54 protein-coding genes (2 of these 54 running past the window's edge) are annotated in these 57,446 nt (G+C 65.9%); 18 read left to right on the forward strand and 36 right to left on the reverse strand.

From position 1 onward, the window contains the following. Nucleotides 1–343, reverse strand: partial view of a UDP-N-acetylglucosamine 1-carboxyvinyltransferase gene (gene murA, locus RA164_RS12110; RefSeq protein ID WP_329741102.1) — the beginning only. It extends 917 nt beyond the left edge of the window; 343 of the gene's 1,260 nt are visible here — the first part of the coding sequence; it begins with the start codon at nt 341–343; the stop codon falls past the left edge of the window. Nucleotides 344–391: 48 nt separating this feature from the next. Further along, entirely contained in the window at nt 392–631 is a 240-nt protein-coding gene (locus RA164_RS12115; RefSeq protein ID WP_329741103.1) for a BolA family protein, read from the reverse strand. Between the two features lie 177 nt (nt 632–808). Here RA164_RS12115 and RA164_RS12120 point away from each other — a divergent pair, with 177 nt between their 5' ends. The 12 genes from RA164_RS12120 (at nt 809) to ptsP (ending at nt 10,966) form a co-directional block, all read left to right on the forward strand. After that, complete coding sequence (locus RA164_RS12120) at nt 809–1,819, forward strand: KpsF/GutQ family sugar-phosphate isomerase (RefSeq protein ID WP_329741104.1); 1,011 nt, start codon at nt 809–811, stop codon at nt 1,817–1,819. 4 nt (nt 1,820–1,823) lie between these two features. After that, a complete protein-coding gene (locus RA164_RS12125; protein WP_329741105.1) occupies nt 1,824–2,369 on the forward strand; it encodes a KdsC family phosphatase in 546 nt (181 codons plus the stop codon). Then, a complete protein-coding gene (gene lptC / locus RA164_RS12130; protein WP_329741106.1) occupies nt 2,366–3,043 on the forward strand; it encodes an LPS export ABC transporter periplasmic protein LptC in 678 nt (225 codons plus the stop codon). Before RA164_RS12125 ends, lptC begins: the two co-directional genes overlap by 4 nt. A 13-nt stretch (nt 3,044–3,056) precedes the next feature. After that, complete coding sequence (gene lptA / locus RA164_RS12135; RefSeq protein WP_329741107.1) at nt 3,057–3,545, forward strand: lipopolysaccharide transport periplasmic protein LptA; 489 nt, start codon at nt 3,057–3,059, stop codon at nt 3,543–3,545. Between the two features lie 3 nt (nt 3,546–3,548). Then, a complete protein-coding gene (gene lptB / locus RA164_RS12140) occupies nt 3,549–4,268 on the forward strand; it encodes an LPS export ABC transporter ATP-binding protein (RefSeq protein ID WP_329741108.1) in 720 nt (239 codons plus the stop codon). A 160-nt stretch (nt 4,269–4,428) separates the two neighbouring features. Continuing rightward, the gene (locus tag RA164_RS12145; protein ID WP_329741109.1) at nt 4,429–5,880 is read left to right on the forward strand and encodes an RNA polymerase factor sigma-54; all 1,452 of its coding nucleotides are present in this window, start codon (nt 4,429–4,431) and stop codon (nt 5,878–5,880) included. A 135-nt stretch (nt 5,881–6,015) separates the two neighbouring features. Next, nucleotides 6,016–6,339 (forward strand): ribosome hibernation-promoting factor, HPF/YfiA family, encoded by a 324-nt coding sequence (hpf, locus tag RA164_RS12150; RefSeq protein WP_329741110.1) that lies wholly within the window; start codon nt 6,016–6,018, stop codon nt 6,337–6,339. A 261-nt stretch (nt 6,340–6,600) separates the two neighbouring features. Further along, on the forward strand, nt 6,601–7,503 hold the full coding sequence (gene hprK / locus RA164_RS12155) for an HPr(Ser) kinase/phosphatase (protein ID WP_412731105.1): 903 nt from the start codon (nt 6,601–6,603) through the stop codon (nt 7,501–7,503). Nucleotides 7,504–7,506: 3 nt separating this feature from the next. Further along, complete coding sequence (gene rapZ / locus RA164_RS12160) at nt 7,507–8,409, forward strand: RNase adapter RapZ (protein ID WP_329741112.1); 903 nt, start codon at nt 7,507–7,509, stop codon at nt 8,407–8,409. A 31-nt stretch (nt 8,410–8,440) separates the two neighbouring features. Next, nucleotides 8,441–8,833, forward strand: coding sequence for a PTS sugar transporter subunit IIA (locus tag RA164_RS12165; protein WP_329741113.1), 393 nt, complete (start codon nt 8,441–8,443; stop codon nt 8,831–8,833). After that, nucleotides 8,826–9,095: an HPr family phosphocarrier protein gene (locus RA164_RS12170; RefSeq protein WP_329741114.1), complete on the forward strand. Its 270-nt coding sequence runs from the start codon at nt 8,826–8,828 to the stop codon at nt 9,093–9,095. Before RA164_RS12165 ends, RA164_RS12170 begins: the two co-directional genes overlap by 8 nt. A 116-nt stretch (nt 9,096–9,211) precedes the next feature. Next, nucleotides 9,212–10,966 (forward strand): phosphoenolpyruvate--protein phosphotransferase, encoded by a 1,755-nt coding sequence (ptsP, locus tag RA164_RS12175; protein ID WP_329741115.1) that lies wholly within the window; start codon nt 9,212–9,214, stop codon nt 10,964–10,966. A gap of 79 nt (nt 10,967–11,045) precedes the next feature. Here ptsP and RA164_RS12180 read toward each other — a convergent pair whose 3' ends face one another. After that, the gene (locus tag RA164_RS12180; RefSeq protein ID WP_329741116.1) at nt 11,046–11,966 is read right to left on the reverse strand and encodes a LysR substrate-binding domain-containing protein; all 921 of its coding nucleotides are present in this window, start codon (nt 11,964–11,966) and stop codon (nt 11,046–11,048) included. 206 nt (nt 11,967–12,172) lie between these two features. Between RA164_RS12180 and RA164_RS12185 the strand changes: the two genes are divergently transcribed. Then, nucleotides 12,173–13,102, forward strand: a complete 930-nt coding sequence (locus RA164_RS12185; RefSeq protein ID WP_412731106.1) for a YeiH family protein — start codon at nt 12,173–12,175, stop codon at nt 13,100–13,102. A gap of 98 nt (nt 13,103–13,200) precedes the next feature. On the opposite strand, the gene tsaB is transcribed toward RA164_RS12185, so the two are convergent. After that, nucleotides 13,201–13,893 carry a tRNA (adenosine(37)-N6)-threonylcarbamoyltransferase complex dimerization subunit type 1 TsaB gene (gene tsaB / locus RA164_RS12190; protein ID WP_329741118.1) on the reverse strand — a complete coding sequence of 231 codons (693 nt, stop codon included), beginning with the start codon at nt 13,891–13,893 and terminating at the stop codon, nt 13,201–13,203. 182 nt (nt 13,894–14,075) lie between these two features. On the opposite strand from tsaB, the gene RA164_RS12195 reads away from it, so the two are divergent. Then, on the forward strand, nt 14,076–16,958 hold the full coding sequence (locus RA164_RS12195; protein WP_329741119.1) for a valine--tRNA ligase: 2,883 nt from the start codon (nt 14,076–14,078) through the stop codon (nt 16,956–16,958). Nucleotides 16,959–17,006: 48 nt separating this feature from the next. On the opposite strand, the gene rimI is transcribed toward RA164_RS12195, so the two are convergent. From rimI to pssA, 3 genes are read right to left on the reverse strand one after another with little or no spacing between them, the layout of a single operon-like run. Then, nucleotides 17,007–17,483: a ribosomal protein S18-alanine N-acetyltransferase gene (gene rimI / locus RA164_RS12200; protein ID WP_329741120.1), complete on the reverse strand. Its 477-nt coding sequence runs from the start codon at nt 17,481–17,483 to the stop codon at nt 17,007–17,009. 3 nt (nt 17,484–17,486) lie between these two features. Next, the gene (locus RA164_RS12205) at nt 17,487–17,969 is read right to left on the reverse strand and encodes a hypothetical protein (protein ID WP_329741121.1); all 483 of its coding nucleotides are present in this window, start codon (nt 17,967–17,969) and stop codon (nt 17,487–17,489) included. Then, nucleotides 17,966–18,739 carry a CDP-diacylglycerol--serine O-phosphatidyltransferase gene (gene pssA, locus RA164_RS12210; protein WP_329741122.1) on the reverse strand — a complete coding sequence of 258 codons (774 nt, stop codon included), beginning with the start codon at nt 18,737–18,739 and terminating at the stop codon, nt 17,966–17,968. The genes RA164_RS12205 and pssA overlap by 4 nt, the downstream gene beginning before the upstream one ends. Nucleotides 18,740–18,918: 179 nt before the next feature. Here pssA and RA164_RS12215 point away from each other — a divergent pair, with 179 nt between their 5' ends. The 3 genes from RA164_RS12215 (at nt 18,919) to RA164_RS12225 (ending at nt 21,714) form a co-directional block, all read left to right on the forward strand. After that, entirely contained in the window at nt 18,919–19,344 is a 426-nt protein-coding gene (locus RA164_RS12215; protein ID WP_329741123.1) for a DUF4124 domain-containing protein, read from the forward strand. Nucleotides 19,345–19,432: 88 nt separating this feature from the next. Continuing rightward, nucleotides 19,433–21,130 carry a proline--tRNA ligase gene (locus RA164_RS12220; RefSeq protein ID WP_329741124.1) on the forward strand — a complete coding sequence of 566 codons (1,698 nt, stop codon included), beginning with the start codon at nt 19,433–19,435 and terminating at the stop codon, nt 21,128–21,130. A 263-nt stretch (nt 21,131–21,393) separates the two neighbouring features. Then, nucleotides 21,394–21,714, forward strand: a complete 321-nt coding sequence (locus RA164_RS12225) for an H-NS histone family protein (RefSeq protein ID WP_329741125.1) — start codon at nt 21,394–21,396, stop codon at nt 21,712–21,714. 95 nt (nt 21,715–21,809) lie between these two features. Here the strand turns inward: RA164_RS12225 and RA164_RS12230 are convergent, their stop codons facing one another. The 28 genes from RA164_RS12230 to RA164_RS12365 form a co-directional block, all read right to left on the reverse strand. Continuing rightward, nucleotides 21,810–23,084, reverse strand: a complete 1,275-nt coding sequence (locus RA164_RS12230; protein ID WP_329741126.1) for a threonine/serine exporter family protein — start codon at nt 23,082–23,084, stop codon at nt 21,810–21,812. Nucleotides 23,085–23,210: 126 nt separating this feature from the next. Further along, the gene (locus RA164_RS12235) at nt 23,211–23,645 is read right to left on the reverse strand and encodes an NfeD family protein (protein ID WP_329741127.1); all 435 of its coding nucleotides are present in this window, start codon (nt 23,643–23,645) and stop codon (nt 23,211–23,213) included. Between the two features lie 62 nt (nt 23,646–23,707). Continuing rightward, nucleotides 23,708–24,676 (reverse strand): SPFH domain-containing protein, encoded by a 969-nt coding sequence (locus tag RA164_RS12240; RefSeq protein ID WP_329741128.1) that lies wholly within the window; start codon nt 24,674–24,676, stop codon nt 23,708–23,710. Nucleotides 24,677–24,763: 87 nt separating this feature from the next. Continuing rightward, nucleotides 24,764–26,149: a sensor histidine kinase gene (locus RA164_RS12245; RefSeq protein WP_329741129.1), complete on the reverse strand. Its 1,386-nt coding sequence runs from the start codon at nt 26,147–26,149 to the stop codon at nt 24,764–24,766. Nucleotides 26,150–26,317: 168 nt separating this feature from the next. Further along, nucleotides 26,318–27,658, reverse strand: coding sequence for a sigma-54-dependent transcriptional regulator (locus RA164_RS12250; RefSeq protein WP_329741130.1), 1,341 nt, complete (start codon nt 27,656–27,658; stop codon nt 26,318–26,320). Between the two features lie 64 nt (nt 27,659–27,722). Continuing rightward, nucleotides 27,723–28,388, reverse strand: coding sequence for a DUF4097 family beta strand repeat-containing protein (locus RA164_RS12255; RefSeq protein WP_329741131.1), 666 nt, complete (start codon nt 28,386–28,388; stop codon nt 27,723–27,725). A 67-nt stretch (nt 28,389–28,455) separates the two neighbouring features. Continuing rightward, a complete protein-coding gene (locus RA164_RS12260; protein WP_329741132.1) occupies nt 28,456–29,688 on the reverse strand; it encodes an ABC transporter permease in 1,233 nt (410 codons plus the stop codon). 11 nt (nt 29,689–29,699) lie between these two features. Further along, a complete protein-coding gene (locus tag RA164_RS12265; RefSeq protein WP_329741133.1) occupies nt 29,700–31,049 on the reverse strand; it encodes an ABC transporter permease in 1,350 nt (449 codons plus the stop codon). 76 nt (nt 31,050–31,125) lie between these two features. Further along, the gene (locus tag RA164_RS12270; RefSeq protein ID WP_329741134.1) at nt 31,126–32,361 is read right to left on the reverse strand and encodes an ABC transporter permease; all 1,236 of its coding nucleotides are present in this window, start codon (nt 32,359–32,361) and stop codon (nt 31,126–31,128) included. A gap of 10 nt (nt 32,362–32,371) precedes the next feature. After that, complete coding sequence (locus RA164_RS12275; RefSeq protein WP_329741135.1) at nt 32,372–33,697, reverse strand: ABC transporter permease; 1,326 nt, start codon at nt 33,695–33,697, stop codon at nt 32,372–32,374. A gap of 43 nt (nt 33,698–33,740) precedes the next feature. Then, complete coding sequence (locus tag RA164_RS12280; RefSeq protein ID WP_329741136.1) at nt 33,741–34,985, reverse strand: ABC transporter permease; 1,245 nt, start codon at nt 34,983–34,985, stop codon at nt 33,741–33,743. A 10-nt stretch (nt 34,986–34,995) separates the two neighbouring features. Next, entirely contained in the window at nt 34,996–36,318 is a 1,323-nt protein-coding gene (locus RA164_RS12285) for an ABC transporter permease (protein ID WP_329741137.1), read from the reverse strand. A 75-nt stretch (nt 36,319–36,393) separates the two neighbouring features. Then, entirely contained in the window at nt 36,394–37,614 is a 1,221-nt protein-coding gene (locus tag RA164_RS12290) for an ABC transporter permease (protein ID WP_329741138.1), read from the reverse strand. 11 nt (nt 37,615–37,625) lie between these two features. Further along, nucleotides 37,626–38,948, reverse strand: a complete 1,323-nt coding sequence (locus RA164_RS12295; RefSeq protein WP_329741139.1) for an ABC transporter permease — start codon at nt 38,946–38,948, stop codon at nt 37,626–37,628. A 44-nt stretch (nt 38,949–38,992) separates the two neighbouring features. Continuing rightward, a complete protein-coding gene (locus RA164_RS12300) occupies nt 38,993–40,225 on the reverse strand; it encodes an ABC transporter permease (protein WP_329741140.1) in 1,233 nt (410 codons plus the stop codon). Between the two features lies 1 nt (nt 40,226). Beyond that, nucleotides 40,227–41,534 (reverse strand): ABC transporter permease, encoded by a 1,308-nt coding sequence (locus tag RA164_RS12305; protein ID WP_329741141.1) that lies wholly within the window; start codon nt 41,532–41,534, stop codon nt 40,227–40,229. Nucleotides 41,535–41,651: 117 nt separating this feature from the next. After that, the gene (locus tag RA164_RS12310) at nt 41,652–42,875 is read right to left on the reverse strand and encodes an ABC transporter permease (RefSeq protein ID WP_329741142.1); all 1,224 of its coding nucleotides are present in this window, start codon (nt 42,873–42,875) and stop codon (nt 41,652–41,654) included. 10 nt (nt 42,876–42,885) lie between these two features. Further along, on the reverse strand, nt 42,886–44,178 hold the full coding sequence (locus RA164_RS12315; RefSeq protein WP_329743543.1) for an ABC transporter permease: 1,293 nt from the start codon (nt 44,176–44,178) through the stop codon (nt 42,886–42,888). An 88-nt stretch (nt 44,179–44,266) separates the two neighbouring features. Continuing rightward, nucleotides 44,267–45,520, reverse strand: coding sequence for an ABC transporter permease (locus RA164_RS12320; protein ID WP_329741143.1), 1,254 nt, complete (start codon nt 45,518–45,520; stop codon nt 44,267–44,269). Between the two features lie 127 nt (nt 45,521–45,647). Then, a complete protein-coding gene (locus tag RA164_RS12325; protein ID WP_329741144.1) occupies nt 45,648–46,970 on the reverse strand; it encodes an ABC transporter permease in 1,323 nt (440 codons plus the stop codon). Between the two features lie 129 nt (nt 46,971–47,099). Continuing rightward, entirely contained in the window at nt 47,100–48,341 is a 1,242-nt protein-coding gene (locus RA164_RS12330) for an ABC transporter permease (protein WP_329741145.1), read from the reverse strand. Between the two features lie 10 nt (nt 48,342–48,351). Continuing rightward, the gene (locus tag RA164_RS12335) at nt 48,352–49,665 is read right to left on the reverse strand and encodes an ABC transporter permease (RefSeq protein WP_329741146.1); all 1,314 of its coding nucleotides are present in this window, start codon (nt 49,663–49,665) and stop codon (nt 48,352–48,354) included. A gap of 62 nt (nt 49,666–49,727) precedes the next feature. Beyond that, nucleotides 49,728–51,074 carry a TolC family outer membrane protein gene (locus RA164_RS12340; RefSeq protein WP_329741147.1) on the reverse strand — a complete coding sequence of 449 codons (1,347 nt, stop codon included), beginning with the start codon at nt 51,072–51,074 and terminating at the stop codon, nt 49,728–49,730. Between the two features lie 45 nt (nt 51,075–51,119). Then, nucleotides 51,120–51,845, reverse strand: coding sequence for an ABC transporter ATP-binding protein (locus RA164_RS12345; RefSeq protein WP_329741148.1), 726 nt, complete (start codon nt 51,843–51,845; stop codon nt 51,120–51,122). 142 nt (nt 51,846–51,987) lie between these two features. After that, entirely contained in the window at nt 51,988–53,259 is a 1,272-nt protein-coding gene (locus RA164_RS12350; RefSeq protein WP_329741149.1) for an efflux RND transporter periplasmic adaptor subunit, read from the reverse strand. A gap of 211 nt (nt 53,260–53,470) precedes the next feature. Continuing rightward, the gene (locus RA164_RS12355; RefSeq protein WP_329741150.1) at nt 53,471–54,049 is read right to left on the reverse strand and encodes a hypothetical protein; all 579 of its coding nucleotides are present in this window, start codon (nt 54,047–54,049) and stop codon (nt 53,471–53,473) included. A gap of 90 nt (nt 54,050–54,139) precedes the next feature. Beyond that, nucleotides 54,140–54,364: a hemin uptake protein HemP gene (gene hemP, locus RA164_RS12360; RefSeq protein WP_329741151.1), complete on the reverse strand. Its 225-nt coding sequence runs from the start codon at nt 54,362–54,364 to the stop codon at nt 54,140–54,142. An 83-nt stretch (nt 54,365–54,447) separates the two neighbouring features. Further along, nucleotides 54,448–55,416, reverse strand: a complete 969-nt coding sequence (locus RA164_RS12365; protein WP_329741152.1) for a potassium channel beta subunit family protein — start codon at nt 55,414–55,416, stop codon at nt 54,448–54,450. A 181-nt stretch (nt 55,417–55,597) separates the two neighbouring features. Between RA164_RS12365 and RA164_RS12370 the strand changes: the two genes are divergently transcribed. Next, nucleotides 55,598–57,082, forward strand: coding sequence for an alpha-L-fucosidase (locus RA164_RS12370; RefSeq protein ID WP_329741153.1), 1,485 nt, complete (start codon nt 55,598–55,600; stop codon nt 57,080–57,082). A 50-nt stretch (nt 57,083–57,132) separates the two neighbouring features. Here the strand turns inward: RA164_RS12370 and RA164_RS12375 are convergent, their stop codons facing one another. Continuing rightward, nucleotides 57,133–57,446: the 3' portion of a GNAT family N-acetyltransferase gene (locus tag RA164_RS12375; RefSeq protein ID WP_329741154.1), read on the reverse strand. It continues 133 nt past the right edge of the window; the window shows 314 of its 447 coding nt (coding positions 134–447); the start codon falls outside the window, past its right edge; its stop codon occupies nt 57,133–57,135.

Genomic DNA, 57,446 nt, shown 5'->3' on the forward strand with positions numbered 1-57,446 from the left:
CGGGCAGCGAGACTTCAGCCTGCCCGAACCGTGCCACCAGCGGACCCAGCACCAGAATGGAGGCCCGCATGGTCTTCACCAGTTCATACGGCGCGAAGCAGCGGTCGGTGGAACGCGGATCCACATGGATCTTCATGCGGTCGTCCAGCACCAGCTGCACGCCCATCTGGCCCAGCAGCTCCATCGTGGTGGTGACGTCGTGCAGGTGGGGCACATTGCTGATCGTGACCGGCTCGTCGGCCAGCAGACAGGCTGCGAGAATGGGCAGCACGGCATTCTTGGCGCCGGAGATACCGACCTCGCCGTGAAGCGGCTCGCCGCCACTGATCAGAATCTTGGCCATCGAAAGTCCTTCCAGAAAATGGTTTGAACCGGAGTAGCGCGGCAGCCGTCAACGGCGCGCGGCGGCTTCCCCGGGAGTCAGCGTCTTGAGTGCCAGTGCATGGATCGCCCCACCCATCAGCTCGCCCAGCGTGGCATAGACCAGCCGGTGCCGCGCCAACGGCAATTTGCCGGCGAACTGCTCGGCCACCACTTCCGCCTCGAAATGCACGCCGTCATCGCCCTGCACGCTAGCGCGCGCGCCGGGCAGGCCGTTTTCGATCATTGCCTGGATGGTGGCTGCGTCCATGGTGGTGTATCCGTTACGGGTGATCCTGAACGCCGGCCCCAGGATTGGCGACCATCGGCGTCGGGCATCACGATAGAATGCGAATATGCCATGTTAATGGAAATCAGCGGCCGCAGAAACGACAGGTTTCCCGGTTCTGCCCCCTGCCCCGCACCGCCCGTCAATCTCCGAGAACGCATGAACGTACCCGCAGCCACCGCCCGCAGCACGCCCATGGACGCCGACGAACTGGTGCGCAGCGCCCGCACGGTCATCGCCACCGAGGCGGCCGCGATCCGTGCACTGGAATCGCGCATCGGTCCCGAATTCGTCGAAGCCTGCCGACTGATCCTGGGTTGCCAGGGCCGGCTGGTGGTCACCGGCATGGGCAAGTCCGGCCATGTCGGACGCAAGATCGCCGCCACGCTGGCCTCGACCGGCACGCCATCGTTCTACGTCCACCCGGGCGAGGCGAGCCACGGCGACCTGGGCATGATCCTGCCCCAGGACGTGGTGCTGGCGCTGTCCAACTCCGGCGAGACCGACGAGGTGCTGTTCATCCTGCCGATGATCAAGCGCCAGGGTATTCCGCTGATCGCGATCACCGGCAACCCCGACTCCTCGCTGGCCGGACAGGCCGACGTGCACCTCGATGCCGGCATTTCCGCCGAGGCCTGCCCGCTGGGGCTGGCGCCCACGGCCAGCACCACCGCGGCCCTGGTGATGGGCGACGCGCTCGCCATCGCCCTGCTTGATGCTCGCGGCTTCACTTCCGACGATTTCGCCCGCTCGCACCCGGCCGGCAGCCTGGGGCGCCGGCTGCTCCTGCATATCGGCGACGTGATGCATACCGGCGACGGCATTCCCACGGTGGGGCCGGATGCCAGCCTGACCGAAGCGCTGGTGGAAATGACCCGCAAGCACCTGGGCATGACCGCTGTGATCGACGCCGAGCGCCGGCTGCTCGGGGTGTTCACCGACGGCGACCTGCGCCGCGCACTGGACGACGACGGCGTGGACCTGCGCAATGCCAGCGTGGCCGAGCTGATGACACGCAAGCCCAAGGCGATCGGCGCCGACAAGCTGGCGATCGAGGCAGCCCAGCTGATGGAAAAGCACCAGATCCATGCCCTGCTGGTGGTGGACGACACACAGCGCGTGGTGGGTGCGCTGAACATCCACGACCTGCTGCGCGCCCGGGTGGTCTGAGCGCATGCCGAACTACCTCGCCGACCTGCCCGCCCCCCTGCTCACCCGTGCTGCCGGCATCCGCCTGGCCGCCTTCGACGTGGACGGCACCCTTACCGATGGCCGGCTGTACTACGACGAAAGCGGGCATGAGACCAAGGTATTCCACGTGCACGACGGCCTTGGCCTGAAGCGGCTGCAGGCGAATGGCGTGCAGGTCGCCTTCATCACCGCCCGGATCAGCCACCCGGTAGCCCTGCGCGCCGAGGAACTGGACATCGCACATGTCTACCAGGGGCAAGGCGACAAGCGCACCTGCCTGCTGCAGCTGCTGGAAGCACTGAAGCTCACACCCGAGCAGGCGGCCTTCGTCGGCGACGACCTGCCCGACCTTCCGCCCATGCACATCGCCGGTCTGGCGGTGGCCGTGGCCAATGCGCACCCGTGGGTCGCCGAAGCCGCGCACTGGCAGACCCGGCTTGCGGGCGGCAACGGTGCCGTGCGCGAAGTCTGCGATCTGATCCTGCATGCGCAGGGCAAACTGGCCGCCGAACGGGATCGCTGGAAGTGAGCCATCTCTTCAGTCGTGTGCGCGAATACCTGCGCGACCGCAAGCTGGCCACCGGCATCACCGTGCTTGCCCTGGCCGCCGGCACGTTGCAAGCCGTGTTCTGGTGGATCGCACCCACACCCAGTACCAACGACTTCGTCGGCCCGCCCCGCTCGGGCTACACCCTCAGCAATTTCCGCATGTGGTCGTACGACCCGCAGGGCCGGCTCGGCTTCACCATGCGTGCGCCGCGGCTGGATCGCCGCGAGGGCGACGACTCGCTGTACATCACCTCGCCCCGGTTCACCCTGGCTGCGAAGCAACCCGGCGTACCCGACTGGCAGGGCAACTCGCTCTACGGCTGGGTCAACCACGCCGGCACCCTGCTCAAGCTGCAGGGCCCGGTGCACATGTACCGGCCCGCCTACGGCGACGCGCTGCCCGCCACCCTGGACACCTCCGACGTCACTGCCTGGCCCAAGGAGAACCGCATGGAAACCGCGGCGCCGGCACAGATGACCCAGGGCGCCAGTAGAATGAGCGGCGTCGGCATGCGCGCCGAACTTACCGATAACCATCTGGAGCTTCTCCATGACGTCCACGGCACCTTCGTCCCGCACCCGCGGCCTGCTGCGTCTCGGCGCGCTGGCGCTGGGTCTGCTCATCCTGCAGCCAGCCCTCGCACGGAAGGATGACCGCCAGAAACCGATGAACGTCGAGAATGCACAGCGTTTCGACGGCAAGTACGCACCCAACAGCACGGCCACCTTCTACGGCAACGTCATCATCACGCAGGGCACGATGAAGGTCACCGGCGACAAGGCGGTGGTGCACTTCGATGCCGACCAGAACGTCGACCATGTGCTGATCACCGGTACGCCGGCACACATCCAGGAAATGGATGACAGCGGCAACCTGATGCTCGGCCACGCCAACCAGCTGGACTACGACAACGACACCGGCATCGCCGTGCTCACTGGCCACGCTTTCATCCAGCAGAAGGGCCGCGGCGAAGCACACGGCGACAAGCTCACCTACAACACCCAGACCAGCGAGATGACCGGCGTCAGCGGCACCGACGGCCGCGTGCACATGACCTTCATACCCAAGCCCAAGCCTGCGACCGGCAAGACCGCGTCCAAGCCCGTCGTACCCGCCAGCGCCAGCTCCGCGTCCAACCCGAAGGGACAGCACTGACCCATGCTCTCCGCTGAAGGCCTGCAGAAACGCTTCCGCTCGCGCCAGGTCGTGCGCGATTTCGGATTTTCCATCCGCCAGGGCGAAGTGGTGGGCCTGCTTGGCCCCAACGGCGCCGGCAAGACCACCTGTTTCTACATGGTGGTCGGCCTGATCGAAGCCGATGGCGGCAGCATCCGCCTCGACAAGCAGGACATCACCGGACTGCCGATGCACGCCCGCGCCAAGCTGGGCATCGGCTACCTGCCGCAGGAAGCCTCGGTGTTCCGCCGGCTCAGCGTGGCCGACAACATCCTGGCCGTGCTGGAGCTGCGTGACGGACTCAACGCCCGGCAGCGGGCCGCCGAACTGGAAAGTCTGCTCGACGAGCTGAAAATCGGCCATATCGCCGACCAGAAGGGCGTCAGCCTGTCCGGCGGCGAGCGACGCCGGGTCGAGATCGCCCGCGCGCTGGCCGCACAGCCACGCTACATGCTTCTGGACGAACCCTTCGCCGGCGTGGACCCGATCTCGGTCGGCGAAATCCAGCGCATCGTGCGGCACCTGAAGGAACGTGGTATCGGCGTCCTGATCACCGACCACAACGTGCGCGAAACCCTGGGCATCTGCGATCGCGCCTACATCCTGAACGAGGGCGAGGTGCTCTCGCGCGGCACGCCGGCCCACATCCTGGCCGACGAGAAGGTGCGCGAGGTGTATCTGGGACGCGAATTCAAGCTCTGAAAAACCACACCAGGCCCCTTTCCGTGCACCCCGTCAGACCAGCCAGCGCGGGAACGGAGGGGGCCGCGCAGCTGCGCCGCTAGCAAAATACCGGCCAAGGCTATGGTCGCCTCCGTGGCGAGGGGTTAGGATGACAGCGAGTTCATCCCGACCGGCGGACATGAAACCCGGACTGCAGTTTCGTCTCAATCAGCAGCTTGCCCTGACGCCCCAGTTGCAACAGGCGATCCGTCTGCTGCAACTGTCGCAACTCGAGCTTGAGGCCGAACTGCGCCAGATCGCCGAGAGCAACCCCTTGCTGGAGTTCGCCGAGGACGCCGAGCCCGGCGCCGAAGACGAGCACGAAGGCGAGGATGCCTATACCTCCAACACCGCCGAAGTTGCCGCCGACAACGATCCCGCCGACATCCCGGAATGGACTGAGGGCGACGTCAACAGCGAACAGCCGATCGACTTTTCCGCCAGCCATACCGGCAGCAGCAGCGGATCACGCGATGACGATGGGCTTGAACCGCAGAACGCGGCCCCGGAAACCCTGCAGGAACACCTGCAGTGGCAGCTCAATCTGAGCTCGCTGGATACCCGCCAGAAAACCATTGCCACGGTACTGATCGACGCGCTCAACAACGACGGCTACCTCACCGAGGGGCTCGATGCCATCCTCGCGGCCCTGCCGGCTCACCTCGGTGCCAGCCTGGAGGACGTCGAGTCGGTGCGACGGCAACTGCAGCGCTTCGATCCCGCGGGTGTCGGCAGCCTAGACCTGCGCGACTGCCTGCGCGCCCAGCTGGAACAGTTCGACGAAGCCACCCCGCATCGCGAACTGGCCCTGAGCATTGTCGACGGCGAACTGGACCTGCTGGCCCGCAACGACCTGGCCCGCCTGGCCCGCAAGCTACGCGTGGACGAAGAGGACGCGGCCGGCGCCGCCATGCTGATCCGCAGTCTCGATCCACGCCCCGGCGCGGCGCTGGACACCACTCCGGTGGAATACATCGCGCCGGACGTCTATGCACGCAAGGCCGGCAGTCGCTGGCAGGTCAGTCTGAATCCCGACAGCCAGCCCAAACTCGGCCTCAACCAACACTACTGCAGCCTGATCGCCCAGGCGCGTGGCAATGACGCCAGTTGGATGCGTGGCCAGTTGCAGGAGGCGCGCTGGCTGCTGAAAAGCCTGGAGTCCCGTGCCGAGACGCTGATCAAGGTGGCCGATGCCATCGTGCGCCGGCAGAGCGCCTTCCTCGACTACGGTCCCGAGGCCATGCACCCGCTGGTGCTGCGCGAAGTCGCCGAGGAAGTCGGCATGCACGAATCCACCATCTCGCGCGTGACCACCCGCAAGTACATCCATACCCCGCGCGGCACCTTCGAGCTGAAGCATTTCTTTTCCAGCGGCGTATCCACCGAGGATGGCGGCAGCGCCTCGGCCACCGCCATCCAGGCGATGCTGCGCAAGCTGGTGGATGCCGAAGACCCGCGCAAACCGCTCTCGGACCAGGCCCTGGCCGTGGAGCTGCGCAACAAGGGCATCCAGGTCGCACGTCGCACCGTCGCCAAGTACAGGGAGGCATTGCGTATTCCAAGTTCCAACGAACGTCAGCGCGCCAGTTGAACCGGCTTGTCGATGGAGGGGAACTTGCCCGGCCGGTCCGGCGTCCCAATATCAGGAAACAATGGTTACCGAATGCACTGCCATGACGGTGCATCGACCCACGCCGCCACGGCGGCAAACCACAGGAGGCGCACCATGCAATTCCAACTCAGTGGCCAGCAGATCGAAGTCACCCCGGCCCTCCGCGACCATGTGACCGCCAAGCTCGACCGGTTGACCCGTCTCGACGATCGTCTGGTAAGCCTCACTATCGTGCTCTCCCTGGACAAACTGCAGCAACGCGCCGAAGGCACGCTCGCCGCCAGTGGCGCCACCCTCCACGCCGAAGCAGCCGAGGCCGACATGTACGCCTCGATCGACACGCTGTTCGACAAGCTGGTAAGCCAGCTGCGCCGTCACCGCGAAAAGATCTGCGACAAGCATCAGCGTGAAGTCCGCCAGGAACGCCAGTACGGCTGAACCTGAGCGCAGGCCCGCCACGTCATCCCGATGTGGCGGGCCTTCCCCGCAATTCCGAATGGCACCCCGGCACCTCCATTCAGGGCTGTCCGGCAGGCCTGATCGTACTCGTCGCCTGACCCCGCGCGACATGTCCTGAACACACCCGAACCGCCAAGCTGGCACAATGCCTTCTGCGATCGCCCCTGCGGGCGCTCACGAAAGGAAAACCGCTTGGACCGGCTGACTGCCCGACAACTCTTCGATGGTGTGCACGAGCGCATGTCCCTGCGCTGGGTCGCCGGCATGCGCGGCGAATCACGCGCGCTCGATCCCGGCGCCACCCAGACCCGGCGCCCTTCGCTGATCGGCTACCTGAACGTGATCTACCCGAACAAGGTACAGATCATCGGCAGCGAGGAACTGCGCTACCTCGACAGCCTGGACTCGCGCCAGCGCTGGGAGGCCATCCACAAGATCGCCGCCACCGAGCCGGTCGCGCTCATCGTCACCCGCGACCAGCCGATCCCCTCCGACCTGCGCGAAGTGGCCGAGGAAACCGACACGCCACTGTGGCTCAGCTCGAAGCGCGGCCATGAGCTGCTTACCTGGCTGCAGTACCACCTGGCCCGCACGCTGGCTCCGCGCACCACCCTGCACGGCGTTTTCCTGGAAGTGTTTTCCATCGGCGTGCTGATCACCGGCGAGGCCGGTTCCGGCAAGAGCGAGCTGGCACTGGAGCTGATCAGTCGCGGCCATCGCCTGGTGGCAGACGACGCCCCCGAATTCACCCTGATCGCCCCCGACGTGATCGACGGCACCTGCCCCGAGCTGCTACAGGACCTGCTTGAAGTCCGCGGCCTCGGCGTGCTGAACGTGCGCGAGATGTTCGGCCACACGGCCGTCAAGCCGTCCAAATACCTGCGCCTGATCATCCACCTGAAGCCACTGCGCGAAGGCGAGGAGATCGACGCGATGACCCGGCTCACCGGCGACATCGGGCACCGCGAGGTGTTCGAGGTACCGATCCCCATGATCACCCTCCCCGTGGCGCCGGGCCGCAACCTTTCCGTGCTGGTCGAAGCCGCCGTGCGCAGCCACATGCTGAAGAGCAAGGGCATCGACCCGGCGCAGACCTTCATCGACCGCCAGGCGCACCAGATGCGCCGCCTTCCCCCGTGGTGACCCATGAGTGAACGCGACCTGCCAACGGCTGCCCGTGTGGCCGACCCTGACGCCCGCCGCCTGATCGTGCTGACCGGCATGTCCGGCGGCGGCAAGACCGTGGCGCTGCGCGCCCTGGAAGACCTGGAATTTTACTGCGTCGACAACCTGCCGTCGGCCCTGCTGCCGCAACTGGTGGAGGCCACCGGACGCGACGGCAGCGACCGCAACCGGATCGCCGTAGGTGTCGACGTGCGCAACCGCAGCGAGGATTTCCAGCATCTGCCCAAAGTGCTCGCCGAGCTTGCCGGCAAGGGTGTTCAGGTCCACCTGATCTTCATCGACTGCAGCGACACGGTGCTGATCAAGCGCTACTCGGAAACCCGTCGGCGTCACCCGCTGGCACAGCGCGGGGTGTCGCTGGCCGACGCCATCGTCGAAGAACGCCGCCTGCTGCGCCCGCTGATGGCGATTGCCGACAAGGTGATCGACTCCAGCGACCTGAACGTGCACCAGTTGCGACGGCTGATCGCCACCGGCTACGCACAGGCCACCGAAGGCCTCACCGTGATGTTCCAGTCGTTCGCGTTCAAGCGTGGCCTGCCGCTGGACTCTGACTTCGTGTTCGACGCCCGCTGCCTGCCCAACCCCCACTGGAAGCCCGAGCTCCGCCCGCTCTCGGGCAAGGACGGCCCGGTGCGCGCATTCCTCGAAGCCCAGACGGTCGTGGGCGAGTACCTGTCCGACACCCAGCGCTGGCTGGAGGCCTGGCTGCCGCGCTTCGAGCAGGACGACCGCAGCTACGTCACCGTCTCCGTCGGCTGCACCGGCGGACGCCACCGGTCCGTGTATCTGGTGGAGCAGTTGGCCGCCCACTTCCGTGCCAGCCGCGAGAGCGTGCTGACCTTTCACCGGGAGCTCGCATGACCCGCTCCAGCCCAACCCGGCAGGTGTGCACATGAGCGTCGGCGTGCTGCTGATGACCCACGAATCGGTGGGGCAGGCCCTGGTCTCCGCGGCACGGCACGTCATGCCGACGCTGCCGCTGCGGGTGGCCACCGTGGAAGTGCCCGCGCACTCCGACCTGGATGCGATGCGCGACCTGACCGCCCACCATGCACACGAACTGGACCAGGGTGACGGCGTGCTGGTGCTGGCGGACCTGTACGGCGCCACACCGTGCAACATCGGCCTCTCGCTCGGATCGCTCGGTGTGCGGTTACGCTGTGTCTCGGGCCTGAACCTGCCGATGCTGCTGCGCGTGCTCAACTATGCGGACAAGCCGCTGGACGAGCTGGCTGAAATCGCCGCTACCGGCGGCCGTGGAGGAATCTTCATCGATCATGCATGAGAAAGAGATTGTCGTTTCCAACCGGCTCGGCCTGCATGCACGCGCCTCGGCCAAGCTGGTGCAGCTGGTGCAGGGGTTCAAATCCACGGTTTGGCTGATCAGCAAGGGACGCGAGGTCAACGCACAGAGCATCATGGGCGTCATGATGCTGGCGGCCAGCATCGGCACGCCGCTGACCGTGCGTGCCGATGGGCCGGACGAGGAATCCGCACTGGATGCGGTTGTCGCACTGTTCGACCGCAAATTCGACGAGGGAGGCTGAATGGAGAAGGGACAGGGCTGCATGCCACGTGATACCGACACGGCGACGCATCACCGCGCAGTCGCCGCGCGCCCTGCCCGTCCCCGTTCAACTGCAGCCTGCGCAGGCTGCCGCGCATGAGACAGATACTCGCAGGCACCGTCGCCTCGCGTGGCATGGCCTTGGGCCGCGCCCGCCTGGTGCAGCCCAGTCGCTACGCGGTCGACAACCGGCCGCTGGCAGAAGACGAAATCGGCAGCGAACTGGAGCGCCTGCACAGCGCCCTCGATACCGCACGGCTGGAGCTGCGCGAACTGCGCGGCAAGCTGCACGGTGCGCTGGCGCGCGAAGTGAACGAATTCATCGACGCGCACAGCCTGCTGCTGGACGACCCGGAACTGCTGCGCGGTCTCGACGACCTGGTGAAGATCGGCCACTACCGCCCGGGCGCCGCGCTGAAGAAGCAGCGCGACAAGCTCGCCGCCGTATTCGAGGCCATGGACGACCCCTACCTGCGCAGCCGCAAGGAAGACATCGACCAGGTCATCGCCCGTGTGATCTCCGCCCTGCAGCGCCAGACCAGCGCCGAGGAACGCAAGCTGGCTGCCCGCGTGGGCGAGATCCTGATCGCCGACAGCATCGCGCCGGCGGACATGGCGCACCAGGCCGGCAACGGTCTGCTCGGCGTGGTGGGCAGCTCCGGCAGTGCCTATTCGCACAGCGCGATCCTGGCTCGCAGCCTGGGCCTGCCGATGCTGGTGGGCACCCGCGATGCGCTGTCCAGCATCCATGACGACGACCTGCTGCTGCTCGACGCCGAGCACGGCGAGGCCATCGTCCACCCCACCGCGCAGGATCTGGCGCGCTACCGCGCCTGGCAGCGCGAGTCCGTCGCCGAAGGTCGCCGGCTCGCCACCCTGGCCAACGCGCCGACACGCACACGCGACGGCCGCGACATCCACCTGCTCGCCAATGCCGAATCCACCACCGACGTGGCGCTGGCGCGGGCGCGCGGAGCCGACGGGGTGGGCCTGTACCGCACCGAATTCCTGTTCCTGCGTCGCAAGAGCCTGCCTTCCGAGGACGAGCAGTTCATCGCCTACCGCGACCTGGTGATCGGCATGGGCGGCCTGCCCGTGACCATCCGCACGCTGGACCTGGGCGCGGACAAGGCCGACGCATCCGGACTGGCCCTGCGCGGCGAGGACAACCCCGCGCTCGGGGTCCGCGGCGTGCGCCTTTCGCTGCGTTACCCGGCGGTGTTCACCACCCAGATCCGCGCGATCCTGCGCGCGGCCTGCTACGGACCGGTGCGCGTGCTGGTACCGATGGTCACCCAGCCGGACGAACTGATCGCGGTCCGCACCCTGTTCAAGCTGGCGCGGACGGAACTGGAACGCGAGCACGTGGATCTGCCCGAGAAGCTGCCGCTGGGCGCGATGATCGAGGTGCCGGCGGCCGCGCTCAATGTGCGCGCCCTGCTCGACCACGCCGACTTCCTGGCCATCGGCACCAACGACCTGGCCCAGTACGTGCTCGCCGCGGATCGCGGCAACGACGCGCTGGACAACATCTACAACCCGCTGCAGCCGGCATTGCTGCGGCTGATCGCCTACGTCATCACCAGCGGCCGGCGGGCCGGACGGCCGGTCAGCCTGTGCGGAGAGATCGGCGGCGACACCCGCTTCACCGCACTGCTGCTTGCGCTGGGCCTGACCGAGTTCAGCATGCATCCCAGCCAGTTGCTGCTGGTGCGCGACCGGCTGGCGGGACTCGACCGCTCGGCACTGCGCAAGGCGGCCATCTCGCTGACCCGCGCCGCCACCCACGAAGACGTCGAAACGCTGCTGGCCCACATGGACCCGGGCTTCGGCCCCGTCGCATCGGGCTGAAACCAGCGCCGACGGTTTCGTGCCTGATTGCCGCATCGGCGCCGCCCGGACACGTCCTGCGTGAATCACAGGTGCGCGGCTAGGGCTTCTTCACTGCCCCGCTGCCCGCCGCATGCGGGGTGTCCTGGATGCTTTCCAGAAACCCGTCGAGCACCGCACCGCGGTATTTCTCCTTGTGCAGGATCAGGTAAAGCTTGCGGCGCAAGTCGAGGAATGGCGTGCGCAATACCCGCAACCGGCCGGTCGCCACGGCATCGGCCACCGCCACTTCGGGCAGGCAGGCAATGCCGAGGCCAGCGGTGACGGCCTGCTTGATCGCTTCGATCTGGTCCAGTTCCAGCACGGTCTCGCCCGGTGGTAACTGGGTCAGCATGTGCTCGCTGGTGGTACGGGTCGCCGAACCGTGTTCCCGCAGCACCCAGCGCGCCCCGGCGAAATCTCCGGGCTTGAGCGCGCGCTTGCGCACCAGAGGGTGATCGGGGGATGCACAGACGACCAGCGCGTCGTCGCGCCAAGGCCGCGTCTCGAGCAGCGGGTGGGTCACCGGCCCTTCCACGCAGCCGATGTCCAGGCTGTGGTCCAGCATCGCGGTCGCGATGCCGTCCGTATTGGCCACCCGCAGGCGCACCGCGACCTGCGGATGACTGCGCACGAAGCCGCCGAGCAACTCGCCCACGAGATAGTTGCCCACGGTATTGCTGGCACCGATACGCAGCTCGCCGACCAGTGCTTCCGCATCGCCCCGCCCCCGCCGGCCGAACTCGGCATAGCGTTCGAGCAGTTCCTGCGCCAACGGCAGCAGTTCCCGCCCCCGCCCGTTCAGGCGAAGGCGGCCACGCTCGCGCGCGAACACCGGCATGCCCAGCTGCCGCTCCATTTCGGCCAGTGCCATGCTGGCCGCCGGCTGCGTGAGGTGCAGCCGATCGGCCGCCGCGCGCACACTGCCCAGCAAGGCGACCTGCACGAAGACATCGAGCTGGCGGGGACTAATGTTGATCATCAGTACATCTTATACAACAAATTAGATATTCCAAGTTTTACTGATAAGAAGCAGCAGGGACAATAGCCGCTCCCTCACCCACCCCATCCGTCTCCATGAGCGCCACACCCATCGCAAGCGTCACACGTCCCTCCCTGCTCAGCCGCGCGCCCGGCATGCTGCTTGCCCTCGGCATTGCCCTGGTCGCCTGGTGGCTTGGCCGCCGGCTGCCGCTGATCGGTGGCCCGGTGTTCGGCATCGTACTGGGCATCCTGGTGCGCAACCTGTTCTCGCCCGGCGTCCAGTTCACGCCGGGCATCCAGTTCGGCGGCAAGCAGGTGCTGCAGTGGTCGATCATCGCGCTGGGCTTCGGCCTGAGCCTGACCCAGGTGGCCAAGACCGGCCTGGAGTCGCTGTCGGTGACACTGGTGACGATGACGGTGGCCTTCGTCAGCGCGCTGCTGCTCGGCCGTCTGCTGAAGGTGCATGGCAAGCTGCAGATCCTGATCGGCGTGGGTACCGCGATCTGCGGTGGCTCGGCGATCGCCGCGGTGACGCCGATCATCGAGCCCGACGAGCACGACACCGCGTTCGCGATCTCCACCATCTTCCTGTTCAACCTGGTCGCGGTGCTGCTGTTTCCCTTGCTTGGCCACCTGATGCACCTGTCCGACCTCGGTTTCGGCCTGTGGGCGGGCACCGCGATCAACGACACCTCGTCGGTGGTGGCCGCCGGCTACAGCTACAGCCATGCCGCAGGCGACTTCGCCACCATCGTCAAGCTGACCCGCGCCACGCTGATCATCCCGGTGTGCCTGATCCTGGCCTTCGCGACCGCCTGGCGCGCCAAGCGCGCGGCACGTCACTCCGACGAACCGGTGAATTTCAGCCTGCGCCGCATCTTCCCCTGGTTCATTCTGTGGTTCCTGGTGGCCTCCGGGCTGCGCACGATGGGCTACGTCCCGGTGGTGGCACTGCCGGCGATCCGCTTCGCGGCGGAATTCATGATCATCGTCGCGCTGACCGCGATCGGCCTGTCGGCCAACCTGCGCAAGATGGCGTCCACCGGCCCCCGGCCGATCCTGCTGGGACTGGGCGTGTGGGCGGCGGTCTCGATCAGCAGCCTGCTGGTGCAGCTGGTGATCGGACAGCTGTAAATACCGGACGCGCCGGGCCTGCCGCATGGGCCGGTCCGGCGTGAACCATCCGGATCAGTGGAATCAGGATCAATGAAATCAGGATCGGGGCATCAGGATCAGGGGACGGGTTTGCCCTGTTCGGCGAGGGTCAGTGCCACCTTGTCGCGCAGGTAGACCGGCAGCGCCTGTTCCGGGGACACGGCCCGGCCGGCCTGGAATTCGCGCACGGCCAGCTCAGCCACATGACGTGCCTGCGGATAGCGGTCGCCTTCGGCCGAGACCAGCGCCCCGGTAAGCCGTCCGCGCAGGATCTGTGCATAGGTCGCCCAACCGCTGCCCACCACGTGCCAGGAGCCTGCTTCGGGCAACTCGAGCAGGTCGGCCGTGCCGACGCGCTCGGCATCGAGCGGAACCAGTACGCCCGCCTCGCGGCGGTAGCTGGCGGCATAGATTTCGCCCATCCGGGCATCGATCACCGCCAGGATCGCCGCATCGTCGTCCGGCGCCTCCAGCGCCAGTGCGGCCAGCGAGGACACCGTCACCACCGGCAGGTCCAGCGCCAGCGCCATGCCCTGCGCCAGCGACACCGCCAGCCGCACCCCGGTGAATGCACCGGGGCCACGCCCCACGGCAATACCGTCCAGCGCATGCCGACCCAGGCCCGCCTCGGCCAGCAGCGCGTCCGCCATCGGCAACACGCGCTCGGCATGCTTGCGCGGGGCGATTTCGCTGCGCTCGATCACCATGTCGCCATGCACCAGCGCGACGGAACAGGATTCGGTAGCAGTTTCGATCGCGAGCAGATTCATCCACGCATTCTCGCATCGGTGCCCTGCACATGACAGTACGGCGGCCCGGAGCAGCCGGACGAGCGCCCGGGCCGGCCGTTCCCCTTCCGGACCGCCTTTGGCAGGCCTGCCGCCCGCCCGTACAATGGCCGCTTTACCGTTCACACCACCGGCGCCCGCCGGTGCGTCATTGCGAGTTCCCGATGGAAAAGAGTTTCGAGCCCCGCCCGATCGAGTCGACGTGGTACGCCCGCTGGCAGGACAGCGGCGCATTCCGCCCATCCGGGCAGGGCGAGCCCTATTGCATATTGCTGCCGCCACCCAACGTCACCGGCACGCTGCACATGGGGCACGCCTTCCAGCAGACGGTGATGGACATGCTGGTGCGCTACCACCGCATGCGTGGCTTCGACACCTTGTGGCAGGTCGGTACCGACCACGCCGGCATCGCCACCCAGAAGATCGTCGAGAACCAGCTCGCCAACGAGAACAAGACGCGCCACGACCTCGGCCGCGAGCCGTTCGTGGAACGGGTGTGGCAGTGGAAGGAGGAGTCCGGCTCCACCATCACCAACCAGATGCGCCGGCTGGGCGTTTCAGCCGACTGGTCGCGCGAGCGCTTCACCATGGACGAAGGCCTTTCCGCCGCGGTGCGCAAGGTTTTCGTGGAGTGGTACCGCGCCGGCCTGATCTACCGCGGCAACCGGCTGGTGAACTGGGACCCGGCGCTGGGCACCGCCGTGTCCGACCTGGAAGTCGACAACGAGGAACGCGACGGCCACCTGTGGTCGATCCGCTATCCCGTTACTGATGCGACCGGCACCGGCAACGACGAGAGCATCGTGGTCGCCACCACCCGGCCCGAGACCATGCTGGGCGACGTCGCCGTGGCGGTGCATCCGGAAGACGAGCGCTACGCCCACCTGGTCGGCAAGACCCTCACGCTGCCGCTGACCGGCCGGCAGATTCCGGTGATCGCCGACGACTACGTCGAGCGCGAATTCGGCACCGGCTGCGTGAAGATCACCCCGGCGCACGACTTCAACGACTACGCCATCGGCCAGCGCCACAAACTGGCGCCGATCACCATCTTCACGCTGGACGCCAAGGTCAGCGACAACGCGCCGGCAAGCTACCGCGGCATGGACCGCTACGACGCACGCAAGGCCGTGCTGGCCGACCTCGAGGCCCAGGGCCTGCTGGTCGAGACCAAGCCGCACAAGCTCAAGGTGCCGCTGAGCCAGCGTTCGGGTGCGGTGATCGAACCGATGCTCACCGACCAGTGGTTCGTCGATCTCACCCGCGACACCCTGGACGACGGCCGTCCCGGCGGCCGCAGCGCGATCACCGCGCCGGCGCTGAACGCCGTGCGCTCGGGCGAAATCAAGTTCGTGCCGGAAAACTGGAGCACCACCTACACCCAGTGGCTGGACAACATCCAGGACTGGTGCATCAGCCGCCAGCTGTGGTGGGGGCATCGCATCCCCGCCTGGTACGACGAGGCCGGCAACATCTTCGTGGGCGAGGACGAAGCCGATGCGCGGGCGCATGCGACCACTCCGCCGGTGGGCGCACTGCGCCAGGACGACGACGTGCTCGACACCTGGTTCAGTTCCGCGCTGTGGCCGTTCTCGACGCTGGGCTGGCCGCTAGACGGCCCGGTGACGGACGCCAGCGGCAACGTGGTTGCCGACTGGACGCACGATCGCATCTACCTGCCCAGTGCCGTGCTGGTCACCGGTTTCGACATCATCTTCTTCTGGGTCGCCCGGATGGTGATGGCGACCAAGTACTTCACCGGCAAGGTGCCGTTCCGCGAGGTCTACATCAACGCCATCGTGCGTGATGCCGAAGGCCAGAAGATGTCCAAGTCCAAGGGCAATACGCTGGACCCGCTGGACCTGATCGACGGCATCGAGCTGGAGCCGCTGGTGGCCAAGTCCACCCGCTCGCTGCTGATTCCGCAGGTGCGCGAGAAAGTGGAGAAGCGCATCTGCAAGGAATACCCAGACGGCATCAAGCCGATCGGCACCGACGCACTGCGCTTCACCTTCGCGGCACTGGCCAGCTACAGCCGCACGATCAATTTCGACATCAAGCGCGCCGAGGGCTACAAGGCGTTCTGCAACAAGCTGTGGAACGCCGCCCGCTTCGTGCTGATGAACATGCCGGAGGGCGACATCGCAGCCCCGGCCGGCGCGCCGGCGACCGAGGCCGAGCGCTGGATCCTCACCCGGCTCAGGCAGACCCTGGGCGAGGTCGAACAGCACTTCGTCAGCTACCGCTTCGACCACCTGGCGCAGTCGATCTACGAGTTCGTCTGGAACGAGTACTGCGACTGGTTCCTGGAACTGTCCAAGCCTGCGCTCAACGGCGACGACGCCACCGCCGCGGCATCCACCCGCCACACCCTGCTGGTGGTGCTGGAAGCGGTGCTGCGCGCGCTGCATCCGATCATCCCGTTCATCACCGAGGAAATCTGGCAGGAACTGCCGCTGCGTTCCTCGCCGCGCATCGGCGCACAGCCCGCATCCGCAGCGAAACACGCAGGCGAGCTGCTGATCGACTGCCGCTACCCGCAGGCTGCCGACTTTGCGGCCGACGAGATCGCCACGGCCGAGATCGAATGGTTCAAGGCGGTGCTGTCCGGCATCCGGAAGATCCGCGCCGAGATGAACATTCCGCCAGGCAAGACCATCCCGCTGCTGTTCGGCGACGGCGACGCCACGGATCGCGAGCGCGCGGCCAAGTTCGCCGCGCAGATCGCCTTCCTGGCGCGCGTGGACGCACCGCAGTGGATCGAACCAGGCACCGACGAACCGGCCACGGCCGCCGCGGTGGTCGGCTCGCTGCGCGTGCTTATTCCGCTGGCCGGACTGATCGACCTGGATGCCGAGAAGGCCCGCCTGGCCAAGGAAGTGGCCCGCATCGAAAGCGAGATCCGGAAGTGCGAGGGCAAGCTGGGCAATGCGAACTTCGTCGCCAATGCACCGGCCGAGGTGGTGGCACAGGAGCGTCAGCGCATCACCGACTGGACCACCCAGTTGGCCGCACTGCGCGAGCAGGCCGCCAAGCTGGGCAGGTAAGGCCAGGGGTTGCGTCCGCCGGACGCAACCCTGCTCTCGCGGGCTTTGCTACACGCTCGGCTTGACCAGCTCCAGCGTCATCACGATCGCGTCCTCGCGGCCGTCCTTCGCCGGGTAATAACGCGGGCGTCGGCCGATCTCGTGGAAGCCGGCCGACACGTAAAGGTCGTGCGCCACCGGGTTGGACGGACGCACTTCCAGAAACACCTGCTGCGCACCGTTCCAGCGGGCAATGTCCAGCAGGCGGCGCAGCAAGTGCCGGCCCAGGCCGCGACCGCGCCAGTCCGGCCCGATGCACAGGTTCAGCAGGTGCGCCTCGCCGGCACCAATCGACAACACGCCATAGCCGGCGACCGCACCGTCGACACACAGCACCCAACATGGATGGCCGGCGCGCAGGCAGTCGGCGAAGATGCCGGCTGTCCATGGAAATTCGTAGGACGCGGTTTCCAGTGCGTGGACCGCCGGTAGATCCTCGCCGCGCATCAGCCGCATCTCCGTCGATGGACGTGCTACCGCGACCATGGATCAGCCCCCGGAAACGGCCAGCGCACGACGCAGGCTGCGCAGCGCGCTCCACAGGCGGCGCTTGCCGTCCGCCCCCGCCAGCACGCTGGCCGGCGTATCCGCCAGCACGATGTGGGCACGGTGCATGGTCTCGGCCGGCAGGTCGCGGCCCAGCGCATGCGCCTGTGCCTCACCCAGCGCCAGGTAGGCGCGGGCATGCGGAATCCGCACTGGCGCCGTACCGATCTCGATGCGTGCGGCCCGCGCCAGGACCGGGCCGAGTGCGCGGAACGCACGGCCCAGCAGGTCCAGTTCCCGCGCGGCGCAACCAGCCGGCAGCAGTACCACGCACTCGGCATGGGCCAACGCATCGGCGGATGCAACAACGGCCTCGCCCTGCCCGGCAGCCGGCATCGCGGGCTGGCGCAGTTGCCATGGTGTGATGTCCATGGCGCGCAGCAGACGCGCACGGTGCGTCGTCGCGGCGGCCATCGCCGTGCTCACGCCCCGCTCCGCTGCAGGCGCCGGCGGCTTGCCACACCCCACAGGGTCAGCGCCGGACCGGACAGCAGATAGATCGAGAACACCACGAACAGCACCCACGGCGGGTCCAGGAACAGCAGCACCAGCAACAGCATCGCGGTGACGATCCACGCGAACGGCACGTGGTCGCCCATCGGCAGCGACTTGAAGCTGTAGTAGCGGACCCGGCTGACCATCAGCAGACCGACCGCACTGGCCATGAAGGGCATCACGAAGCACAGGTCGTTGCCGCTGATGCCGACGACCTGCATGCACCATACGAAGGACATGCACACCGCCGCCGCCGCCGGACTGGCCAGGCCCTGGAAATAGCGCTTGTCGATCACCCCCACCTGGGTATTGAAGCGCGCCAGCCGCAAGGCGCCGCACGCGGCATACAGGAACGCCGCGGACCAACCGATCTTGCCCCACAGCGGACCGTATTCGCGCAGCCCGGCCAGCGACCAGTTGTACATCACCAGGGCCGGTGCCAGACCGAAACTGACCAGGTCGGACAAGGAGTCGTACTGCACGCCGAACTCGCTCTGCGTGCCGGTAAGCCGGGCCACCCGACCGTCCATGCCGTCCAGCAGCGCCGCCACGAACACGGCGATGGCCGCGTCGGTGAAGCGCCCGCCGATACTGGCCACGATCGCATAGAAACCGGCGAACATCGCACCGGTGGTGAACAAATTCGGCAGCAGATAGATGCCGCGGTGCCGCGGCCGCCGTACAGGCGTACTGTCGCTCATGGACCAATCCGTGACGGAATGCGCGCAGTGTAAACCATTCGCCGCTTGAGTCCCGGGCTCACGGGTTGTTAACTAGATGGAGTGCGGGTAAACCTGTTCCGCCATGCCGGCATGTACCGGATGGTCGTCACGTCGTACAGCAACCCGCAGGACCACACCGAATTTCGATGGAGAACGCCATGCGCCGCCTGTCCCTCGCCATTGCCTTGCTGCTGATCGCGCCCCTGGCCTGCGCTCAGGTGTACAAATGGACCGATGCCCATGGCACGGTACACTATTCGCAGACGCCTCCGCCGACCGGCACCAAGTACAGCCGGGTCAACATCGAGGACTCCGGCGCCCCGATGGCTGCGTCGAATGTATCTTCGGAAACCGAAGGCCCGTCGGACCAGAGTCCGCCGCCGTCCGGAAATCTTCCGGTGGCTGACACGCCGGCCAACCGCGCCAAACTGTGCAACTCGCTCCGGAACAACCTGAATCTGTTGAAGAGCACCCGCCCGGTGGTGATGAATACCGGCGGCAAACGCCAGCTGATCAACGCCGAACAGCGCAAGCAGCAGCTCGACGACGCCAACGCGCAATACCAGCGCTACTGCTCGAATTGACCGGTCCGGCCGCACGGTGATTCCGCGCCGCGTGATCCGGGTATGGCGCCGCTATAATCGGTGTCTTTAACCTCCCGGATCACGCCCCATGCGCCTCAGCCAATTCCACCTGGCCACCGTCAAGGAAGTCCCTGCCGACGCCGAACTCGCCAGCCATCGGCTGATGTTGCGTACCGGCATGATCCGCAAGCTGGCAGCTGGCGTTTATACCTGGAGCCCGCTGGGTCTTCGCGTATTGCGCAAAGTGGAACATGTCGTGCGCGAGGAAATGAACCGCGCCGGCGCCATCGAAATGCTGATGCCCACGATCCAGCCGCAGGAGTTGTGGGAGGAAACCGGTCGCTGGCAGAAGTTCGGCGGTCAGCTGCTGAAAATCAAGGATCGCAAGGAACAGGGTTTCTGCTACGGCCCCACCGCCGAGGAAGTGGTCACCGATTTCGCCCGCAACGAGCTCAACAGCTACAAGCAGCTGCCGGTCAATTTCTATCAGATCCAGACCAAGTTCCGCGACGAGATCCGCCCCCGTTTCGGGGTGATGCGCGCGCGCGAATTCCTGATGAAGGACGCCTATTCCTTCCATCTCACCCAGGAATCGCTAGGCGAAACCTATCAGGCCATGTACGACGCCTATTCGCGCATATTCACGCGACTCGGCCTGACATTCCGCGCGGTGCAGGCGGATACCGGCGCCATTGGCGGCAATGCCAGCCATGAATTCCAGGTATTGGCCGAATCCGGCGAAGACGCCATCGCATTTTCCGACGGTTCCGATTACGCCGCGAATATCGAAAAGGCCGAAGCGCTGGCACCGGCCGGCGAACGCCCGGCAGCAAACGCCGAACTGGCGCGCGTGGAAACGCCTTCGCAGAAAACCATCGACGAGGTCAGCGCGTTCCTGAAAGTCGCCCCTGCGCAATGCGTGAAAACACTGCTAGTCAAGGGCCGCGACGGCCTGGTCGCGCTGTGCCTGCGCGGCGATCACGAGGTCAACGAGATCAAGGCCGGCAAGCTGCCCGAACTGCCCGAGGAATCCGTGCTCGCCAGCGAACAGGAGATCCTGGCCGCGGTCGGCGCGCGGCCCGGCTCGATCGGCCCGGTTGGCCTGCCCGCATCCATTCCGGTCATCGTCGACCGCAGCGCCGCCGTGCTGGCCGACTTCGTCTGCGGTGGCAATCAGGACGGTACCCACTACGTCGGCGCCAACTGGGAACGCGACGCGCGCATCACGCGCATCGAGGACATCCGTCAGGTCGTCGATGGCGACCCCTCCCCCGACGGCAAGGGCACGCTGCACCTCGCACGCGGCATCGAAGTGGGTCATGTCTTCCAGCTCGGCCGCAAGTATGCCGAGGCACTGGACGCCACCGTGCTCGACGACCAGGGCAAGGCACAGGTGATGTCGATGGGCTGCTACGGCATCGGCATCAGCCGCATCGTCGCCGCCGCCATCGAGCAGCGTCATGACGACGCGGGCATCCGCTGGCCGGAAGCCATGGCGCCCTGGCGCGTGGCCGTCTGCGTGATCAATCCCAAGCGCGATGAAGCCGTTACCGCAGCCGCCGAATCGCTTTATCGCGAACTCGCTGCGCATGGCGTGGAAACCGTGCTCGACGACCGCGGTCTGCGCCCGGGTGCGATGTTTGCCGACATCGAACTTATCGGCATTCCGCACCGCGTGGTGGTCAGCGAGCGCGGTCTTGCCGCCGGCACGCTGGAATACCGCGCACGCGACGCCGAAGAAAGCCAGGCGATTACCCGGGACCGGTTATTCGAGCTGCTCGGCTAAACCATCTTCCGGACCACATGAAAGCGACCGCCATGGCGGTCGCTTTTTTTATTTATCCGAAGTACATGCGATGTAGCGAAATCGGCCCATCGCAGACGCGAATTTCATCCATGGATCCGTTTAATTAACCATTAGACCATTGCAGTTTCTGATTATGGCTTTGCAATTCAACGCGTCTTCGGAGAGAATCAGCCCCACCCAAGGACGGCCCATTAATCAAAAAACATGCTGTCCGGTTTCACCCCATCTACTGGAGTCATTTCATGGCCATCGATATTAAGAACCTCAACCATAACCAGCTCAACGAGCTGATCAACAAGGCGCAGGTGCGCCAGGGCGAGCTGCGCAAGGAAAAGGTCGCCAAGCTGCGCGAGAAAGTCCACGCGCTGATCAAGGCCGAAGGCTATACCTTCGAGGATATTTTCGGCGGCGCCCGCGCCAAGCGTCGCAGCACCGGCACGGTGGCCCCGAAGTATCGCAATCCGGCCAATCCGGAGCAGACCTGGTCCGGCCGTGGCAAGCGTCCGCGCTGGTTCAACGACGCCCTGAAGGCCGGCAAGAAGGAAAAAGACCTGGCGATCTGATCGCCACCGTCAGGCAGACCCGACGCCGGCTTGCAGCCGGCGTCTTCATGTCTGGCTGCATCAAATGTCTGGCCGCCGGACGGCGGCCAGACGACTCACAGCGATCGCCGCGGCGCTACCAGCAGTTCGCCGAACATCAGTCCGGCCACCAGCGCGATAAGCAGGGTCACCAGCAATACGCCGGTATCCATGCCCAGTTCGGTACTGCGCTCCAGCAGATAGGAAACACTGCGGAAACCCACGCTGCCCGGCACCAGCAACAGGATGCCCGGCTCACGCACCACCGCACCCGGGCGATGCGCATAGCGCGCATAGGCATTCGCCAACGCACTGAGCACCAGTCCGCCGACGAACACACCGAATGGCGCGGCCGGCAAGCGGCCGGATATCTCGCCGCCCCAGCGGGTCGCCAGATAACCAACCACCACCGCCATGATCACCACCGGCCAGTCGCGGCGCGCGGCACGGAACAGCATCGCGAAGGCGACGGCGGCCACCAGCAGCGCCGGGTAATCCATCCAGCCCGGCAGGGGCGGCAGCACGAAGTCGCGTGCATTGATGCCGAACGCTGCACACAACTCGGACCCCGCCAGTGTGCCGAAGGCCAGCTTGAGCAGGGTGGCCATGGCACCACCCATGCGCGCCATGCCGGAGACCAGGTGCTGGCTGGAGATTTCGCGCACGGCCGTGGTCAGCGACATGCCGGGGACCAGCACGATCAGGCTGGAAAGCACCACCGACTTGATCGCCAACGGCTCCACCAGTGCACTGAACGCGATCGTCACCGAGGTGGCCACCAGCGCGCAGATGGCGTCGCTGGCCACCGATAGACGCGGCCGGGTCGCCGATAGCATGGTGATCCAGCCGATCAGCACTCCGATCACACAGGCCACCAGCACATCGAGCCACGAGCTGTGCAGGAACAGCGCCGCCACGCTGGCCGCGGACAGGCCATAGCTGGCGATGATCTTGGCCTGCTCGCGGCGCGAGTCGGGCAGATCCAGCGCCCGCAACTGGCGGAAGCCCTCGCGCAGGTCCAGCTTGCCTTCGATCACCAGGTCGGCGATGTCGTCGGCACGGCACAGCTTCTTGAGGTTCACGTCGCCGGGCGACAGCCGTACCACCTGGGTCACCTGCGCCAGCCCCTCCTCGCCCTGCGCCAGGTCGGCAAAGGAAATGATGATCGCCGTGGGGCTGGACCACACTTCGGCATTCAGGCCCAGCCGCTGGGCCACGCCCGACACGGCGATTTCCAGGCGCGGTGCCGATGTGCCGTACTTGTGCAGCCGGCGCGCCAGCTCGACCAAGAAGGCGATGCGCGTGTTCAGCGCCGCCATGGTCGGCTGCAGCAAGGGGGCGACGTTGCTCATGACCGGCCACCACGGAGGCGATGCGGAACACGGCTGTTCACGAAAGGAAGGAGGCAGGGCGACATGCGGCTAGTAAAGCCGATTTGGACGTCCATGCCTATCGTCCCGACGATGCCCGTCGGCGGCTCAGTCTGCGGCGCGCACCACCAGCGTGGTGCCGTCGACAGCAGTCACCTCGACCGCACTGCCCACCGGCAGGTCCGGGCCGCTGACCAGCCACTGGCCATCGCCCACGCGGGCCTTGCCGCGACCGTTGACGATAGCTTCCGCCAGCACATAGCGCTGACCGATCATCTGCTCAGCCCGCCGGTTCAGGCGCTCGGCCGACGGCTCGCGGGCGCGCAGGCGTGGCCGTAGCCAGATGGCGTAGACCGCGCAGGACGCAAAGGCGAGCAGCGCGAACATCACCGCCTGCAGCAGCAGCGACATGCCCGGAACGATCCACAGCAGCACGCCCATCGCCGCCGCCGCGATGCCGATCCACAACATGAAATACCCCGGCGCAACCACTTCGACGACGATCAGCACCAGCGCAAGGACCCACCACAGGTCATGGCTCATCAGGTTCTCCGGCATGAAGACTTCATCGGATAACCGCCCGACTGCACATCGAGCGACGGGACTCAGCCAATCGACGGCGGGTTGCGCGGCCGGGGCGGCGTGCTGCCGGAGGAAGTGGCCTGCTGGCTCACCGCTTCCTTGGCCAGCTCGGCAATGCCCGCCAGCGAGCCCAGCACACCGGTGGCCTCCACCGGCAGCAGCAGCATCTTCTGGTTGGGCGACTGTGCCAGCACCTTGAGTGCCTCGACGTAGTTGTTGGCCACGAAGTAGTTGAGTGCGTTGACGTTGCCGCCGGCAATCGCCTCGGAGACCATCGTGGTGGCCTTCGCCTCCGCTTCGGCCGAACGCTCGCGCGCCTCGGCGGCACGGAAGGCCGCCTCGCGCTTGCCCTCGGCAGCCAGGATCGCCGACTGTTTCTCGCCATCGGCCCGCAGGATCGCCGACTGGCGCATGCCCTCGGCCTCCAGGATATTCGCCCGTTTCTCGCGCTCGGCCTTCATCTGCCGCGCCATCGCATCGACCAGGTCGCGCGGCGGCGCGATGTCCTTGATCTCGATGCGGTTGACCTTGACGCCCCATGGGTGGGTGGCTTCGTCGACCACGCGCAGCAACTGGGCATTGATCGCGTCGCGCTGGCTCAGCGACTCGTCCAGGTCCATCGAGCCCAGCACCGTACGGATGTTGGTCATCACCAGGGCCAGTGCAGCCTGTTCCAGGTTGGCCACTTCATAGGCCGCCTTGGCCGCGTCCAGCACCTGATAGAACACCACGCCATCCACGCGCACCACCGCGTTGTCCTTGGTGATGACATCCTGCGACGGCACGTCCAGCACCTGCTCCATCATGTTCATCTTGCGGCCGACCGCCTGGTAGACCGGAATCAGGAAATGCAGCCCGGGGGTCAACGTGCAGGTGTAGCGCCCGAACGTCTCCACCGTCCATTCGTAGCCCTGCGGCACGATGCGCACCAGCTTCACCAGCACGACCACCACAAGCACGACCAACACCAACGCGATGATGCCGCTGCCCATGAACCGACTCCTTCCGATTGAGAGTCTGCAGTATAGGCGAGCTGCCGGTCCGCGCCTGTTACGTGATTACGTAACAGCAGCCCTGGCTCAGGCCGGCTGTAGCGGCAGCAGCAGGGTGACCCGCAGGCCGCCTTCGGCACGGTTCGCCAGGGCGATCCGTCCACCATGCGCTTCGGCGATCTCGCGCGCCAGCGCCAGCCCCAGCCCGGTGCCGGAGCGCTTGGTGGAGTAGAACGGCAACAAGGCCTGGGCCAGTACTGTCTGGCTCATGCCGGGACCGCGGTCGGCTACCTCGATGCGCACATCGCGAGCGACGATCGCGATCGCCAGCGTCACGTCGTCCGTGCCGCCCTCGGTCGCCGCTTCGTGGGCGTTCTTGACCAGGTTGATCAGCACCTGCTCGACCTGTGCCGGGTCGAACCAGCCCGGCTGTTCGGGCAAGGCGCCTTCCAGCCGGAACTGGCAATGCAGGGCCAGTGCATCAAGGAAGCCCGGCCACGCCACCGCCACATGCCGCGGCGTCGGCAGCTTGGCGAAGCGGGCGTAGCCGTCGATGAAACCGTGCAGATGCCGCGCACGCTCGCCGATGGTGGCGAACACGCCGGGCAGGCGCTCCAGGTTGCCGCGCCGCGCCAGCTCCGCGCCGGAGTGTGCCAGCGACGAGATCGGCGCCAGCGAATTGTTCAGCTCGTGGCTGACCACACGGATCACGCGCTTCCACGCCGCCACTTCCTGCCGCGACAGCTCGCGCGTCATGCGCCGGAACAGCCTCAGCCGGTGCGGCCGGCCCTGCAGCCGGAACGCCCGTTGCGACAGATGGAAGGTTTCCTCGCTGCCCTCCATCTCCACGGTGAACAGCGCATCTTCCTGGCTTTCCACCGCCACGCGCAGGGCTTCCGGGGTGTCGCCCAGCAGCTGGGCGAACGACAGTCCGTTGAGGCTGCGGCCCTCGTTGAACAGGTGGCGTGCGGCGATATTGGCGTAGGCCACGCGATCGCCCGCATCGGTGAGCACCAGCGCGACCGGCGTGTTCTGCACCACCGTGTCCAGCAGCAGTTCGCGCTGCGCCAGGTGCTGGCGCTGCTCGCGCAGGGTCTGCCCCAGCTCGTTGTGCATGCGGATCAGTTCGCCCAGCTCGTCGCGACGGCGCACGGCGATCGAGAAACTGAAGTCGCCATCGCGATAGCTGGCCACCGCACCTTCCAGGGCGCGCAGCAGGCGCTTCAGCGGCCCCATCACGCCGTGCGCCAGCCACCACGCCAGCGGCAACAGCAGCAACAGGCACACCGCCAGCACACCATAGACACCGAACGTGGCCGGACCACGCAGTTCCATCTTCAGGTCAGTGTGCGCCCACGCGATGATCTGCGGCAACGGCCACTGGGTGATACCCGCGTAGAGCATGGCACCGCTGAGACCGGCCAGCGCCAGCAGGCCGGTCAACCGCCCTTCCAGCGAATTCAGACGACGCATGCCGACGCCCTCCAGCAGGCGGAATGCGGCACCGGGCCGCTCAGCGACATGCACAATCCATCGGCGCGAGGCCACTTGTCCGATACATCCGCATGGGCACTCCAGGCAACAGCGACACGTTTCTATCTACACCAGCCGGGTTCCGACAGCCACTGCCGAAAGCCCGGATCATGCCTGCGCGTGCAGCCCGTAGCGTTCCATCCGCCGGTACAGCGCCTGGCGCGACAACCCCAGCGACTGCGCGGCACGGCTGATCACGCCACCGGCCTTGTCCAGCGCGGACTCGACCGCCTCGCGGCTGGGCTCGTCCAGGTTGCGCGCGGCAGCGACCACGTGCTGCGGCAGGTTGAGCCGCTCCGGGGTCACCACACCGTCGGGCGAAAGCAGGGCCGCCCGCTCGATCGCGTTCTTCAGCTCGCGCACGTTGCCCGGCCACGGGTAGTTGACCAGCGCCTCGCGTGCCGCGTCGCTGAGCTCGCCGCGCCCGTCGAGGAAATGTTCGGCCAGCGGCAGGATGTCGTCGACCCGCTCGGCCAGCGGCGGCAAGTTCACTTCGATCACGTTGAGCCGGTAGTACAGGTCCTCGCGGAAGGTGCCGGCCTGGATCATCGCCTTGAGGTCGGCATTGGTGGCGCTGAGCACACGCACCTTCACCTTGCGCGTGCGACCAGACCCGAGCCGCTCGAACTGGCCTGTCTCCAGCACGCGCAGCAGCTTCATCTGCCCGGGCAACGGCAGGTTGCCGATCTCGTCGAGGAACAGCGTGCCGCCGTCGGCCAGCTCGAAGCGCCCTTCGCGGGCCTTGTTCGCGCCGGTATAGGCACCCGCCTCGGCACCGAACAGCTCGGCCTCGATCAGCTCGCCCGGCAGCGCCCCGCAGTTCACCGCGACGAACGCGCCCCGCTTCACCGCCGAGTTGGCGTGCACGATCGCCGCGATGCGTTCCTTGCCCGCGCCGTTGGGGCCGGTCACCAGCACCGGCACATCCGAGCGTGCCACCTGGCAGGCCAGTTCCAGCGTGCGGGCCATCGCGTCGGAAGCGAACACCAGCCCGTCCAGGTCGTACTGCTGTTCCAGCGCATCGCGGCGACGGCGCCGCTCGCGTCGCGCGCGACTGACCTCGCGGGTCGACTCCGACAGCTCCAGCAGGTTTTCCACCGTGGCCAGCAACTTGCTGTCGTCCCACGGTTTGGCCAGGTAATCGGCGGCGCCGGCCTTGACCAGTTCCACCGCGGTCTCCAGATGGGTCCAGGCGGTCAGCAGGATCACCGGCAAGTCCGGATACTGCTCGCGGATCGCACGGAACAGCGCCACACCCTCTTCGCCCGAGGTGGTGTCGGCACTGAAGTTCATGTCCTGGATCACTACGTCCACGCGTTCGCGCGCCAGTGCGGCCAGCCCTTCCTGCTGGTTGAGCGCCGTCAGCGGTCGGATGTCGTGAAGCGACAGCAGCAGCGACAGCGCTTCGCCGACAGCCGGGTTGTCATCAATGATCAGTACGCTACGCATTCGTCGTCTGCACATGCCGCAATGGATGCAGCCCAGGCCAAAAAGGTTGCCATGACTTTCGGCATCAGAGAACCCCGCCGTGCGACGCCGCAGCCGCGAGCGGCGGTTCCGCGCCGTCGAACCACTGCACGCGGATGCCGCTGACCGCGCCAATATGCGCGTGCCGGCTCACCCACAGGGTGCCGCCGCGCTGCGCCACGATGGCGCCGTCCACGGCTACGCCGGGGCCGATCACCAGCACCGGCAGTCTCTTCCAGACATCGTCGTCGGGACTGGTGGAGGGTTTCGGCTTGTCCAGCCGGATGCTGCCGGCGACATGGGTGATGCCGCGCAATTCGATCCGCCCGGAAACCGTGCGGATCGAACCGCCGATCTGCGCGTCGGTCGCCTGCACGTTGGCGGTGTAAGTGCGCAGGTCGCCGCCCACACGCGCGCCACGCGCCAGCGTCACGTTGCCGTCGACACTGGCCAGCACGCCCCTGCACACCGATTGCCGACCCAGCATGACCCGGCCATCCACCGTCTTGATGGCATGCGCCGTGGCCCAGTCGTCCAGCGTCACGCCGCCATCGACGCTGCGTATCTTGCCGGCATGCGCGTGCGACAGCACCTGCACCGCGCCGTCCACCGCGTAGATCGGATGCGGCAAGCTGCCTGCCGTCACCGTGGTCGCCCGGTCGATATGCATCGTGCACCCGCCGCAGGCCACCAGGGCCAGCAGCCATCCCATTCGAACCCGTCCCCTCATCGCCATCTCCCTTGCTTGCGCATTGTCGTGTTCCACACAGATCCCGTCATCACACCGATCGTGTCGCCACCACCGGCGGCACGCGTGCCGCGCGCAGCGCCGGCGACAGCACCGCCAGCTGACCCAGCAGCAACATCAGCAGCGCGCCGTATGGCAGGTAGGTCCAGGGCAGCCGACTCAGTTCGTAGGCGTGCATCAGCCAGGCATTGCCGACATAGGCCAGCGCCATGCCCAACACCACGCCAAGCCCCACGATCAAGGCGTTCTCGACCAGAAAGTAACGCAGGATATCCACCCGCCGCGCACCGAGCGCGCGACGAATGCCGATTTGCCGCGTGCGCTTCTGTACCCAGAAACCGGTGAGCCCCATGATCCCGATCACCGTCACGATCACCACGGTCAGTGCCACCCCGGCGAACATCCACAGTGCCGCACGCCGACTCTTGAACACCGCCGCACGATGTACGGCATAGAACTCCGCGCGCGGCTTCGTGCCAACCGGCAGCAGGGCGCCGAACTGGCGCTGCAGCGCCTTGCGTATACCGCGCAGCGCCGCTTGGCGCATCGACGGATCGACCCGCACCGCATAGAACAGCCATGATGTCTTGGCCACGCGTTGCGGCAGCAACACCGTGTTGTCGGCACGCCCGCGCGTCGCCATGCCCACCTGGTTACGCAGCAGATGACGCACCACGCCCACCACCTGCCAGCCCGGGTCCTTGTGATCGCCGGGCGCGCGCAGCACCCCGCCCAGCGGCGACGCCTTGCCGAACAGCTGGCGCGCCATCGACTGAGTGATGATCACCGGCTCCAGCGTCCCCTTGCCCTGGTCCGTACCGATATCGCGATATTCATCGGGACGGAAGTTGCGACCGCTGACCAGTTGCAGTCCCAGCGTATCCAGCAGGTCGTAGCCCTGGTATCCATTCGCTCCGAGCTTGACTCCCGTCGGTCCCTGCATGGCCACCATATAGAGATAGTTGGCGATCATCGGCAGTCCATTTGCGGCGCTAACGGCACGCACGCCCGGTACTTCGCGCAACGCCTCGGTGCCGGCCTGCACTTCGGCGGCAGTCCAGGGCCGTCCGGGCGAAGGCAGGTGATCGACCAGCACCAGATCAGCCGTATCGACCCCGCTGGGCGCGAGCATCGGCGCCAGTTGCTGCCAGGTCAGGAACAACACATTGCACAGGATCGCGCAGGCCAGCATGACCTGCAGCAGCACCAGCAGCGGCATCAGGCTATGCCGACGCAAGGTGGAAACATGGATGCGCAGCGACATGACGAGCCTCCTTATTCGCTCTTGACCTGTAGTCCCGGCTCAACCACCGCCACTCGCCAGGCGGGCAACAAGCCCACCAGTACCCCGACGAGCAGCGCCAGCCCGAACAAGGCGCCGAACATCGCCGGATCGAGGCGCGCCAGACCAGAGAAGGCATCGCCCTGCTGGCGCAGTATCCACAGTCCCAGCAGGGTCAACGGCCATGCCAGCACCCCGCCGACCAGGCAGACCAGTCCGGCCTCCAGCACGTGCTGCTGGAACACCGCCCGCCGCGGCGCACCCAGCGCACGGCGTATGCCGACTTCACCGCTGCGGCGCAGGAAGCGCGCCGACAGCAGACCCGCGACATTGACCATGCACAGCAGCAGGAACGACCCGGCCAGCCATACGTTCAGGCGCACGCGGTCCGGCACCACGTTCTTCTGCTTCAGCCAGTCGGCCACGCCGGTCAGTTGCGAACGCGGCGGTTTGCCGAAGCCGGCCAGCGCCGTCTGCTGCTGCACATAACCCTGCAGATAGGCGCGGTAGCCTGCGACCTGTCGCGGTGTATCCAGCTGCACCCAGAGCCCCAGCGTCGCGCAATGCTGCGGATCATTGGCAGCCTGGGTCGCCGACGCCTTGTACGACGCATCGCAGGCGTCCGAATCGTCCGGCACCAGGCCCGCGTCCAGCGCCGCGGTATAGGGCGCATAGAGATTCTCGCCACCGTCGCTGCTGTACGCACCGTGATCCAGTGCGTAGAAACTGGGCTGCGGCGCATAGGGCTGGATCACTCCCACCACGCGAAACAACGTGTGCTTCAGACGCACATCACGGCCCACCGCATCGGGCGTGCCGAAGAGCTTCGTGGCCAGGTCGGTATCGATCACCGCCACCGGCGTCCGGTTGGCGTCCTCGGCAGGTGTCCAGTCGCGACCGTAGCGCAGGGTGACGCCGAACATCGGGATGAAATCTGATGTGGTCGCCAGAATCAGCTGCTGACGCTCCGCATGCCTACCGTCGCCGGAAATCTCGTCAGCCTCCATATCGGCGACCACCGTCTGCCGCACGGCGCGGTGTGCCGCCAGCAATGCCTGCGCATCGGCCAGTTTGATGCGGTGGTAGCCCGTATCGAAGGTCACATGGTTCAGCTCCATCGCCGCCGAGTGACTGTCCATGGGCTTCGCCAGCACCGTATCGACCCAGGCCAGGTAAAGGTTCTGGCTGCGCCCCGGCAACGGATCGGCCGACAGCATATGCAGCAGCGTCAACGTGGTCATGCAGGCCGCCAGTCCGAGCGCCACCGTCAGCAGTACCAGCATCGTGCTGCGGGGGAATCGCCGCAATCCGCGTACGGCCAGTTCAAGGTTGTAATGCCACATGCTGCTCTCCTTTCGCCTGCCCGAACGTCGGCAAGTCAATCCGCTTTTGCAGCGTTCGGCACGCTGACCCGCCCATTCACACCGACCGTGTCGCCACCACTGGTGGCACGCGTGCCGCGCGCAGCGCCGGCGACAGCACCGCCAGTTGGCCCAGCAGCAACATCAGCAGCGCGCCGTATGGCAGGTAGGTCCAGGGCAGCCGACTCAGTTCGTAGTGGTGCATCAGCCACAGATTGACCGCGTAGGCTAGCGCCATGCCCAGCAGGATGCCCGTACCGACCACCAGCAGATTCTCCAGTTGCACGTCGTGCAGGATGTGGCTGCGCTGCGCACCCAGTGCACGACGGATACCGATCTGCCGCATGCGCTGCTGCACCCAGTAACCGGTCAGGCCCATCACGCCGACCACGGTAACCAGCAGCACGATCAGGCTGACCCCCGACAGCAGCCACACGGCCGCCCGGGGACGTGCCAGCATGGCGTCGCGCAGCTCGGCATATCTCTGGTAGTTGGGTTCGATGCCGACCACGATGTCGCTGCCAAGCGCCTGCTGGATGGTGGTCTTGACCGCCTTGAGCACCGCCGGGGCCATCGCGGCATGCGTCACACGAACGCCGAACGAAGGCATGGCCCAGTGCCCCGGAATGCCTGGGAACATCATGCTGTAGTCGATATCGCTGCGGTCGTCCTGACTCATCACATTGCGCATCAGGTGCGCGACCACACCAACCACGGTGCGTCGGCCGGCATCGGGTATGTCGCCGATGCGGATCACCCGACCCAGCACATGCCCGTCGGGGAACAGGCGCCGGGCCAGCGCCTGCGTGATGATGGTGGGACCACTGTTGCTGACGCCGATGTTCTTGTAGCGCGTGGCCTGTTCGGCCGCACTGAAGTCGCGCCCGGCCACCAGTTGGAGCCCCAGGGTGTCGACCAGGTGGTCGCCGATATAGACCGCCGCATTGGCCTTGGTCCCTGCCCCCTGGCCGAACACCTGGCCACCCACACGCACGTTGTCCTCCATCGGCAGCGAAGCCGCCACGCTGACCGAAGTCACCCCCGGGATCGCATGTAGCGCCTGCTCCGTCTCATACAGACGGCTGGTCGACCAGGGTGCACCGCGCGGCACAATGCGCGACGCCACGATCAACCGGGCCGGATGGCCAACCCCGTCTGGTGTCACGATCGGCACCAGTTTCTGCTGCAACAGGAACAGCGCATTGCAGGCGATGGCACATGCCAGCGCCACCTGCAGCACGACCAGCAGCGGCATCATGCGATGACGGAACAGTGGCTTGATGATGTGTCGCATGGCTGCCCTCCTAGGCGATCTTGATCTGCAGGGCCGGCGGCAGCCGGCATACGCGCCACGCCGGCAGGATGCCGACCAGCAGGCCCACCGCCACCGACAACACGAACAACAGCACGAACACGCCCGGGCTGAAGTGCGCGGCGCGTGCATAGCTCACCGGCTGCATGCGCACGATCCAAAGGCCCAGCCAGGTCAATGGCAGCGCCAGCACGCCACCAGCCAGGCCGAGCAGGCCGGTTTCCACCAGGTGCTGGACGAACACGTCGCGCTTCGACGCGCCCAGCGCACGGCGAATGGCGACGTCGCTCTGCCGGCGCAGGAAGCGTGCCGCCAGCAGGCCTGCCACGTTGACCAGGCATAACAGCAGGAACCCGCCGGCCAGCATCAGGTTCAGGTTCACGTCGTCCGGCATCACATGGTGCAAGGCCATCCACGCCTGCGTGCCGTACAGCTGCGCGTGTGGCGGATAAACAAAGCGGCCCGCATCATGCTGGGCATTCGCATAGCTGCTCAGGAACTGCCGGTAAGCCGCGACCGCAGCCGGCGTATCCAGGCGTACCCAGGCCTCGATCCAGCGGCACCGGGCCACTGCCGCGGTCTGGAAACTGATCATCGGCGTATCGCCGCCCTTGCCGCATTCGCCGGACGAGAACGGACCGACGCCCGCATCCAGCGACGCCTGTGCCGGCACGAAGAAATTCTCGTCCTGGCCCAGTGAGCTGCCCGCGTTCTGGCCCAGGTTGAAGATCTGCAGGCGCGGCTTCCAGGGTGCATAGACACCGATCACGCGGAAGCTGCGCTTGCCCAGCGTGACACTGCGACCGACCACGTTGTCCTTGCCGAACAGCTTGTGCGCCACGTGCGTGTCGATCACCACCACCGGCGCACCGGAAGCCTGCTCGGCCGCGGTCCAGGCCCTGCCATAGCGCAACGGCACACCCAGGGTCTGCAGCGCCGGGCCGTAGGCGATCAGGCCGTACGCCTGGGTGGACTTCCTGCCGTCGGTCGTGCCGAACTGCGTGAGGCTCTGCGACAGCGCGACCTGGAGCGCGGCACGGTGCGCATCCACCAGGGCCTTGGCGTCGGACAGCTTCAGCAGGCTGTCCGGTTTCGTGTAATGAGGATCGTCCTTGTCGAGCGCTTCACGCGCATCCATCGTCGCCACATATAGATACGGACTGACACCCGGCAGCGCCGCTCCGGACAAGGCACGGAAAATCGTCATCGCCGTCATGCACGAGGCAATGCCAACCGCCATGGTCAACATCAGCAGTAGCACCATCGGCAAATTCTGGCGGCATCGCCGCAGGGCCAGTCGCAGGTAATAGTCGAACATGCATCCACTCCCTTTGGTCGGAACGCTCCGCGCTCCGTGAAAATCACACCGACCGCGTCGCCACCACCGGCGGCACCGTGGATGCGCGCCGTGCCGGCACGAACACCGCCAGTTGCCCCAGCAACAGCAGCACCGCTACGCCGGCCAGCAGATAAAGCTGCGGCAGGCGTTGCAGCTCGTAGCGGCTCATCAGCCACAGGTTGAGTGCCAGCGCCAGGACCACGCCGAGCGCCACGCCAATCAGCACGATGAACAGGTTCTCCAGCTGGAACTGCCGCAGGATGTCGGCACGCGTGGCGCCGAGGGCTCGCCGAACGCCGATCTGCTTGCGGCGCTGGCCGACCCAGAAACTGGTCAGGCCGACAATGCCGGCCGCCGTCACGCACAACAGGATCAGACTGATCGCGCCCATCAGCACGGCCATGCCGCGGTCGCCGCGATAGGCGCGTGCACGCATGCGCGAAAACGGCCAGATACCCCAGCTACGCGGCATCCAGCGCATCGGATCTACCGCAAACAACGCCTTGCGCGCCTCGCGCATCACAGCCTTCTGCTGCCCAGGCTTCACCCTCACGGCGTAGCTGACGAACGAACCGTCCAGCCGTACCGGTTCCAGCACCGAGTTATACGACCAGCCTGCGACCCACTTGCTGACCCTGGGTGTCTGCAGCCGTCCGACGATACCGATGATGACCGCCGGCTTGCCGTCCTGGTAGATCGTCTTCCCCAGAGCATCGCCATGCGGGAACAACTTGTCGGCCACTGGCTTGTCCACAATGACGAGCGGCGCGGCGGCGGTGCCGCGGATGGTGCGGTGAAGGATCTCGCCAGCGGTGAAGTCGCGCCCCGCAAGCAAGTGAAGACCCAACGTGGAGCGCAGCTGCTCGTCGCCATAGTAATAGGCAACATGTACGCTCAACCCGCCCGGCGTCAGCGACCGGGTCAACTGGCCGCTCCAGATGACTCCAAGTATGGGAAAACTGGTCGATGCGGCCACTTCCTGTACGCCGGGCAGCGCGCGAAGCGTGGCGAGATCTGTACGTTGCATGACATCGAGCTTCTCGACCGCTCCGGCACTGTCGCTCCGGGGTGCATCCAGCCATTGTTGCTCTATATGCAGCAATCCGCTTTCTACGATGCCGCTGGGGCGTTCCATGCGCTCGATACGCTGCGCGATGATGAAGACCGCGTTGCACACGATGGCTAGCGTCAGCGCCACCTGCAACGCGATCAGCAGCACGCCGGTCTTGTGCCGTCGCAACGCGGCGAGGGTCGGATGGAGTCTCATCGCATGCCCCTCATTGGCTCTTCAACTGCCACGCGGGTGCGACGCACGCGGCACGCAGCGCCGGATAGCAACCAGCCAGCAGGGTGGCGGTCACGGCCAACGACATGGATTCGAGCAGCAGTGCCGCATCCACACGCGCCAGACCGGCCAGGTAGATCGGCAGCACCTGGCCCACGCCAAGCACGCCGATGCCGGTGAACAGCAGGCCGAGCAGACCGCCACCCGCACCGATCAGGAAGGCCTCGACCAGAAACTGCACCACGATGGTCATGCGCGACGCCCCCAGCGCCCGGCGCACGCCGATCTCGCCGCTGCGTCGCAGGAAACGGGCCAGCAGCAGGCCCACCGTGTTCACCAGGCAGACCACCAGCAAGCCGATCGCCACCAGCATCGACACCCGGGTATCGCCGGGCACCACATGCTCATGGTCAAGAAAGGCCATGATGTCGCGCAGCCGGTTGTCTGGCGCCCAGTCGAAGCGGCCCAGCTGGCGCTGCTCGCGCGCATAGCCGTCAAGGTACGCCCGATAGCGCCGCACTGCGGCGGCATCGTCCAGCTCCACCATGTAGGAAATCCACACGCACACCGATCGGCGCAGACCGGCAAAGCCCGGCGCGCTGGGCGTCCGCCCCTTCGGACAATTGATGCTGCCAGCGTTCTGCATGTCCGCCGCGATCGCCGTGCCGAACGGCAGGAAGACATCCGGCCCATCGCCGCCGAAGGCACCGGTATCGACCACGTCGAAGAAGATCGGTTGCGGGTTCCAGTACTTCATCACGCCGACCACGCGGTAGTCGTGGCCGTCCATGCTGATCGTCCTGCCCACACTGTCGGCGCCACCGAACAGCTTGCGGTTGAGTGCAGCGCTGATCACCGCCACCGGCGCGTTCCGCGCGTCGTCGGTCTGACTCCAGCCGCTGCCGTATTCGAACGGCACGTCGAGCATGGGGAAGAACTCTCCACTCACCGCGAAGCCGCTGAGCGGAATCGGCGTACGACTGGCATCCGTCGGCAGCACGGCGGGAGCGACCAGGTAGATCGCCGACTGCCACGTGGCCCGGTGATCGCGCATCAGCGCCAGTGCATCGGTGTAGTCCAGCGTGTCCGGCGGCTCGCCATCGGCGGAACGGTCGGCCGGCCCCCACGTGTCGATCTGCGGCACGAACAGCTTCGACGACTTTGCCGGAATTGGGTCGCCCGACACCGCACGGAACACCGACCAGGTGGTCATGCATGCGCCGACGCCGAACCCGATGGTCAGCACCATCAGGGCCGTCAGCCCCGGGCTGCGACGCAGACTGCGTATCGCCAATGACAGGTAGTACCCCAGCACTCGTACCTCTCCTTTATCCCTTCATCGCCTTGCGATCCCACGCATGGGTCGCAAGGCGCTCCATCCGTCAGGCGGTCACACCGACCGCGTCGCCACCACCGGCGGCACGCGTGCCGCACGCAGCGCCGGGCCGAGCACCGCCAGCTGCCCCAGCAGCCACAAGGCCACGGCGCCGATGGGCAGGTAATAGAGCGGCATGCGGTCCACTTCGAAAAGCTTCATCAGCATCAGGTTGATGAGCAGCGCCGCGGCCATGCCCAGTACGACCCCGAAGCTGACGACCAGGAAGTTCTCGGTCAGGAAATAGCGCAGGATGTCGCCGCAGGTGGCACCGACCGCACGTCGGATACCGATCTGCTTGCGCCGCTGCGCCACCCAGAAACTGGCAAGGCCCACGATGCCAAGCGCGGTCACCCCAAGCAGCGCGACGATCACGCCCACCAGCAGACCGGTCATCGCCCGGTCGGTCTTGAAGAAGCGTTCGCGCAGGAACGAAACAGTGTGACTGCTGTGGTAATCGAGCACCGCGTCGGGTGCAATCTTCCTGACGGCCGCGCGCGCCTCGACCATCACACGATTCAGGACCGCCGGATTCGCCCGTATGAGGTACGTACCGGCAAGCGGACCACCAGGCTGCACCGGCACGAACGCGCACCACTCGGCCCCTCGCGCACCGTACTGCGTGTACTGCGACACGGCCAGACTGGCGACAACGCCCATGACACGAAACTGATACGGCCCTCCCCAGAGCTGCTTGCCCAGCGGGTTCTCGCCCGGCCAGAGCTTCGTGGCCAGCGCCTGCGTGATCACGATGCGCGACGACTTGGGGAAATAGTTCTTCGCCGGCACCGGCTGGTAGTCGGCCGCTGCAGGAAAGTGCCCCGCAATCAGTTTCAGCCCGAGCGCCTTTGGCGTACCGGGGCCACCCAAGTAGAAATCAGTCACCACTGCATCGTGCTTGCCTGCCTGATCGAACGTCGTACCGGCCACGAATCCCTGCGGGCCGAACGGCACCGAATTCACGACATGTACCGACTCGACACCCGGAATCGCACGCAGGCCAGCAAGCATCCGCGCATTCAGGTCGTTGGTCAGGGCAGGATCGAAGCCGGTCACCACGATCTCGCCTAGCGAGGCTTCATCCACGCCACTGTTTATATTCATCGCGGAGAGGCGATGGCTGATCATCGAGCAGGCATTGCACAGCACCGCGCAGGCCAGGGCGATCTCCATCGCAATCAGGAAGGTCGCCAGCTTGTGTCTGCGCAGCGCGGCAAGAATGGGTCGGATCTGCATGGCTGGCATCCTCATAGGGTCTTCAACTGCAGCGCAGGCGTGATTCGGCTGGCACGCATCGCTGGCAGCGCCCCTGCCAGCAGACTCACTGCGATTGACAGTGCGAAGGTCACCACGAACATCGCGACGTCCATGTGCACCAGGTCGGCATACGGTGCCTGCTGCCGACGCACCAGCCACAGTCCAAGCAGGCTCAACAGCCAGCCGCCGGCGCCACCGATGAAGCCGATCAAGCCGGCCTCGATCAGGCATTGCGTGAATATCTCGCGCCGCGATGCACCTAGCGCGCGGCGCACGCCGATCTCGCCGCTGCGGCGCAGGAACTTGGCCAGCAACAGGCCCACCGTGTTGAACAGGCAGATCGCCAGGAACGCGAAAGCCAGCCACATCTGCAGGGTCACGTCACTCGGCACAACCTGTTCGAAGCGCAGCCACTGCATCAGGTCGAGCATCCGGGTATCGGTCTGCGCGAAACGTCCCATGGCTTTCTGCTGGCGCGCGTAATCACCGAGAAAGGCGCGATAGGCAGCGACCTTCGAAGGGCTATCCAGTTCGACCCATAACGCAACCCACAGACAGGGCGAATGCTCCAGGTGACCGGGACTGGTCGGCTGGCCCCAGCAGGTGTACTGGAAGAAATGGCCATCGTTGACTTCAAGGCTGGCGGAAAAAGGCATGAACACGTCTTCCGGCCTGCCGTAATTGCCCTTCGATGTCATGTTGCCGTCGACGCTGCCTTCCGGGTCATAGAACATTGGCGACGGTCGCCACGGTTTCAGCACGCCGACGATCCGCACGTCGCTGCCACGGATGCGGATGGTCTTGCCGACGCTGTCCCCGCCGTCGAAAAGCCGGTCGTTGAGGTCGGCCGAGATCACCGCAACACGTGCACGCCCCTGGTCATCCGCAGACGTCCACGGGGCGCCATAGGCAAACGGAACATCGAACATCGGAAAGAAGTCCGACGTGGTGGACTGCATCGACAGCATCAACGGTGCATGATCCACGCCCGGCGCGCTGACCTTCACCGGGCTCTGCACAATCAGCGCCTGACGATCGGCACGATGGGCGCTCCACAGGTCCAGCGCCGAACGCTCATCCATCATCTCCAACGGATGCGAGGCACGGCCCCAGCTGGCCGGCGTGGGGTCCACCTGCGGAAAGAAAATGTGCGCGCTGCGCCCCGGCAGCGGATCGCCCGACAGCACATGCACCACGGTCAACGTGGTCATGCTGGCGCCGATGCCTACCGCGATGGCCAGCACCATCAGTGCGGTGAGCACCTTGTTGCGCTTCAGGCTGCGCAGGGCCAGATCCAGGTAATAAGCCAGCATGCCCATCACTCCTTGCTTGTTTTACTGATGCGGCGGAAGCGCATTCAAACGCTCCTTGTCGCCACTACCGGCGGCACTGCCGCCGCGCGCAGCGCCGGACCCAGCACCGCCAGCTGACCGATCGCCCACAGCGCTATGGCGCCCACCGGGAAATAGATCGCCGGTAGGCGCGGCAGCTCGTAGCGCGTCATCAGGAACAGGTTGATGCCGTAGGCCAGCACCATGCCGAGCGCGATGCCGATGCTCGCCAGCAGGAAGTTCTCGGTGAGGAAGTAGCGCAGGATGTCACCGCGGGTCGCACCGACCGCGCGCCGGATGCCAATGCTGCGACGACGCTGTCCCACCCAGAAACTGGCCAGGCCGACGATGCCCAGCGCGGTGACGATCAGCAGCGCCACGATCACCCCGACCAGGATGCCGGCCATCGCGCGGTCGTTGGCGAAATACTTCTGCCTCACCTGGTCGAAGGTGCGCTGCTCGATTACCACGCGCTCTGGGTTGGCCTTCTTCAGGGCGGCCACCGCGGCCTTCAGAACGCGCTCGCGATCCTGCGGCCGGGTGCGGATGATGTAGCTCTGGTCCCTGCCCGCACCCATGAACAGCGGCATGATCACCGAATACTGCGCAACGGCATCGTTGTAGGGGTTGGCACGCGCCAGATGAGCCAGCACGCCCACTACCCGCAGACCCAGGGTCGGCGTGACATAGACCAGCTTTCCGAGCGGGTTCTGGCCGGGCCACAGGCGCTGCGCCAGTGCCTGGGTCACCAACAGGACTGCGGGCAGGCCTTTCGTTTCGCCCGTCGCCAGGTCCTTGACCACGATGCCCGCATCGACGAATTCGTCAGGGCGCAGATCGCGGCCGGCGACCACTCGCATCCCCATCGTCTGCGGCAAATCCTCCCCGAAGTAGCTGGAGGCGCTGAGAATGGTGTGGGCCTGCGACGGACTGGTGCGGATGCTGACGTTAGACGACGAGGTCTGGAATGGAATCTGGTTGGTGAGCGCCACCGCTTGCGCACCTGGAACGCCACGCAGCACCGCAAGGTCTTCGCGCGCCTGTGCATAGATGTCCGGAATGGGCGCGATCGCCGCCAGCTTGATCTGAACCAATGCGTGTTCGTCAACGCCACTCGGCATGTGCATGCGGTGCAGGCGGTTGCCGATCATGAAGATGGCATTGCAGATGATGGCGCAGGTCAGCGCGATCTCCAGGACCAACAACCAGACAGCAACCTTGTGTCGCCGCAGTGATGAAAGGATCGGCCGGATAGGCATGTCAGTTGCTCTTCAGCTGGAGTGCTGGAGCGACCTGGCAGGCACGCCAGGCCGGCAGCAGACCAGCCAGCAGGCTCGCGCCCAACGCCAGCGCGAATGTGATCAGCAGCATCGCTGGATCAAGACGCGCCAGCGCCGCGTAATCGGATGGCCGGTGGCGGATCAGCCACAATCCCATCAGGGCCAGCAGCAGACCGCCGATGCCACCCACCAGGCCGATCAGACCCGACTCCACCAGCAGTTGCAGAAACAGCGAGCGTCTCGACGCACCCAACGCACGGCGTACGCCCAGTTCACCGGCCCGGCGCATGAACTTCGCCAGCATCAGGCCGACGGTATTGACCAGGCACACCAGCAGGAAGCCGAAAGCAAGTCCGGCCTGAAGGCGCACATCGTCCGGCACCACCATCTGGTAGGCCAGCCACTGCATGACGTTGCGCAGGCGCACGTTGGGCGCCTTCATGAAACGACCCTGCGCTTTCTGCTGTTCCGAGTAATTGACCAGAAAGCGCTTGTAGGCTGTTGCCCGGGCCGGCGTGTCCAACTGCACCCAGAATTGCAGCCACACACACTGGGCCGCCGGGTAGATGCGGCCCACACCGCCGGTGCCGTTGCCCCAGCAGTCGCTCGAACCCTCATGCTTCAAGTGCAGGTCCAACGCCGTCTGCAAGGGCACGAAGACCTGCTCCGCACCACCGTAACTGCCAGTATTGAGGTCGTAGAAATGCGGTTCCGGATGCCAATCGCCGATCACGCCGATGATGCGGAACACCGTATCGGCCATGCGCAGGGTGCGGCCGACGCTGTCGGCACCACCGAACAGACGCTGATCGAGCGAGCGGGTGATGACCACGTCGTGCGCCTTCGCATGATCATCAGTCGCGTCCCAGCCACGTCCATAGAGGAACTTGACGCCGAACATCGGGAAGAAGTCCGCAGTGGTGTAGCGCGCACGCACATAGAACGGATCGATGGCGGTGTCATCCGGCTGGATCGGTACCGAGCCACCGGTCATCAGTGCCTGGCGGTCCGCACGTTTCGCATGCAGCAGGTTGAGGCCATCGATCAGGGTCAGCTGCTCCGGCGGCTCCTTGCCTGACATCTGGCCACTCAGGTCACGCGGGTCGATCTGCGGGTAGTACAGCTTGCTGCTGCGCCCCGGCAGCGGGTCGCCTGACAGCACATGCAACACGGTCAATGTGGTCATGCTGGCACCGATACCCAGCGCGATGGCCAGCACCATCAGTGCGGTGAGCACCTTGTTGCGCTTCAGGCTGCGCAGGGCCAGATCCAGGTAATAACCGAACATCGATCAGCTCCCCTTCTTCTCGATCTTCACAAGGGCGGACAAGGGATGCGCCGGCGTCCTAGACCACGGCTGCAGTCCCCTCCCCGTACCGGCGCATCCACTGTCCATGAAATCTCCCTAGGCCGACCGCGTCGCCACCACCGGCGGCACGTTGGATGCGCGCAGCGCCGGACCCAGCACTGCGAGCTGGCCGAGCAGCCAAAGCGCAACGGCGCCGACAGGCAGGTAATAAAGCGGCAGACGGCCCAGTTCGTAATGCAGCATCAGCAGCAGGTTGAGGCCATAAGTCAGGCCCATGCCGAGCACGATGCCGCCCGTGGCGATGAGGAAATTCTCAACATGGAAATAGGCCAGGATGTCGGCGCGCGTGGCACCGATGGCGCGGCGTATGCCGATCTGCCGACGCCGTTGCGCCACCCAGAAACTGGTCAACCCCACGATACCCACCGCCGTAACCACGAGCAGCAGCAGACACACGCCCACGAGCAGCCAGGCCATGGCGCGGTCGTTGCGGTAATACTTGTCGCGCGCTGCCTCCAGGGTGGTGGCGTACTTCGACGAAACCAGCCGGAGCGGGCCGTCGGTTTTCAGTGCGTGTAGCGCCTCGCCGATGATGGCCTGCCGCTGTGCCGTGTCCTTCACCCGCAGCAGATAGGTGCCATTCGGATACGGCATGTCGACCGGAAACATCATGGCGTATCCATAGTTGCCGGGCGGCCCGTAGTCGAGCGGTTGCACCAGCCGCTTCACCACACCTACCACACGGTTGGCACCGAATGCATAGATGGTCTGGCCGACGGCCGACCGCCCGGGAAACAAGTGATCGGCCAGCGCGCGGCTGATGATCACCGGCACACCGGAAGATCCATTCTCGAGCTTGGCATCGCTGACGAACTCATCCGGCTTGAACCAGCGCCCGGCCGACAGCTTGAGACCCAGGGTACGACCCAGCGACTCGCTGCCGAGATACTGGGTTACCGGAATGCTTGGCGCTTTCGTGTCATCGCGCAGGCGAACACCGCTGAAACTCATAGAGTGGCCGAACAGGGTCTGGTTGACGATGGCCGTGTCGGACACCCCTGGTAGGGCACGCAATGCGGCCAAATCGGTGCGTGTCTGCGCCATCACCGCCTCCGGCGAGCCACGCATGACACTGCGGACACCCACTTCGACCAGATGCGCTTCGTCGACACCGGTGGGCCGCTGCATGCGCTCTAGCCGGGCGCCGATCAGGAACAGCGCGTTGCATACCACCGCGCAGGAAAAGGCGATCTCCAGCACCAGCAGGCCCACCGCGATCCGATGGCGTCCAAGGGCATGGAGAATGTGGCGAAAATGCATCACAGGTGTCCTAGTTCGACTTGAGCGCGGCGGCCGGTGCCACATGCATGGCCTTCCATGCCGGCAACAGGCCCGCCAGCAGGCTGCTCAGCAAGGCCAGCACAAAGGTGGTCAGCAACATGCCGAGGTCCATGTGGATGAAGGCCGCATAGTCGGTAGGCTGATGGCGAACCAGCAGCACCCCCAGGCCCGCCAGTGCCAGGCCGACCACGCCACCTGCCAGGCCGACGATTCCGGCCTCGACCAGGCATTGCATGAAGATCGCCTTGCGCGACGCGCCCAGCGCCCGGCGCACGCCAAGCTCGCCACTGCGGCGTAGGAATTTCGCCAGCAGCAGGCCCACCGTGTTGAGCAGACAGATCCCCAGGAACCCGAGTGCCAGCCACATCTGCAGACGTACGTCCGACGGCACCACGCCCTTGGCGTCCAGCCATTGCATCACGTCCTGCAGCGATACCTGCCCGCGGTGCGTGAAGCGTCCGGCCTGTTGCTGCTGGGCAATGTAGTTGTGCAGGTACTGCCGATAGGCAGCCACCTTCGACGGGGTATCCAGCTCCACCCAGTACTGCAGCCACAGGCATGGGGCGTTCATGGCATGTACGTCGGCACCACTGCCCCAGCAGTTCGTATTGCCGCTGGTCGGCAGATGCAGGTCCAGCGCCGTGGTGATGGGCACGAATACCTGTTCGCTGTCGCCGAACTTGCCGTTGCTCAGGTCGTAGAAGCGCGGGTTCATGTTCCAGTCGCCCAGCACCCCGATCACGCGCAGCGACTGATCCCCCACATTAAGCGTCTTGCCGACACTGTCGCGGCCGCCGAACAACTGCTCGTTCAAGGCTGCCGAAATCACCGCGACGCGTTCGCGTGCGGTGTCGTCCGCGCGGCTCCAGCCATGCCCATAACGCAACGGCACGTCGAACATGGGGAAGAAATCCGCACTGGTATAGCGCGCCTCAACACTCAGAGGATCGCCCTGCGCTGTTGACACCACCATCGACCCCGCGGACATCATCGCCTGCCGGTCGCCACGCGCATCCCCCATCAGCGCAGTGGCATCGCGGCGGGTCAGGTTGTCCGGCACCTTGTCGCCCGGCTTGAAGTTGGCATCGGGAAACACGTTCATCCGCACGCGGAAAAGCTGTGCGCTTTTCTGCGGAATCGGATCGCCCGACAGCACGTGCATGACCGTCAGTGTGGTCATGCTGGTGCCGATGCCCAACGCGATCGTCAGCACCATCAGCGCCGTCAGCACCTTGTTGCGTTTCAGGCTGCGCAACGCCAGGTTGAAGTAATAAGCCAGCACTTGATGTCCCTTGCTCTCCTGGAACCCGTACAGCACACGGTTCCGTTGTCGATCCAGGCCCTGGCGGCATCCCTCGCCGCCAGAACATTCACGCCGACCGCGTCGCCACCACCGGCGGCACGTTGGATGCGCGTCGCGCCGGTGCGAATACCGCGCACTGTCCAAGCAGCAGCACCACCACGACGCCGGCCAGCACGTAGGGCACCGGCAACCGGTTCATCTCGTAGTACTTCATCAGCAGCAGGTTGAGGATGATCGCCATGCCCACGCCGGCCACGGCGCCGCCGCCCGCGATCAGCAGGTTTTCCCACTGGAAGTAATGCAGGATGTCGGACTTGCGCGCACCCAGCGCACGGCGCACGCCGATCTGGCGATGCCGCTGGCCGACCCAGAAACTGGTCAGGCCTACGATGCCCGCGGCGGTGACGCCGAGCAGGATCAGGCAGATCACGCCCATCAGGATCGCCATACCCACGTCGGCGCGGTAGGCGTGCGCGCGGATGTCCGCGAACGATTTGACGCTGTCGTCGTCCAGCACACGCATCGGGTCGGCCTTGTACAGCGCCGGCGCCACCTCGCGCATCGCCGCCTGTATCCGTCCCGGCTTGGCGCGCACCGCGTAGAGGGCGAAATTGCCATCCAGGCGGGCTGGCTCGATCACCGCATTCCAGACAGAAGCATTGGACCCGCTCCCCGTGGAGGGTGACTGCAGGCGTGCCACTTCCCCGACGATGGTGCTCGGCGTATTGCTTCCGTCCAGATAGATCGCCTTGCCGATCGCGTTGCCCTTGGGGAACACCTGGTCTGCCAGGGCCTTGGTCACGATGATGATGTTCGGCTCGGAAGTGTTGCGAAAACCCTTGTTGGCGACGTCGCCCGCATTGAAGTCGCGGCCGGCGATCAGGTGCAGGCCCATCGTCGTCACGAAGTTCTGGTCGCCGAAGAAGTAGGTGGTACGCGCCTTGATGGTTTGCAGCGTCGCACCCGGCTGCAGCGCCACCGCGCCGTTCCAGCTCGAATTGAGCAGGGGCATCGAGTTGACCGGCGACACCGAGGCCACGTCGGGCAACGAACGCAATGTGACCAGATCCTCGCGAAGCAGTGAATCCAGTTTCTGGATGCTGGCCGGGTCATCGCCGGTAGGCGCACCCACCCACTGGTTGGTCACCAGGAACAGGTCCTGTTCCTTCAGGCCGGTGGGGCGGTCCACGCGCTGGATGCGCTGGCCGATGATGAATACCGCGTTGCAGACGATCGCCAAAGTCAACGCGATCTGCAGTGCGATCAGCACCACGCCGGCCTTGTGCTTGCGCAGCGCCGCGATCATGGGATGGATGGTCATGCCCGAGTCCTCTTTCGCCTGTCGTTCCGGCGAATGCCGGAACCCCGTGCCATGGTGTGTTGATGCCGAAGCCGCCGGATCGCCGTGCAGACAGGCGTGACGACCAGGCGTGCCGTGCGGGAATGCATCAGTTGCTTTTCAGCTGCCACGCAGGCTGGACCCGCGAGGCGCGATAGGTGGGATACAACCCCGCCAGCAGGGTCGCCACGACCGCCACCAGCAGGGTCAACAGCAGCAGCGACACGTTCAGCCGGGCCAGTGCGGCGATGTCCTTCGGCAGCACCCAGCTCACGCTGGCCACACCCAGTCCGGTCAGCAGCAGACCGAGCACGCCGCCGGACAGCCCGACGATGCCCGCCTCGGTCAGGAATTGCGCATACACCGCCGCCCTCGGCGCGCCCAATGCGCGACGCACGCCGATCTCGCCGCTGCGGCGCAGGAACTTGGCCAGCAGCAGGCCGGCCGTGTTCACCAGGCAAACGATCAGCAACCCCAGCGCCACCAGCAGCGACACCTTGGTATCGCTGGGCACCACATGCTGGTAACTCAGCCACTGGGGCAGGTCGCGCAATTCGGTCTTGGGCGGCCAGGCAAAGCGCCCCGACTGTTGCTGCTGGCGCATGTAGTTCTTCAGGTAATCGCGATAGCTGCGCACCGCACCGGCGCTGTCCAGTTCGGCCATGTAGGCGATCCACACACAACTGGAATGCTGCAGGCCGACGAAGCCGGCTTCCTTCGGTATCGCGTCGCAGTTCGTGTTGCCGTTGTTGGAAAGTCCCATGTCGATGGCGGTCTGGAACGGCATGAACAGGTCTTCCGCGTCGGTATGGAAGCCGCCGGAATTCACCAGGTCGTAGAAGCGTGGCTGCGGATTCCAGTGATTGGCCACACCCACCACGCGGTAATCCTTGCCTTCGACATCGATCGTCTTGCCCACGCTGTTGGCACCGCCGAACAACTTCCGGTTGAGCTTGCTGCTGATCACCACCACATGGGCGCGTTCATGGTCTTCCTGCGCGGTCCAGCCACTGCCGTACAGGAACGGCACGTCCAGCATCGGGAAGAATTCGCTGTAGACCGCATGCCCGCTGACATGGACCGGATGCTTGGCCGCGTCGGCCGGCACCACCGAGGGCGAAATCTGATACATCGCCGACTGGTACTTCGCACGGTGATCGCGCATCAGTGCCACCGCGTCGGTGTAGTCCAGCGCATCGGGCAGATGATCGTAGCCACCCTTCTTGCGGGTCTCCGGCCCCCAGATGTCGAGCTGCGGTACGAACAGCTTCGACGACTTCCACGGTATCGGGTCGCCCGATACCGCACGGAACACCGACCAGGTGGTCATCGACGCGGCCACGCCGAAGCCGATGGCGAGCACCATCAGCACGGTGAGGCCGGGGCTGCGCTTGAGGCTGCGCAGGGCCAGATCCAGGTAATAGCCAAACATGTTTCACGCCCCCGTTGGCGAACACGATCTCGTTGCATTCGATGGACCAGCGGTCACACGGCCAAAGCTGTCCATCACGTTGTCCCGTTACGCAAACCGCCTACTGCTGTTGCTTGCCGCCTGCCTGCGCTAGGCCGTACGTGTCGCCTCGATCGGTGACACGCGCGACGCGCGCAGCGCCGGCGCCAGTACCGCACCCTGCCCCAGCAGCAACAGCACCAGCACGCCGACACCGATGTAGGCCAGCGACATGTGGTCCATCGCGAAGTGGGTGACCATCCAGAGGTTGAAGGCCAGCGCCAGCACGGTGCCCAGTGCCACACCGGCCAGGCTGATCATGAAATTCTCGGTGAGGAAATAGCCGAGGATGTCGTTGCGGGTCGCGCCCAGTGCGCGGCGCACGCCGATCTGCTTGCGCCGCTGGCCAACCCAGAAGCTGGTCAGGCCGACGATGCCCGCGGCGGTGATCGCCAGCAGCACGATGCTGATCACGCTCATCAGGATCACCATGCCGCGATCGCTGTCGAACACCTTGTGACGGATCGTGGCGTAGTCCTGGATGCTGTCCTTGAGGTCGAGGAGACGCATGCGGCTCTGCGCATACAGGGCCTTGGGCGCCTCGCGCATGGCGGTGGCAAGCTGGCCCGGTTTGGCACGCACGATGTAGAAGATGCCGCGCGAGTCGTCGGCGCGCAGCGGCCAGATCAGCGACTGCCCGGCATGCGCCTGGCTCCATTGATCCACGCCTTGCCGATGCAGTGTGTCGACGATGCCGATGATGGTGCTCGGCGTCGTACCCATTGCATAGAAACTCTTGCCCAATGCGTCGCCACCCGGAAACAAGCGGTCGGCCAGCGCCTTGCTCACGATCACCGTCGGTGGCGTGATGCTTTGCTGGGTACCCATCACCATCACATCGTCAGAGCGGAAATTGCGCCCCGCGATCAGTTTCAGGCCCAGCGTGTCAATGAAATGCGTGTCGCCGGTATAGATCGCCGCATCGGTCGTCGGCTTGGTCTGGTCGGGCGTCATCGTGACGAAATTGTCCCAACCACCGCCCTGCAAGGGATAACCGCTGGAAGGCGTGGCATCACGCACGGCGGGCAGCTGACGCAGCGCCAGCAGGTCGGCACGCACCTGCGCATCCACCTGCGTCGTCGATTGTGCGGTGTCGGCCCACCGGTTGGCGATGACGAATACGTCTGCCTCGTCCACGCCACTTGGCTGGGACACGATCGCCAACCGCTGATGGATAATGAACAGCGCGTTGCAGACGATCGCCAGAGTCAACGCGATCTGCAGCGCGATCAGCAGGGTGCCCGCCTTGTGCCGGCGCAGTGCGACGAGGATGGGTTTGATCTCGAGACTCATCGTTGTCGCCTCAGTTCGACTTCAACTGCCAGGCCGGCTGCACATGGGCCGCGCGCCAGGCCGGATAGAACGCCGCCAGCACGGTCGCGATGATCGCCACCAGCAGGGTCAGCCCCACCAGCGAGAGATCGAGGTGTGCCAGCCGGGCGATCTGCGGCGGAAACAGGATTCCCACACTGGACACGCCGGCCGCCGTGAACAGCAGCCCCAGCACGCCACCGGCCAACCCCACCGTGCCCGCCTCGATCAGGTACTGCGTGTAGATCTCCTGCCGTGTGGCGCCCAGCGCACGGCGCACACCGATTTCGCCCGAACGGCGCAGGAACTTGGCCAGCAGCAGGCCAATGGTGTTGACCAGGCAGATCACGAAGAAGCCCAGCGACACCACCAGCGAGATGCGGCTTTCCGGTGGCACCACCTGTTCGTAGTCCATCCACTGCACCACGTCACGCAGGCGTACGTTGGGCGCCCAGTTGAAGCGGCCCGCACGCTGCTGCTCGGCGGCGTAATTGGTGAGAAAACGGCGATAGCTGGCGACTTCGGCCGGGGTATCCAGTTCCACCCACGGCGTTATCCACGCGCAATTGCTTTGCAGATAGCTCTGCCAGTTAGTGAAGCTGAGCGAACCACGACAGGTGTTGCGACCATCGGGATGCATGTGCAGATCGATCGCACGGTTGAACACCATGTAGATGTCCGGCTCGTCGGCAAAACCCTGCGTACTGAACAGGTCGTAGAAACGCGGCTTCGGATTCCAGTGATGGGTTACCCCCACGACGCGGTAACCATGCCCGCCAAGATTGATCATGCGACCCACGCTGTCGGCGCCACCGAACAGTTTCTGATTGAGCGTGTCGCTGATGACCACGTCGGCCGCACGCGCATGGTCGTCCTGCGCACTCCAGCCACTGCCGTATCGGAACGGCACCTCGAACATGGTGAAGAAGTCGCTGGTGACGGCGTAACCGTTGGCATTCAACGGCAGCTCGCGGCTGCCGCCCGGCATCACCCTCATTCCCACCATGTAGAAAACGGTCTGCCGTTTCGCCGCGTGTGCATGCATCAGCGCCGTCGCATCCACATAGTCCAGCGCTTCCGCCGGTTCGTTGTGGGGCAGGTTCTGCTGCGGCCCCCAGCTGTCGATCTGCGGAGTGAACAGCTGTGCCGACTTGTCGGGGATCGGGTTGCCGGACACCGCGCGGAACACCGACCAGGTGATCATCGATGCGGCCACGCCGAAGCCGATCGCCATCACCATCAAGGCTGTCAGCATCGGGTTGCGGCGCAGGCTGCGCAGGCCGAGTTCGAGGTAATAGGCCAGCATGGCTCATGCCCTCCGTTGATGGCGTGTCGCCGTGGCGTCGATGCGATGCATGCGTGCACGGTTCATTGCAGCAACCGGTTGATCGCCTGCAGATCGGCCACGCTTATGGTGCCGGCGGCCTGCTTCAGCAGCAGTTTGTTGAGGATGAACTGGTGGCGCACCACCGTGTATTCGCTCTGCACGTTGGCCAGCGTCTCGATCGCGAACACCACGTTGGTCAGCGACTGCGTGCCGATCGAATAGCCCGCGCGCATTGAGGCCAGCGACTGCTTCGCTGCCGCGACAGATTCGCGTGCGCTGTCGACCTGGTCGATGCCGTCCACCACCAGGTTGAAGTAATTGCTGGCATCGCGTTCGGCCAGGCGGCGCTCGCTTTCCAGCGTGCCCTGGTCGGCGTCGCGCTGGTAGATGGCCTGCTTGACCCGGGCATGGGTCAGGCCACCGCTGAACAGCGGAATGCTCAGGGTCAGGCCCACCGTGGTGGTGGCCGGACCATAGGTCCCGCTGCCCGGCATGGTGTTCGTCCACTGGCCGAATTTGTTGTAGCCCACGCCCGCGGTCAGGGTCGGCAGGTGCCCGGCACGCGCGGCGAACACCCGGTGCTGGTCGGCGCGCACCGTGTAGCGCGCAGCCAGCAGGGTCGGGTTGGTCTGCATCGCGGCATCCACCCAGGCCTTCGCGTTGTCCGGCTTGGGCGGCTGCATCGGCAGATCGTCGCGCAGCTTCTTCAGCGTGCCGACCGGCTCGCCGGTGATCTGCTGCAGCGCCTTGCGCGCGTCCTTCAGGCTGTCCTGGGCGCTGATCCGCTGCGCCTTGATGTACAGGTAGTAGGCCTTCGACTGCGCCACGTCCGCCGCCATCGACAGACCGTTCTTGAAGCGCGTGCGGGTCTGGTCGAACTCCTGCTTGTAGGCGTCCTCGTAGTTGCGGTAGATCTCGACCGTGTCCTGCGCCACCAGCACGTTGAAATAGGCCCTGGCCACGCGCACGTAGAGGTTCTGCAACGCCGCGCGGTAGGTCTGTTCCTGGGCATCGCTGGCCGCGTGCGCCGCCCGCAGGTCGGCGATCGCGGCCAGGTCGATGATCGGCTGGCTGAGCGTGCCGGTCAGGCTGCGCTCCCGCGTGTGTCCGCCGCCGCTGGTGCTGACGATGTTGCCGCTGCTGTCGGTCGTCTGATTGGTTCCACCGCTGTGGATCTGGTCGAACTCCAGCCCGGCGGACAACTGCGGCAGCAGCGCGGCACGCGCGGCCGGCACGTCTTCGGCCACCAGCAGCCGCTGGGCATCGGCGGTGGCCAGCACCGGGTCGTTGGACACCGCCTGACGGTAGGCGTCCATCAGGTCCTCGCCGTGCCCCGCGAACGGGACCACGGCAAGCACGAGCAGCACGGGCAACAGCTTCATACGCATGGACGGGACTCGCAGGTAACGGACACGTGGACGGTCATGGGTGGCTCAGGCCTCGGTCACGCCACTGCGCGCCGCCATCACGCTGCTGTGGAAGCGCGGATCTTCAGCAAGGTCGACCACCTGGCCATCGATGATGTGCACGTTGCGCTGGGCGCGCGCGGCCAGTTCCGGGTCGTGGGTGACCATCACGATGGTGGCGCCCTCGCGATGGATTTCTTCCAGCAGCTCCATCACGCCGCGCGCCATCTGGGTGTCCAGGTTGCCGGTCGGTTCGTCGGCCAGCAGCAGACGCGGCGAGCCGGCCAGCGCACGGGCGATCGCCACGCGCTGTTGCTGGCCGCCGGACAGTTCGGCCGGGTAGTGCTTGTGGCGCGAAGCCAGGCCCACGCGTTCCAGCGCGTCCATGATGCGCTGCTTGCGCTCGGCCGACTTCATGCCGCGGTAGCGCAGCGGCACTTCCACGTTGTCGTACACGTTCAGGTCGGGAATCAGGTTGAACGCCTGGAAGATGAAGCCGATCTTCTCGTTGCGGATCTTCGAGCGGGCGTTGTCGTTGAGCTGGCTCACCTCGATGCCGTCGAGGTGGTATTCGCCACCGGTGAAGGTTTCGAGCAGGCCGGCGATGGTCAGGAAGGTGGTCTTGCCCGAACCGGAGGGGCCGGTGACGGCGACGAACTCGCCTTCCTTCACGTCGATGTTGAAATCGCGCAGCGCATAGGTTTCCACCACTTCGGTGCGGTAGACCTTGGACAGGTGGGTCATCTTCAGCATGGTTCACGTTCCTCGTGGCGGTGGATGGAAAGTTCAACAACGTTGCCGGAAGCCTTCCGGGCGAAACGGTCCGGTTCGAACAGGTGCGGCCATGGCCGACCGGCACCTGCCCTATGCGCTCGGGCGCGGGTGTGGGTCACGTTCAGTGACTGATCACCACGCGGTCGGCGCTCTTGAAGTTGTCGGTGCCGGAGATCACGACCTGGTCGCCGACCTTCAGGCCCTGCAGGATCTCGACCTTGTCGATGCTGGTGGCGCCGATGCGGATCGGGGTCTTGACCGCGATGCCGTCATGCACCACGTAGGCGTAGCTGCCGCCGGACTCGTCCACGAAGGAGCCACGCTGCACGGTCAGCACGTTGTCGCGGTGATCGAGCACGATGCGCACCGACAGGCGCTGGTTCTGGCGCAGTTCCTTCGGCGTGGCACCGTCGAAGCGCACCCGCGCAGCCACTTCGCCGTTGACCACTTCGGGCGAAATCGCACTGACCTTGCCCTTCCAGGTGCTGCCGTTGCCGCTGATCTCGCTGAGCATGCCGATACCCAGCGAACGGGCGAAGCTTTCCGGCACCTGCACCTGCACTTCCAGCGCGCTCAGGTCGATCACGCTGAGCAGCTTGGCGTCCTTCGCCACGGTCGCGACCGGTGCGATGAACAGCTGGCCGACCTGGCCTTCCACCGGCGACTTCACGTTGAGGTCGTCCACTTCGCGCTGCAGGTTGTCCACCACCAGCTTCTGGTTCTGCCAGGCCAGCTTCTTGGCCTGGATGTTGAAGTTCAGGCTGTCGTTGTTCATGCCCAGATCGGCCCTGGCATGCGACAGCGCGATGCGCGCCTTTTCCAAGGCGTCCTTGGACTGGTCGACTTCCACGCCGGTGGCGGCACCGGCGGCGAACGCCTTCTGTTCGCGGTCGAGGTTGGTGGCGGCGCTCTTGGCGTCGATCTGCGCGTTGTCGAACGCCTTCTGCAGGTCGCCACGCTTGGTCCGCGCATCCACCTGCGCCTGCAGCCAGTCCACCTTCAGGCCGGCAGCCTTGGACTGCGCCTGCGCCAGCTGGTTGAGCAGTTCGGGGCTGTCGATCACGGCCAGCACCTGACCCTTCTTCACGCTGTCGCCGGCGCGCACCTTCATCGTCACCGAACCGCCGTAGGTGGCATACAGCGTGGGACTGTTGGCCGCCACCACCTGACCTTCGGCGGCGATGTCGTTGATGAACGGACCGCGCTCGACCGTGGCGAAGGCCAATCGCGAGGCGCTGACCGACGATTGCGCGGAGAACAGGCGCAGGATGCCCGGCATGGTCAGCCCCAGCACCACCAGCACGGCGACACCGATGCCGATCAGCATGAAGCGGCGCTTGCGGTTGGGTTTGATTTCGACCATGCGGTCTTGAGCGGAGGTGTCGCGGATCATGACGCAGTCCCGGCCGCATACCGTGCGGCCCCTCCCCAGTTCAGCAAGCGCCGTGCCAGCGCCTCCGCAACCCGCGAATCACTTTCACATCAATCAGTTGGAAGCCTAGTCCTGCGGAACGAAAGTGTCCGCGGACACTTGGCCGGACAGTCGAGCGTTCGCCCCGGACAGGTCCCGGCGCGGCGGACAGTGCGCCTGCGTCGGCGCTGCTTCAACCGCTGACGTGTCGTGGCATCGCCACCGCCTCAGCCCTGGCGATGCGCTGTGCCACCTCATGTCCAAGCCGGGACACCGCCACGCTGCGGTCCAGCCCGAACACCGTCAGGCCGGCCAAGAGGTAGCCGTGGAAACGGGCCAGACAGGCACCGCGCGGACGGAAGTCCTGCGGCATGCCGGGTTGCGGTGCCGACACGCGTTCGCCCGCGGCCAGCAGTGCGTCCCAAGCGAGGTAATCGGTATCCGGCAACAGATACAGCCGTGCCTGCACGCGGCCCGAGTGGTCCACGCATTCCAGCCATTCGCGTGGCCCGTCGGTGTCCACCACGCCGGCAACTGCCAGCCGATGCGGACGCAGCAGAAACGCCAGTTCACGCCGCTCGGCCAGCCAGCCCGTCGGGCATGCCGGCAACGCCGCGTCCATGGCCGGGCCCGGCAGATACAGCACGTGGCCGAGTCGCATCAGGTGTTGCGCCAGCATGCCGCCGGGCATGCGCAGCCAGCGCCGCTCGGCGTGTCCGCCGTGGAAAGGGCGCCCCCATGCGGCGGGGTGCGCAGCCAGCCAACCGAACATCGCAACCTCCAGGGTTACCGAAAGGCCCGGCGGCGGCATGGGCAGGGATGGGACAGATGCACGGCCAGGCGACAGCGTCGCCCGGCCGGGTTACTTGGTCAGGATCAGCTTGTCGTTGCGGGTCAGGCGCAGGTGGTACTCGCTGCCCTGGTGCTGGATCACCAGTTCGCGTCCGCCCGCCAGCAGGGCCTGGCTGGACATGCGCCGCACCGGCGCGTCTGGTGTGGCGGCGGTTTTCTTCAGCGACAGCAGACGGAACGGACGCGGCAAGGCGACCGGCTCGGCGGGAAAGCCCAGGGTGGTGGACACGGACATGGCGGAACTCCGAATCAATCAGATGTCGGATTAGATGATAATGATTCGCATTTATTCGTCAACCCTGCCGCCATTGCCGCTGTTCAGCCCACCGCCTGCTCGATGCGCTGGCGCATCGCCGCGTCCAGTCGCGGCAGCACATCGAGCGCTGCGAGATTGTGTTCGAGCTGCTCGCGCCGGCTGGCGCCCAGCATCACCGTGGACACATGCGGGTTGAGCAGGCACCAGGCGATCGACAGCTGCGCCAGGCTCACCCCGAGCTCGTCGGCCAGCGGCTGCAGGCGGCGTACCTTGCTCAGGCGCTCGCCGCCGTTGCCCAGTATCTCGTCGCGCAACCACTCGTAACCAGTCTGCGCCAGCCGCGAATCGTCGGGCACGCCGTTGTTGTATTTGCCGGTGAGCAGGCCCGAGGCCAGCGGCGACCAGATCGTGGTACCCATGCCATAGCTTTCGTACAACGGCGCGTATTCGCGCTCCACCCGCTCACGGTGCAGCAGGTTGTACTGCGGCTGTTCCATCGTCGGCGCGATCATGTGGTTCTGCCGCGCCACCCGGTGCGCCTCGGCGATCAGCTCGGCCGGCCACTCGCTGGTGCCCCAGTACAGCACCTTGCCCTGGCGCACCAGCATGTCCATTGCTGCCACGGTTTCCTCCACCGGCGTATCCGGGTCGGGACGGTGACAGAAGTACAGGTCCAGGTGCTCCACATGCAGGCGCTGCAATGCCTGGTGGCAGGCTTCCATCACATGCTTGCGCGACAGCCCGCGCTGGGTCGGCTTCGGCTGCGCCACCGCCCCGAAGAACACCTTGCTCGACACACAGTAGCTGTCGCGCGGAAAGCGCAGGTCGGCCAGCACGTCGCCCATCAGCCGCTCGGCCTCACCGTGGTTGTACACCTCGGCGTTGTCGAAGAAATTGACGCCATGGTCGTAGGCCAGCGCCAGCAGGTCGCGCGCCTGCGAGCGGCCCACCTGCCGCCCGAACGTGACCCAGGCGCCAAACGACAGCGCGGACAATTGAAGGCCGGAACGACCCAGGCGGCGATAAAGCATCGGACCATCTCCTTAGCAGCACGGTGACCGCTGAGCATGCCGCGCTTGTGCGCAGGCGTCCACGACGGGGCATCGCCGCCAGACTATTTAGATCGATACAAACTAATCTATAGTCGGACCGTCATCCACCCCCAGCTGTGTAAACCCAGCCCGCCGCCGCGGCGGCCCACCGGAGGTACGCATGGATCGTCGCCGCTTTCTGATCGCCAGCTCCACCGCCGCAGTGCTCGGCACCGGCACCGCACGATGGTCGGACGCCACGACCGCCCAGACGACAGGAACGCCACTGTCCACGCGCCCCGAGCCCACGCCGCAGCAGTTGCGCTGGCAGCGCGAGGAACTGGCGATGTTCGTGCATTTCACCGTCAACACCTTCACCGGCAGGGAATGGGGCGACGGCACCGAGTCGCCCGCGATCTTCAACCCGCGCCATCTCGACGCGCGGCAGTGGGCACGCACCGCCAGGGAAACCGGCTTCCGCAGCATGATCCTCACCACCAAGCACCATGACGGCTTCTGCCTGTGGCCCACCGCGACCACCCGCCACTCGGTGGCCAGCAGCCCGTGGAAAAACGGCAAGGGCGACGTAGTGCGCGAGTTTGTCGATGCCTGCCATGCCGAAGGGCTGGGCGTCGGCTTCTACCTTTCGCCATGGGACCGCAACGCCAAGAGCTACGGCAGCGGCAAGGCCTATAACGACTTCTACGTGGCGCAGCTCACCGAGCTGCTGACCCACTACGGCCCGGTCGTGGAAGTGTGGTTCGACGGCGCCAACGGCGAAGGCCCGTCCGGCCCGCACCAGGCCTACGACTGGCCGCGCATCCACGCCACCGTGCGCCGGCTGCAGCCCAACGCCGTGATCTTCTCCGACGCCGGACCTGACGTGCGCTGGATCGGCAACGAAAAAGGCGCTGCCGGCCTCACCTGCTGGTCCACCGTGGACCCGGCGCGGGTGCCCTACGCCGGCTTCGACCGCCCTTGGGTCGGCGACCTGCTGGGGCACGGCGACCCCTACGGTTCGGCCTGGCGACCCGGCGAAGCCGACGTGTCGATCCGGCCCGGCTGGTTCTGGCATGCCGACGAAAACGACAAAGTGCGCAGCCCCGACAACCTGATCGAGCTGTACATGCAGTCGGTCGGTCGCAACAGCAAGCTGCTGCTCAGCGTGCCGCCCGATCGCGACGGCCTGTTCTACCCCACCGACGTGGCCGCCCTGCACGGCTTCGCCGCCCAACGCCGAACCATGTTTGCCCACGACCTGCTGCACGGCGCCCGCGTCATCGCCAGCAGCAGCGCCACCGGCCATCGCGCCGCCAACGTGCTCGACGACAACCCGGACAGCTACTGGACGCCACGCCAGAACGAGCGCGCTGCGACGCTCGACATCGAACTGCCGGCCGAGATCACGTTCGACACCCTCGACCTGCGCGAAGCGATCGCCCACGGCCAGACCATCGCCAACTACCGCGTCGACCGCTGGCACCACGGCACCTGGAAACCCATGGCCTGGGGCACCACCATCGGCCACCGCAAACTCGAACGCTTCGACCCCGTCCGCACCCGCAAGCTGCGCATCGCCCTGGAGTACGGCTTCGGCGCGCCAAAGCTGGCGAAGGTCGCGGCATACCTCGGGCCGAAGCACACCTACGGGCCGGGGCATGCGTGACGATTACGGCGACGCGTGGAGACCCCGGCTTGCAGCATGCATCCGGCAATTCAAAGCGCAAAGTTGTAGTGGTAGAAGAAGTCGTCCTGCTTCCAGCCCAGCGACTCGTACAACGTCTGCGCCTGCACGTTCGCGCGCGCAGTAGAAAGGCTCAGGCTGACTGCGCCGTGGGCGCGAGCGACCTTCATGGCCTCGGCAACCAATGCCGTCGCCACGCCCTCGCGGCGCGCCTCGGGAGCAACGAACAGGTCACCCAGTATGAACGTGCGACCGGCGTCGGCAGACGAGAAACTTGGGAAAAGCTGAGTGAAACCGACCAGCTGCCGGGACAGCCCGGCCACCAGAATCAGCGACTCCTGACGCT

Origin of the sequence: Dyella sp. A6 (assembly GCF_036320485.1) — a bacterium.
Lineage (GTDB): Bacteria > Pseudomonadota > Gammaproteobacteria > Xanthomonadales > Rhodanobacteraceae > Rhodanobacter_A > Rhodanobacter_A aluminiiresistens.

Excerpts from the sequence above, each read along its gene's own strand:
- RA164_RS12115 (WP_329741103.1), bottom strand. The coding sequence starts at position 631 with ATGGACGCAGCCACCATCCAGGCAATGATCGAAAACGGCCTGCCCGGC.
- RA164_RS12120 (WP_329741104.1), top strand. The coding sequence starts at position 809 with ATGAACGTACCCGCAGCCACCGCCCGCAGCACGCCCATGGACGCCGAC.
- RA164_RS12125 (WP_329741105.1), top strand. The coding sequence starts at position 1,824 with ATGCCGAACTACCTCGCCGACCTGCCCGCCCCCCTGCTCACCCGTGCT.
- lptA (WP_329741107.1), top strand. The coding sequence starts at position 3,057 with ATGAACGTCGAGAATGCACAGCGTTTCGACGGCAAGTACGCACCCAAC.
- lptB (WP_329741108.1), top strand. The coding sequence starts at position 3,549 with ATGCTCTCCGCTGAAGGCCTGCAGAAACGCTTCCGCTCGCGCCAGGTC.
- RA164_RS12145 (WP_329741109.1), top strand. The coding sequence starts at position 4,429 with ATGAAACCCGGACTGCAGTTTCGTCTCAATCAGCAGCTTGCCCTGACG.
- hpf (WP_329741110.1), top strand. The coding sequence starts at position 6,016 with ATGCAATTCCAACTCAGTGGCCAGCAGATCGAAGTCACCCCGGCCCTC.
- hprK (WP_412731105.1), top strand. The coding sequence starts at position 6,601 with ATGTCCCTGCGCTGGGTCGCCGGCATGCGCGGCGAATCACGCGCGCTC.
- rapZ (WP_329741112.1), top strand. The coding sequence starts at position 7,507 with ATGAGTGAACGCGACCTGCCAACGGCTGCCCGTGTGGCCGACCCTGAC.
- RA164_RS12165 (WP_329741113.1), top strand. The coding sequence starts at position 8,441 with ATGAGCGTCGGCGTGCTGCTGATGACCCACGAATCGGTGGGGCAGGCC.
- RA164_RS12170 (WP_329741114.1), top strand. The coding sequence starts at position 8,826 with ATGCATGAGAAAGAGATTGTCGTTTCCAACCGGCTCGGCCTGCATGCA.
- ptsP (WP_329741115.1), top strand. The coding sequence starts at position 9,212 with ATGAGACAGATACTCGCAGGCACCGTCGCCTCGCGTGGCATGGCCTTG.
- RA164_RS12180 (WP_329741116.1), bottom strand. The coding sequence starts at position 11,966 with ATGATCAACATTAGTCCCCGCCAGCTCGATGTCTTCGTGCAGGTCGCC.
- tsaB (WP_329741118.1), bottom strand. The coding sequence starts at position 13,893 with ATGAATCTGCTCGCGATCGAAACTGCTACCGAATCCTGTTCCGTCGCG.
- RA164_RS12195 (WP_329741119.1), top strand. The coding sequence starts at position 14,076 with ATGGAAAAGAGTTTCGAGCCCCGCCCGATCGAGTCGACGTGGTACGCC.
- rimI (WP_329741120.1), bottom strand. The coding sequence starts at position 17,483 with ATGGTCGCGGTAGCACGTCCATCGACGGAGATGCGGCTGATGCGCGGC.
- pssA (WP_329741122.1), bottom strand. The coding sequence starts at position 18,739 with ATGAGCGACAGTACGCCTGTACGGCGGCCGCGGCACCGCGGCATCTAT.
- RA164_RS12215 (WP_329741123.1), top strand. The coding sequence starts at position 18,919 with ATGCGCCGCCTGTCCCTCGCCATTGCCTTGCTGCTGATCGCGCCCCTG.
- RA164_RS12220 (WP_329741124.1), top strand. The coding sequence starts at position 19,433 with ATGCGCCTCAGCCAATTCCACCTGGCCACCGTCAAGGAAGTCCCTGCC.
- RA164_RS12225 (WP_329741125.1), top strand. The coding sequence starts at position 21,394 with ATGGCCATCGATATTAAGAACCTCAACCATAACCAGCTCAACGAGCTG.
- RA164_RS12230 (WP_329741126.1), bottom strand. The coding sequence starts at position 23,084 with ATGAGCAACGTCGCCCCCTTGCTGCAGCCGACCATGGCGGCGCTGAAC.
- RA164_RS12235 (WP_329741127.1), bottom strand. The coding sequence starts at position 23,645 with ATGAGCCATGACCTGTGGTGGGTCCTTGCGCTGGTGCTGATCGTCGTC.
- RA164_RS12240 (WP_329741128.1), bottom strand. The coding sequence starts at position 24,676 with ATGGGCAGCGGCATCATCGCGTTGGTGTTGGTCGTGCTTGTGGTGGTC.
- RA164_RS12245 (WP_329741129.1), bottom strand. The coding sequence starts at position 26,149 with ATGCGTCGTCTGAATTCGCTGGAAGGGCGGTTGACCGGCCTGCTGGCG.
- RA164_RS12250 (WP_329741130.1), bottom strand. The coding sequence starts at position 27,658 with ATGCGTAGCGTACTGATCATTGATGACAACCCGGCTGTCGGCGAAGCG.
- RA164_RS12255 (WP_329741131.1), bottom strand. The coding sequence starts at position 28,388 with ATGGGATGGCTGCTGGCCCTGGTGGCCTGCGGCGGGTGCACGATGCAT.
- RA164_RS12260 (WP_329741132.1), bottom strand. The coding sequence starts at position 29,688 with ATGTCGCTGCGCATCCATGTTTCCACCTTGCGTCGGCATAGCCTGATG.
- RA164_RS12265 (WP_329741133.1), bottom strand. The coding sequence starts at position 31,049 with ATGTGGCATTACAACCTTGAACTGGCCGTACGCGGATTGCGGCGATTC.
- RA164_RS12270 (WP_329741134.1), bottom strand. The coding sequence starts at position 32,361 with ATGCGACACATCATCAAGCCACTGTTCCGTCATCGCATGATGCCGCTG.
- RA164_RS12275 (WP_329741135.1), bottom strand. The coding sequence starts at position 33,697 with ATGTTCGACTATTACCTGCGACTGGCCCTGCGGCGATGCCGCCAGAAT.
- RA164_RS12280 (WP_329741136.1), bottom strand. The coding sequence starts at position 34,985 with ATGAGACTCCATCCGACCCTCGCCGCGTTGCGACGGCACAAGACCGGC.
- RA164_RS12290 (WP_329741138.1), bottom strand. The coding sequence starts at position 37,614 with ATGCAGATCCGACCCATTCTTGCCGCGCTGCGCAGACACAAGCTGGCG.
- RA164_RS12295 (WP_329741139.1), bottom strand. The coding sequence starts at position 38,948 with ATGCTGGCTTATTACCTGGATCTGGCCCTGCGCAGCCTGAAGCGCAAC.
- RA164_RS12300 (WP_329741140.1), bottom strand. The coding sequence starts at position 40,225 with ATGCCTATCCGGCCGATCCTTTCATCACTGCGGCGACACAAGGTTGCT.
- RA164_RS12305 (WP_329741141.1), bottom strand. The coding sequence starts at position 41,534 with ATGTTCGGTTATTACCTGGATCTGGCCCTGCGCAGCCTGAAGCGCAAC.
- RA164_RS12310 (WP_329741142.1), bottom strand. The coding sequence starts at position 42,875 with ATGCATTTTCGCCACATTCTCCATGCCCTTGGACGCCATCGGATCGCG.
- RA164_RS12320 (WP_329741143.1), bottom strand. The coding sequence starts at position 45,520 with ATGACCATCCATCCCATGATCGCGGCGCTGCGCAAGCACAAGGCCGGC.
- RA164_RS12325 (WP_329741144.1), bottom strand. The coding sequence starts at position 46,970 with ATGTTTGGCTATTACCTGGATCTGGCCCTGCGCAGCCTCAAGCGCAGC.
- RA164_RS12330 (WP_329741145.1), bottom strand. The coding sequence starts at position 48,341 with ATGAGTCTCGAGATCAAACCCATCCTCGTCGCACTGCGCCGGCACAAG.
- RA164_RS12335 (WP_329741146.1), bottom strand. The coding sequence starts at position 49,665 with ATGCTGGCCTATTACCTCGAACTCGGCCTGCGCAGCCTGCGCCGCAAC.
- RA164_RS12340 (WP_329741147.1), bottom strand. The coding sequence starts at position 51,074 with ATGCGTATGAAGCTGTTGCCCGTGCTGCTCGTGCTTGCCGTGGTCCCG.
- RA164_RS12345 (WP_329741148.1), bottom strand. The coding sequence starts at position 51,845 with ATGCTGAAGATGACCCACCTGTCCAAGGTCTACCGCACCGAAGTGGTG.
- RA164_RS12350 (WP_329741149.1), bottom strand. The coding sequence starts at position 53,259 with ATGATCCGCGACACCTCCGCTCAAGACCGCATGGTCGAAATCAAACCC.
- RA164_RS12355 (WP_329741150.1), bottom strand. The coding sequence starts at position 54,049 with ATGTTCGGTTGGCTGGCTGCGCACCCCGCCGCATGGGGGCGCCCTTTC.
- hemP (WP_329741151.1), bottom strand. The coding sequence starts at position 54,364 with ATGTCCGTGTCCACCACCCTGGGCTTTCCCGCCGAGCCGGTCGCCTTG.
- RA164_RS12365 (WP_329741152.1), bottom strand. The coding sequence starts at position 55,416 with ATGCTTTATCGCCGCCTGGGTCGTTCCGGCCTTCAATTGTCCGCGCTG.
- RA164_RS12370 (WP_329741153.1), top strand. The coding sequence starts at position 55,598 with ATGGATCGTCGCCGCTTTCTGATCGCCAGCTCCACCGCCGCAGTGCTC.